Below are 57671 nucleotides of genomic sequence, written 5' to 3' on the forward strand. Positions count from 1 at the left end.
ACTCTGATAAACACTTAATAATGATGAAAAAATTAACAGCGTAATTAAAAATCGAAATTTAGAATAATACTCTTGTTTTATAGGGGTCAAAACATGAACCACATTCATCACGAACTTTCCACTTTTATATTTGAAAATGGAAATTGGTTCTATGTTGATGGTGAATTTTTCTAAATAAGGTATTCAACTTGTAGAAATTTAGATTTCATATTTAGACTTCAACTTTCTGAGAAATTATTAGATAGATAATATTTATCATTCTTCGAGAAATCTACTATTTTTTAAAAAGGAATTTTAATTATTAATTGCTTTCATCCTTCTTTTTCTAATAATTAAAGCTATTACCCATGTAGCAATTAAAACTATTAGAATGATAATTTTTGTCGAATTCATCTCTGGAAAAAAGTTGTTTAGAGAATGAAAAGCGGACACTGCTAATAATGATTGTGTGCTGTCTGCTACTTTACCAATTCCCCAAGATGCTAATACCAAAATTCCAAAGAATATAATATTACCACTAGTTAGTTCGAAATTCAAGTGCCAAATAAACCAAAGCACTGCTACTATTAGAACATTTACAATTTTTGGTAATGACTTTAATTCCTGTTGCAAAAAGCCACGCCAACCTATTTCTTCTAGAAGTCCGTAGATTAATATTGCAGATATAGCCGTAAAAGAAAAGGTTCCTTTTGTGAAATATTCAACTCCTAAAATTAAAGTAATTGGAAAAATCCAATATAATAAAAAAGGAATTATACCATTTTTGTAATTTCCTTTCAACGAAAGTTTTGGTTTTATTTTGAATATTGAAAAAGCAACTACAGCACCAATAGCCGGTCCAACAGCTTGAAGAATAACTTTTATAAAATCACTGTTTACGTTTTCTAATAAAGCCGTTTTATTAGTTAAATAGCGCAAACCAATTGCAATGATATAAAAAGTAATAATGGCGAAATAGTTAATTTTGGTTTTCATAAGTTCTAGTTTTAATTACATTCCAAAATTAAAAATTCCATTTCGCTAAAAAATTGACTTTGGGTAAGAAATAAAATATTAGGATATTTTTTTTCGAATTCTACTCAAACTTTCAGCAGTAATACCAAGATACGACGCAATTATTTTTAGAGAGGTGCGCTGGAAGATTTCTGGTCGTTCCTTAATTAATTTTAAATAGCGATCTGAAGGTGAGAGCGTTAATAAGTTAATCTGCTCAAATTGTTTCCTGATGAACATCGCATCTGATATGGCTTTCCCTATTAAAAGTCCTTTACTAGATTTTGCGTATAATTCGTTTAAATCTTGGTGACTAATGGACCAGATCACTGAATCTTCTAAACTTTCGGTTTTAATAATAGTAGGTGTTTGTAATAAAAATGATAAGTACTCACTGAAAATATGATTTTCATAATACAAATTAATGCAAACGTCTTTGCCATCAGCCAATACAAAATGTGCTACGGAACCCGAAATTAGAATATTAACGTGTTTCTCCGTTTTATTGTACTCTTTTATAATTTCGTTTTTACTAAATAATCGTGGCTTTACATATTTTGAGAATTCATTCCAAAGACTCAAATCTGCTGAATAATAACGATCAAATATTTCTTTAATCTTTTCTGCTGTTGGTTGTTCCATAGGGTAGGAGATCGCAATTATCTCTATAATAGTTTGTGTAATTGGTTTCAAAAATAGAAAAATAAAAAAATAAATTTACAATCTTCTCTTAAACATCTTAAACTGTAAGATTTCGAAAATGCTGTATTGTAAATTTCCAAATTTCACTTAACGAAGAGATATTTTAATGTCTTCGATTTTTTTGAAATCCAGTATTTTATCTTTGGATTGCAATTGTACTGTTGTTTTTTTTAAATCTGGTCTTATCGTTATAGTAAGATCGAGTGGCTCGTCTGGATTATTTTTTGTTAATTCCTCAAAATGATTAAAGAGCTCTTCTTCATCAAACTGGATAAAGAGTTTATATTTCTTTTGGTTTTTGAAAAAAGTGAACTTAATTAATTTGGTTAAAACCTGCTTTTTGTAGTCTAGCTTAATTACATCCTCATTTTGTATTACAAAAGCTTCGCCATTATAAAAGTAAAAATTGAACGCTGATTTTACATGTCCAAAGTTGTTAGGTTTTACTTTCCAATTGTATTTTTTACGGTATTTAGTAGTCCAAATTCCAAAAGGTATTTTTTCACCATTATGGACAATTCTTCTAAACTGAGGTCTGTCTTCGCAACTGCATGTATCGTTTAAAACTAGCTTTTGTGCTTCTTCAGTTACTTTATCGTCGTCAGTAATTTTGTCAGCACTGATTTCAGTAGCTTTATAAACTCCTATTTCTTTAGACTCATTAACACCAGAAATCCAAATGACAACTTCTCCACCTGGCGCAATACCGGCAACTAAACCGTTGTACAATCCTTTATTCGAACCTTCATTAGTCAAGGTTACTTTATTGTCACGTATAAATCCATCTTTAAAATAGGCAGCAATTTTCTTCTGATCGAGTTTGGTGTATAATTCGTAATACTTATTCTCTAGATAGGAATACCAGTATAGTTGTAAACCATTTGGCACAGGAACTCCACCCGCCATTGATGATTTAAAAGTGGTGTCGCCATTACCCCATTGTGTAGAATATACTTTATTGTCTTCTAGCAAAGTGTAAGGAGTACGATGGCCTCTAATTCCAATTGCAAATCCACTTCCTTCTAGCAATCGAATAGGATAACCTTCGGGCGTCGAAATGCCTTGCTGGTAATCGTAACTCTCTGTTCTTAGATACTCTTGCTCATTGTTAAAAGTAGCTCTTTCCTCAGTAGAACTTAATAGAAGTAAAATAAAGCAAGTCACTATAAGTACGCAGCTCGTGAAAAATATAGAAAGATCACTTCTTTTGAAAATAGCCGCAATTAGTAGTAATAATATAAACTGTACGGGTATGGCAATTAAAATTAAGAAAATTACACCCAGTTCTTGCGGAATATAACTGCTGTTGTTAACAATTTGAAATTGTAACAAAAACAAATATAGTAAAACATTAATCATTGAAATAGCGACCGAAAGTAGAAAGAGTTTTAAGTAATAATTCATCCTATAAATAAGGTTTTGACTTTTTTAAAAGTAAGTTATTTTTTCATTTTAAGAATCAGTTTGCGATACTTTTTAGGATTGAACTCAATTATAGGTTTATGAGCACCATCAAATAAAATCATAGCTGTTCGCTGTGATAGGCTTTCGACGGCGATATAATAAGTTTTATTGTTTACATTAAATTTAAAATCTCTAGCATTAGTTTTTCCAATGTAAAAATCATCTCTCGCAGGTCCGAAAGAATTATACAATTCGTTTGCAATTTTTTCATGTTCGAATGTTCTATCACGTTTCATTTCAATCTTTTCATTTTCTACAAAATAAACGGCTTGATTTGGTTGTGAAATTTCAAAACCAAATTTGGTTTTCGTGTCAGATGGAACTTCTTGAACGTATTTTGGACTGCAGGAAGTGAGTATGAATAAAAGTAATATTGAGAATTTCATTTTTGGCTGGATCGAAATTAATAATTGAAGCTTTAAATCTTTTTTGAAATTTAAATCACTGTAGGATAAATATAGATAAATTTTGGGTTAATAGTTCTAAAACATAAGCGATTTGGAATTATAAAAAACACGCAAATCAGGTAATACTAAAATCAATCAGCAAAACTGTAATTCAATCAATTTTTCGATGAACTGCATAAACTTTTAACAGAATTTATTTTTTAAAAATAGCTATCGAATGTTTTTTTTGTTTCGAAAAAAGCTAATATATTTAAAAACGACAGCGGATCAAACTTTATTTTAACCTTTTATTTTATCCGAAATTAAATAATGTAAAACGTAGCATTCTAATTAAAACAAAATCTAAAAAATTGATTGAATGCTTTAATAAATATTAAAAAAAAATGGAAAATATACTTCAAAAAATTCTTCTAGGAGTAGCTGTTGGTGATGCTGTGGGAGTTCCTGTAGAATTTAACCCAAGGAGTTATTTTAAGGACAATCCAGTAGTGGATATGCAGGAATATGGAACACACGATCAACCAAAAGGCACTTGGTCTGATGACACTTCTTTAACTTTATGTTTAGCAGAAAGTATTGTCGAAGGTTTAGACATGAATCTATTGGCTCAAAAATTTATCGACTGGAGAAACAATAATTATTGGACCGCTCGTGGTTGGGTTTTTGACATTGGAATTGGAACAAGAGTCGCAATCGAGAAGTTAGAAGAAGGAGTGGAACCAGAACTTGCCGGAGGTCCTAATGCACTGGATAATGGAAATGGATCTTTAATGAGAATTTTGCCTTTAATCGTTTACACGAAAGAACTAACAGTTGATGAACGCTTTTTATGGACTAAAAAAGTGTCTTCGTTAACGCATGCACACATTCGCTCGATTATTTCTTGTTTTTATTACCTCGAATTTGCCAAGAAACTTATTGAAGGAATGGATAAATGGCAAGCGTACAACGAACTTCAAAGTGAAATTATAAATTACTTAGAAAGTCAGCAAATAGATGCCGCAGAAATACAACATTTTAGTCGATTATTAAAAAAGGATATTTCTATAGTAAGTGATTTCGAAATTAAAAGTTCTGGTTACGTTATCGATACGTTAGAAGCTTCTATTTGGACAATTCTTACGACTGACTCATATGCTGACGCTGTTTTAAAAGCTGTAAATCTCGGAAATGATACTGATACAACCGCTGCAGTAGTTGGAGGATTAGCTGCTTTGATTTATGGTGTCGAAAATATTCCAACTGAGTGGCTAGAACATTTAGCTAGGAAAACAGATATCGATGATCTCGCTGCAAAATATAATGTCTGAGTATTACGTTCTAATAAAAGTTTTAGATGTCATTTTAAAATGGAAATGTACTCTAAAGCTTTTTGCCTTTTTTATTGATGAAAAACGTTTTGCTTCCAAAAGTGACTTTAGCTTTTCCATCTACGAACTTTTCGGCTTTTATATATTTTAAAGCAATTGCTATTTTGCCGTTTGTGTCTACAAAACCATATTTACTACTTTCATTAATCACAACTGCTAGTCCATCTGAAAAATTTTCCATCCAAATATATTGTAGCGGCACAACAAGTGTTCCTTTGCTATCGATCGCTCCCCACAAATCATTATTTGAAACCAGGCAGAATCCATTTTCAAATCCATTCGCTGCAGATTGATAATTTGAAGGTATTGCAATCGATCCAGATTTATTTATAAAACCGATTTTGTCATTACGATCAAGGAATAACGCGAGTCCTTCGTGGAAATTCCCTACAGCTGAATAATTTAAATTAAATGGAATTGCGATTTGGCCTGTTTTATTAATATATCCAAATTTTCCATTTTGTTTTACAGCAGCTAAACCTTCCGAAAAGTCTTGAGCAAAGTCATAAATAAACTCAATAATAATTTCCTCTTTTTCATTGACAAAACCCCATTTGCCATTTTTTTTGATCTTTGCTAACCCATCATAAAATTCACCTCTTACTTCAGAATCGTTACTTTCTTTATCTTCTCCAACTGTAACTTGCGCAATTAAATTGGCAGATAAAAGTAGCGTGAATAAAAGTATAAAATAGTTTTTCATAGTTCTAGCTTTATAGCATTTTTTAAAGTTACATTAATAATAATTCAAGTGATATTTAAAACTCATTATTTCTATTTTTTAGAATATCAGCGTCGTCAATATAATGATACTATTTAACTATATAATTTTAGAAAGTTTGCGAAGTCATAATTAAACTGCTTTAGAAACTTATTGTTCTAAAAATTGAACATTTTTCGAGTAATCATTTTTTAATAGATTACACTCCTTTGTTAGTCAAAAAATCACTCATAATTTTCAAACAAAATAAAATAGTAACTATTAAATTTTCTTATAGATTGTCGTTTTTTTATCTCCCTGCTTTGTGAGAATTCCTTCGTCTACTGCTTTTTTTAAATCTCTGCTGGCTGTTGCCGAGGATAAATCTTTAAAATAATTTAAATAATCTTTCCTTGTAAATCCATCAATATCAGTTTCCAAAAATATTTGAATTCGATCTTCATTTGAAAGCTTTTTTGCTGAATTATCTAAAAGTTCAAGTAACGATTGATCAATAATGGTTAACATATACTCTATGAATTTAGTTGATTTACCTTCTTTATCCGAAGCAGACAATGCACAATAGTATGCAGTTTGATTTTTTGAAATTAATGTTTCAAACGGTAAAAAACCAAAAACTGGAAATTCCTCCATCAAAATCAAAGTTTGCCATAATCGTCCCATTCTGCCGTTACCATCCATAAACGGATGAATGAATTCCATTTCGTAGTGAAAGACACAGCTTTTTATTAATGCAATCTCAGATTTAACCTTTAAGTACTGAAATAGATCCTTCATTAAAAACGGAACATTTTGATAAGGTGAAGCAATATGCTCTACTATAGAACCTTTTACAATTCCAACGCCCTTTGTTCTATATTTTCCTGCGTTTTCAATAAGATCACTCATTAGCATTTTATGAGCTTTTAAAAAATCTTTTTCTGTGTTATATTTTAGATCATCTAGATTTTTATAAACTTCTAATGCATTCAACACCTCGATTATATCTTTTTGTGGTCCAACAACCCTTTTATTTTCTAATATAGCTGTAATTTGTTGCTCCGAAAGTGTATTTCCTTCAATACTTAATGAGGAGTGAATTGTTTTTATCCGATTTTGTTTTCGCAATGTAGGATTGCTTTTTACTAGATATTTTGCATTAACCTCTCCAATTTTTTCAGAAATTGAAGAAACTAATTTAAGTATTTGCGATGTTATTTCGTAAGGAGGCTTCATGTTTTGATACTATCATTTGATACTATCAAAAGTATAAAATTAATTTGGTTTCTTAAGCGTTTTGAGAATTATTATTCCAGGTGAGAGTTTTGATCGTGTTGTAATGTAAAGTAATAAAAACCAGTTTGAATGTAGAAATTTTTTTATATGCGTATCACCTTACAATAGATTATTTCATAAAATACTGAAATTTTTTTATATGCATTTTATTGTAAAATAAACATATTTTTGCAGTAATATAGAAGTTTTTGCTCATGATTTATATCATTATCGGTTATGGTCATGAACATCTAGTTTCAGAGCTAATATTCTCCTATTATTCTGGGTTTGTGGGTATGTATCTTTCTGTACAATAATTTTCAACTTCTGTATCATTAGCAAAATATTTATCACAAAATTCATCAAGTTCTTTTTCTGCTCCAGAAACATATTTTTCGTTTGCTGTCATAAGTTTTTCAGTTTGTTCAATAAATTTTTCAAACTCTTTATTCATTTTGCAAAGTTTGTCTATTGTCTTAAAATCCAAGTCACGAAAAACTGAAGGATATAAAACTTTACTTTGATAAGGATTTGCATTTAATTCAATAATACCAATTCCAAAAGATTGATTAAGCCTCGCCATTTCTTCATTTAAACTGTCGCTAAATTCAAATGCAACTAAATATCCATAATTTGCCCAGCTCGAATTTGAAACAGCTTGAAAAAAAGCTTTTTTAAGTTCGCTATCGCTATTAATTTCTCTTTTAAGTTCATAAGAAGTTAACTTGAATGTATCCACTCGATTTATTGATTTTAGAAAATTTTGACTTGCTTTTGTCTGCAAATTCAGAAATTTAATACCAATCATATCTGGATGTGTCCATATTTGATTATTGTCTTTACCATTTGATTGTTCGTGAAATATCGTCTTTGAATAAGTGTCAGTATTTTTTAGGTAACTACTCAGTAATTTATGTAAGTCTCTTTCTTCGTACGTTTTTTTTCTATTACTTTTTGATGATTTTATTGAAGGAATTACCGTATCACCGCTCAAAACTTCAATACCTATATTATATTCGTTTTTGGTTAAGTAATAGGAATATGTTGCTCCATTTTGTTTGATTCGTTTAACTCTTGTGTCTCCGTTTCGAATGAAATCTCCTAAAACTGCCGAAATTGTAGAACCAGGAGTTTTAGCAGCTCCAAAGGCATAATAGTTTTTTTCATTAATGTGATTAAGCACGGCCAAATAATTGGTGATGTCGTTAATGTCTTCTAAACTTTTTAATACAGCTTCTTTTAATGTCATTTACTATTTATTTTTATTTCTGTGATTCGTGAGTTTCATTAATGGATGTAATTGAGATAAGAGTTTTTTAAATGCGTTTATCAACCAAAACCCAAATATATAAAATTTTCCTACAAATTCATTTCATCAAGTCAAAGATAAACATCTTTTTAGCACAATTCCCGCGTGAGTGATAGTAGTGTAAATCCTCCCGTTTTTTAGGGAGATTGAAACGGATAGCACGACCGCACTGCAACGCTAGTGAAAGTGCGGACACGCCCAAATTATTATCAAAAAAGCTTCATAAAACTGCATTTAACTAAAAATTAGTAAACGTTCGTTTGAAGGACGCTGCAAAATGATGTAATTTTAAAGTCTATGGAAAATGTAAATAAAAAAGGTTTCTTTTTCAAGCAATATGAAGCGCCATTTCAGTCCCCGTTTGATAAACTCTTTGGGATTTTCAAGGAGTTGATTACGCATACTTCGGGAGATTTTGATGAAGCGATCGACTGGTTGCGGGAATTAGACAAGGAATATAAACTCACCGATGAACAGTATACCATTGATGATTTTATCGAGGATTTAAGGAAAAAAGGATATATCCGTGATGAACTTAAAGAAGACGGAACTTCGGGAACTGGGATTACTGCCAAAACGGAACGTGCGATAAGACAACAGGCTCTGGATACTATTTTTGGGAACTTGAAACGCTCTGGAAGTGGGAATCATAAAACAAAACATGCAGGAAGCGGAGACGAGCATACGGGTGAGTTTCGGGAATTTCATTTTGGAGATGGACTGGAACGAATTTCGTTGACGGAAAGTTTGCGTAATGCCCAAATCAATAATGGTGTTGAGGACTTTATGCTAACCGAAAATGATTTGGTTGTCGAAGAAACGCAGTTTAAATCCCAAATGAGTACGGTGTTGATGATTGATATTAGCCACAGTATGATTTTGTACGGCGAGGATCGAATCACACCTGCTAAAAAAGTGGCAATGGCTCTTACTGAACTAATTACGACACGTTATCCAAAAGATACTTTAGATATTTTAGTTTTTGGAAATGATGCTTGGACGATTCAAATTAGCGATTTACCGTATTTGAAAGTGGGTCCATATCATACAAATACAGTAGCTGGATTGCAATTGGCTATGGATATTTTGCGCCGAAAACGAAATACTAACAAGCAGATTTTCATGATCACTGATGGGAAACCAAGTTGCGTCAGGGAGAAAGATGGTTCCTATTATATGAACAGTAACGGTTTGGATGAATACATTGTAGATAAATGCTACAATCAAGCGCAACAAGCCAGAAAATTACACATTCCTATTACTACGTTTATGATTGCGAATGATCCCTATTTGCAAAAATTTGTAAATCATTTTACGGAAGCGAATCAAGGAAAAGCGTTTTATACGGGTCTAAAAGGACTGGGAGAAATGATATTTGAGGATTATGAGACTAATAGGAAGAAGAGGATAAAGTAGTGGTCAGTGTTCAGTGTTCAGAAATTAGTGGTCAGAAGGCAGTGGTCAGTTGAGTAGAGAGGAAAGAAGGAAGAGGAAAGAAGGAATTGGTCAGTGGTCAGTGGAAGAAAGAGTAAAGAAGAAAGACTACGAGAGCAAAGAGGAAAGATGAAAGAAAGTAGTAATTAGTTAAAAATATATTTAGAGAATAGCAGTTAAAAAATATAAAAATTAATCTTGGTGAACTTAGCGGAAAAACTTTGTGAACCTTGTGGTTAAAAAAAACAAACATGAAAATAGAAAATATAAAAACACTCGGGGAATTAAAAAAATCAGGTTACGAAAGCAAAAGCATCAAAGATGAATTGCGTTCGAATTTGAGAGAGAAGATTAAAGCGGGACAAACTACTTTTGAAGGAGTTCACGGTTTTGAGAATACTGTTATTCCAGAGTTGGAGCGAGCGATTTTGTCACGTCATAACATCAATTTATTAGGTCTTCGTGGTCAAGCCAAAACGAGATTAGCAAGGAAGATGATTGAGTTGCTAGATGAGTATATTCCTTATGTTGAAGGTTCTGAGATCAATGATGACCCGTTGAAACCGATTTCGCGTTTTGCGAAAGATTTAATTGAAAGCAAAGGAGATGAAACGCCAATTTCGTGGTTGCATCGAAGTGATCGTTTTTTTGAAAAACTAGCGACGCCAGATGTTACTGTTGCGGATTTAATAGGCGATGTCGATCCTATTAAAGCGGCTAATTTGAAACTTTCTTATGCGGATGATCGTGTGATTCACTTTGGTATGATTCCAAGAGCAAATCGCTGTATTTTTGTAATCAACGAATTACCCGATTTACAAGCTAGAATCCAAGTTGCATTATTTAACATTTTGCAGGAAGGTGATATCCAAATTAGAGGTTTCAAATTAAGAATGCCTCTGGATATGCAGTTTGTATTTACAGCTAACCCTGAAGATTATACGAATAGAGGAAGTATTGTAACACCACTGAAAGACAGAATAGGTTCTCAAATCTTGACGCATTATCCTGACACGATTAAAATTGCAAGAACGATTACAGAGCAGGAAGCAAAGTTAGATGCGTTACAGAACGACATGGTTTACGTTCCTTCGTTAGCGAGAGATTTACTGGAGCAAGTTAGTTTTGAAGCTAGAGAAAGTGAATATATTGATAACAAAAGCGGAATTAGTGCTCGTTTGAGTATTACAGCTTTTGAGAATTTATTAAGTACTGCCGAAAGAAGAGCTTTAAAATCTGGTGATGATAAAACTACTGTTCGTTTGTCAGATTTTATGGGAATAATTCCATCGATTACGGGTAAAGTAGAATTAGTTTATGAAGGAGAGCAAGAAGGAGCTGCGGTAGTTGCGCAACACTTATTAGGTGATGCGATTCATACTTTTTTCCCTGCTTATTTTCCAAAAATTGAGAAACTGGAAAAAGAGGATCAAAAAACAGCGTACACAGATATTATTGAGTGGTTCTTTGCCGAAAGTGGTTTTGAATTACTAGATGATTGTACGGATGCTGAATACCAAAGAATTTTGGGAAGTATTGTTCCACTTGAAATCTTAATCAAGAAATACCAACCGCAACTCGCCAATGAAGATAAATTCTTTATGAAGGAGTTTATTTTATGGGCTTTAGTTGAATATAAAAAACTGAGTAAAGACCGCTTCTCAGAAGGCTATCAGTTCAAGGATATTTACGGTAGTTTTATCAGTAAATTATAAAGTAAAAAGGGTTTAGATTTATTTCTAAACCCTTTTTTTATGTGATTTTTAGTAGAAGTTAGATACGAATTGCAAGAGGTTGTAAGACGGCAATAATAGATAGTTTTTTCAAAAAAAAGGTAGACACGAATTACACGAATGTGCACGAATATTTTAATTTGAAAAATTTCACTAATTCCCACTCGTGTGATGATTAATATTAATTTTTGACTTAACAGTTGTAATTAGTGATAATCTGTGGAATTCTTGGTAAAAATATCGTTATGATTTAAAACAGACACGAATTACACGAATTTGCACGAATGTTATAATTTGAATAATTACACGAATTTTCTTTCTTACGAGAATTCGCTTTGATTATTGCAACAGTAGTTTTAATTAGTGATAATTCGTGAAATTCGTGTGAAAAAATTAAAACAACCATAAATTGCGCAAATTTTATAATTGATAATTAATAGTGGTTTTATCATTAGTAGAATTTATTTTAAATTTATTTGATAATTATTTTAATTAGTGATAATTCGTGAAATTCGTGTGAAAATTTTTTTCTTCTCTGGCGTTATATTTATTTCACAATTAAGTAATGCTATTTTTTTTTATTCTACTTTTGCTCGTTGGCGGTCTAAGCAGTCAATGAAAATTGACATGGAAAATAATTTCGAGACTTTGATAGCCACTTATATTGAAAATAAAGTAGGTATATCTGAGCATTTCTTGAGTAATACTTTGGCGAATAACTTAAAGCTAAATTTAATTGCTCTCAACACTAAAAGTTTATTGGTAGAAGCAGGAATAGGAAATGCCGAAAAGGTCTCTTACGATGGAGCGATTCGGAGTGATTCTATTTATTGGTTGGATAAAAAACACAATAACGCCTTTGAAAATGAATTCTTTGCCCAAATAGAAGAATTTATTTTATATCTCAACCGAAGTTGCTACGCCGGAATTACAAGCTATGAATTTCATTATTCCTTATACGAATCGGGTGATTTCTATTTAAAACATCTCGATCAGTTTAAAAGCAATCCCAGCCGAAAATACTCTATGATTAGCTATTTGAATGCTGATTGGAAAGAAAGTGATGGTGGCGAACTCCTTATTCATCAAATAGATAACAATCAAAAAATAGCGCCAACACAAGGTAAAACTGTTTTCTTTAAAAGTGATGAATTAGTTCACGAAGTTCTAGTTACACAAAATACTAGAATGAGTATTACGGGATGGTTGAAGAGTGATTAATTTCTTAGTTGCTTAATAAATCAATAGTAAAAAGATATACTCTCCTAAAATTAATTCCCTTTTAAGCGAGTGAATATCTTTTGTAGTAATCTCTTTCCATCTCGTTTGCTTTTAGGAACTTCGATAGCTTTTAATTCAGAGTTGTTTTGAACAAACTGGTAACTAAAAGCAAATTGTGGGTTCGTTGGATTGTCATTCAATAAACCGAAGCGCAGATCATTAAAGTATAAGCTTTGGTCTTTTTGGGAAATAATATACCAACCTTCGCTGGCTTGTTTGAGTTTTTCAAAATCAGAATTCCCTTTTAACTGCTTTTCTAAAGTTTTATTTTTGCTGTAAGCAGTAAATGAAGTAGCCTGAGTATCAAAAAGGGAATAATCACTCAGTAAATAATTATCATCAGTTGCTACGTTCGCATTCCATAAAATCAAGTTGAAAGCAGTTGGTTTTACAATTATTTCTGAATATTGAATTTCTTGATTTTTTAATGCTTTTTCGAATTGAGACAAAGCGTATAACTTTATAAAGCAAGATAATAGCAGATAGGAACTACTAATTAGTAATCCTCTTTTGATGTATTTATAACGAAGAATTGTACGTTTCGTTTTCCACAAATATATCAATGAAATTAATAGTGGAATCGTGTACAAAGGATCTATTACGAAAATAGTTTTTAAAGCAAATCGTTGTTCGAGCGGCCATAGGATTTGGGTACCCCAAGAAGTGAACATATCCAGCAAAACGTGTGTGAATAATCCCCAAAAAGCCATGTTTGTAGCAGTGAAAAAACTAATTTTTTCTTTTTCAATCTTTGAAATTAACCAACCAAAAAACGGACTGACTAGAACAAATAGAAAGAGGGAATGACTAATACCTCGATGAATGAGAACTGCATCTACAGGATTTAAGAATTGTCCAACCAAAACATCTAAATCTGGCAATGTTCCTAAAATCGCACCATATAAAAAGGTTTTGTTTTTAAGCTGCTTACCAGCGCAAAATTCTGCAACGGCAATTCCTAGAACGATTTGAGTAAAAGAATCCATACTGCGAAAGTAAGTCTTATCAATCGACTACCCAATTGTAGTGATGTAAATGTTGATAAATGCGCTTACTTAACTTTTCTTTTTTTAGCCGTAGATCAATTGAACAAAATTGATTTTAATCTGTGAAAATCTGTGGCTATCTTCTCGCACTGAAAGTAAATAATTTGTTTAGCGCTCTTACTTTGTCAATTATTTCCGTAAATTCTATTTATTAGCCACAGATTAAAAGAATTAAATTGATTTAATTTTGTGTAAATCAGTGAAATTTGTTCTTAAATTATTTATAATCAATATGTTAATTTATTTTTATTCGTAATTTTTTATCTAATCAAATTCTTTTATTTAGCCAGAGAGTAATAGAACTAAAATGATTTTAATCTGTGAAAATCTGTGAAATCTGTGGCTACCTTCTCGCACTGAAAGTAAATAATTTGTTTTGCGCTCATACTTTGTTAATTATCTCCGTAAATTCTATTAATTAGCCACAGATTAAAAGAATTAAAATGATTTTAATTTGTGAAAATCTGTGAAATTTGTGGTGAAATTTTAGGATTAAAAGTAAATAATTTGTTTTGCGTTCTTACATTGTCAATTATTTCCGTAAATTCTATTTATTAGCCACAGGTTTATAGAACTAAATTGATTTTAATCTGTAAAAATCTGTAGCTAAATTCTCGTACTGAAAGTAAATAATTTGTTTTGCGCTCATACTTTGTTAATTATCTCCGTAAATTCTATTTATTTGCCACAGATTAAAAGAATTAAAATGATTTTAATTTGTGAAAATCTGTGAAATCTGTGGCGGAATTTTTAATATACTTTATCCTAAAAGTTAGAAGTAGAACTTGGTATAGTTTAATTGAAGAAATAAACTCCTCATCAAACAATAAACAGTAATTTTGCGCATTAAATTTATTTTATGCTTTTTCTTATTTTAAGTATTATTTGCAGTGTTACTGTCGGTGTGATTTTTAAAGTTTCTCGAAAATACAATGTCAATAATTCACAAATTGTTGCTGCAAATTATCTATTCGCTTTAATACTCTGCTATTTCTTTTTTAGTCCTAATTTGAATGCAGTAGGAAACGACTCACCTTGGAGTTTATATGTTGTCATTGGATTATTATTGCCTTCTGTATTCTTGTTTTTGGCGGCATCAATTAAGCATATGGGAATTGTAAAGACAGATGCTGCACAGCGACTTTCTCTTTTTATTCCTATTCTTGCGGCTTGGTTCATTTTTAAAGAGGACTTCAATACGTTGAAGATTACAGCTTTTTTAATTGGTTTGCCTGCAATTTTACTTATTCTCGCAAAGCCTGCAGAAAACACTAAAAATAAATGGATTTATCCAGCGGTTGTCCTGTTTGGTTTTGGTTTGATTGACATCCTTTTTAAACAAATTGCGTTATACACTACTTTACCTTACACAACCTCTTTATTTGTCGTTTTTAACATTGCATTGTTAGTGATGATTGCTGTCGTTATTTACGAATTGATTGCTAAGAAGATATATCTAAATTTCAAAAATGTAGCTTTTGGTGGATTAGTTGGTGCTTTCAATTTCGGAAATATTTTTTTCTATTTAAAAGCACACCAAGCATTTGCAGAAAATCCTTCCACAGTATTTGCAGGAATGAATATGGGTGTCATTATTATAGGGAGTTTGATTGGAGTTCTTATATTTAAAGAGAAACTAACCAAAATGAATTATGCTGGTCTTGGTCTAGCTTTGGTAGCTATTATTTTAATTTTTGTTTCGCAATTGAAATAACAATTACTCGATTAATTGACACTTGATGTTTTTACTTATAAGCGGCTTAAATGCACTTATAATACTTCAACATTCAAATCATATAATTTAAAATATTTATTTCACTTTAAATCAGCGCCACTAAAAACTTAAACGTCTTACATGGTGAAAAAAAACATTATTCTCATAACAACTAAACTTTGATTTTTTCTAATTCTAAGTAAATGTGATCCATTTCTTTTTTCAACTCAATTATCTCACTGTGTAAAGTATCGATTTCTTGTTGGCTTTTTATAATGTCATTTTCTCTCTCACTTTCTGATCTTAAAAATTGAAAATCTTGCGCTTTTGCTAGTCGGTCCTTAGCTTGATCTAAACCACTTACCGCTACAAAAAGTTTTTGTTGAACTTCTACCAGGCGGCTATTTAGCGATATTTTACGTTCTTTTAAAACGCGTTCAAATTCTATTTTTTCCTGCTCAATGACTTGCTTTTTTTCTTCTTCAACTCTTTTTTGCTCTAATTGAACTTGTAGATTTTCTTTTTCTGTGGCGTTGTTTCTTTGTTCTAATTCGGCGCTTCGTTGATTTTGAAAAAAGCTAAAAATTGTAGTTACGACAATCAGTACTAAAAGTCCAGAAAGCACATAAAAAAGAGTGCGATCAATTCCAAGTATTTTAACATCTGACACCTCATCTTCCGGCTCAATATCAGCCACTACTTCTTGTTTTGCAACCATTGGAAAGATCTTGATGGGTGGAGGAGTTACAACGAAAAGATTTTGTAATTCCACAACATCGCCTGCATACTTCCAATCGTCCATTCCTGTGCACCAAACCGGAGTCGATTTAGTAATTATCTTGGCTTTTAATTGTGCGATATCAAATGGTCCTGTGCTTTCAGTGCCATCATGTATGTAATACGAGTTCATCTTGTTGTGCTTATTATTTTCGAAGGTCAAAAGTACAAAACTAATTGATTGCTGAAAAAGTATTTTGTCAGGGTTGTTTTAATATTTCATAGACTATTTTTTGTCTTTGAAATAGTAAGCGATTGGTGGTTTTAATTGAACATTAAAATTACTATTTACATTTTGAAAATTATGAAAGCGAAACTATAGTTTTTTAAATCGTTGACTTAGGACAACGTTTTTAGCTAATTTTATTTTTAATTTTGGCAAAAAATAAAATAAAAGCTTGGTAGCTTTTTGTTTCAAATATTTAAGATTTACCATTGCATTTACTTTATTTATAAAATTTCTATTTCAATCCCATTTCTAAAACATACAATGAAACAAGTCAATTTAAGTAATCAAGTATTATATTTATTAAGCATATCTGCTGGTTTAGTCGTCGCCAATCTTTATTACAACCAGCCTTTATTACACCAAATAGCTGTTAGTTTTAAAGTATCAGAAGCGGAGGTGAGTAATGTTGCTTTGTTCACACAATTAGGTTACGCATTGGGATTATTATTTATCATTCCGCTTGGAGATAAAATTTCGAATAAGAAGATTTTGCGACTCGATTTTTTAGTAATGGTTATTTCTTTGATTGCAGCCGCTATGTCAAGCTCACTATTTATCCTTATCGTAAGTAGCTTCTTTGTTGGGTTTACATCTGCGATTCCGCAATTGTTTGTGCCTATGGCAGCTCAGCTTTCTGATGATAAAAATAGAGGTAGAGCAATAGGAATTGTTATGAGCGGGTTATTAATTGGTATTCTAGGAAGTCGCGTTATAAGCGGATTTGTAGGAGAACAATTTGGATGGCGCGTTATGTTTTATGCCGCAGCAGTAATAATGGTTTTGCTTTACATCCTTTTAAAATACAAATTGCCAACAATTGCTCCAGTATTTAAAGGGAGTTACGCTAGTTTAATGAAATCGCTTTATCATTATTTTAAAACTGATGGTTCGTTACGCTTAGCTACTTTAAGAGGTGGATTAGCGTTTGCAGGATTAAGTGCGTTCTGGACCACGTTAGTCTTTTTAATGCAAGATTCTTTTGGTTACGGTAGCGCGATTACCGGAGCATTCGGGATTTTAGGAATCGTAGGAGCTTTAGGAGCTACATTCGTTGGAAAAATCAGTAGTACTGTTAGTAATCATTCCATTATTCTTTTTGGTACATTATTATTGATTCTTTCGTGGGTAATTCTATACTTTTCTGGTACTTCGCTTATAGGCTTAATGGCGGGAGTGTTGTTAGTTGATTTAGGATTGCAATCGCTGCACATTACGAATCAAAAGATTATTTTTTCGAAAAACCCAGAAGCTAGAAATCGAGTCAACACCATTTATATGGTTGGTTTTTTTATTGGTGGTGCTTTTGGAACCGTGGCAGGAGCAATGGCTTGGGGACATTATAAATGGATAGGAGTTTCTACGCTTGGAATTGTTTTGTCAACGTTGATTTTGATTGTTCATTTGTCATTTCGAAAAGAATAAGCTTTTGTGAAGATATCTGCGTTATTTTTGTAAATACTGTTAAATAGAAAATACGGTTGTTTGTATGGAATCATAAATGCTAAATAATTTATTATTAGTAGTTTAAAAGATTGTTGTTGCTAGTTTTTGTTTTTTAATTTGTAGAAAAAGACAGACAAGGAGTTGTTTGAGTTGTAAATGATAGGTTTCTTGATTTGATTTTGCTTCAAAATATAGTATATTCGGGCATTATTATAAACCAATTAATTTTTAACTCAAAAAGTTTTTTTGTGGGAATAAAATTGAAACTATATTATATTTTAATCCACTTTTTTACCAAGTAGCAATCATTCTTTATGAAGTCACAAGATTTAATAATCCTTGAAAAACTTAGGGCAGGAGATTCTTCTGCTTATAAAGAATTATTTGACTTGTACTACATGCCACTTAGCGTCTATTCCTTAAAGTACTGTGATTCATTCGAACTAGCTGAAGATATCGTTCAGGATTTATTTATTAAATTTTGGGACCAAAAGATTTATCTTAAACTTGATGAAGCCATTAGTCCGTACCTTTTTAAAGCCGTAAAAAACAACAGTTTAAAAGCCGTAAAAAAACAAAGTAAATATTATTTTGAGGAAATTGAAGATCAAGTAAATGTATTAATGGACGATGAGCATCTTGATATAGAGTTTTTAGAGCAAGAAAAACAAAAATTATATCAAGAAATAGAAGCTTTACCCTTAAAAAGCAAAGAAGTTTTTAAAGCAATTGTATTAGAAAATCAAAAGTACAAAGACGTCGCTTTAGAGCTGGGAATATCAGTGAATACGGTCAAAACACATTATTCAAGAGCCTTAAAACAACTTCGTAGTTCACTAGATGTAATTGTAATTTTACTTTTAGTTTAAAAAAAAGTTTAATTTTTTGTCACCCATTTTTCATCTATTGTACTCTATACAATATAAGATGACAAATATGAACACTATTCCAACAAGTATTTTAGAACTAATTTCCGTTTATATCTCTAAGGAGATAAGCGAGAACGAATTTTCTGTTCTAAAAGAATGGATCGATGAAAGTCCTGAAAACAAAAAAGCATTTTCAGATTACTTACTTTTTTATAAAAAAACCAGACAGGTAGTTTTTGCAACTACTACAAATAAAGATAAAGCATGGAGTTCAATAGTGTCTCAATTAGAGACGCCTCTGCATAATCAGGAAATAGAGCAAAAAGAAACTAAAGTTCGATCCTTGAAAGCGACAACGCTATTTTTAAAATTTGCAGCTATCGTTCTTGTTCTTTTGTCTATTAGTTATTTTTATTTTGACAAAGAGGTTTCGGTACTGAAGCCAACATTCGAAAATTCTATCGCTTCAGAAGCAGCAATTACTTTGCAATTAGCTAATGGAGATATCCAAGTTATTAAGGAAGATGGAACTACTGAAGTAGTGGATGCAAATGGAAATGTGGTAGGTACTCAAAAAGGAAACCAATTAGTTTATAATAATGCTTCCGCAAAAGATACGCTCGTTTACAACACTATTAAAGTTCCTTACGGAAAACGCTTCGAACTTAAATTATCAGATGGAACCAATGTTCATTTAAATGCTGGTACTTCATTAAGATATCCTGTTCGTTTTATAAATGGACAAAATCGTCAAGTATTTTTAGACGGTGAAGCTTATTTTGACGTAACTAAAGATGCTAAACATCCTTTTGTCGTTGGTTCAAGTGACATGGACGTAAAAGTTTTAGGAACAAAATTTAATGTGACTTCTTATAAAGAAGATGCTAAAACCTATACTGTTTTAGTTGAAGGAAGTGTTGCAGCTTCAAATAACATTACTGAAAATGATGAAGTAATTTTGAAACCAGGTAACAGAGCTTTTTTCGAAAATAAAAATTTGAAAACAGAACCGGTAGATGTTAGAAAATACATTGCTTGGGTTTCTGGACAGCTAATGTTTATTGATGATTCTTTTGGAGTAATTACAAATAAACTGGAGCGAAAATATAATGTTGATATTGTTAATAATTATGATGAGCTGAATAACATTATGATTACAGCAACATTTAAAGACGAGAATATAGAGCAGGTTTTGAAAACTTTTCAAACCTACAAATCTTTCAATTATACGATTAAGAATAAAGTAATAACTATAACTAAACCGAAGAATATGTAAGAATTTATTTAAGCAAAAAAAAGGAAGATGCGCCAACACCTTCCCAGTCATTCTAAAAAATGATTTAATCTAAAACTAACAAAATTAAACCAAGTGTAAACTTATGAAAAAACAGCGAACTAAAAGTGCGTTGAGACGCATTTTGAATAACTCTAACCTAAAGATGAAATTTTCACTCTTATTTTTATTCACCACTCTTATGCAGGTCAGTGCATCAAGTAGTTATGGACAAAAGAACACCGTTACTATGGACGTAAATGGTGTTGCAATGTCTAACGTGTTTCAGATCATTGAAAACCAAACCGATTTTCATTTCTTTTACAACCGTAATGAGTTGAATCTGAATCAAAAAATTGATTTGAATGTCGACAAAAAACTGGTTTCAGATGTATTAGGAAAGCTTTTTAGCAACACTAATATTTCGTACCAAATTTTAGGCAATCAGATTGTCCTTAAAAAAGTTGATAAAACTAAAGTTGAAACTTTAAGTGCTGCTTATCAAAAACAAATAGAAGGCGTTGTTGTAGATAAAGCTGGATTACCTTTAACAGGTGTAACTGTAACAATCGAAGGAACAAATTTCGGTACAACTACTGACTTCAATGGAAGATTTAAATTTGCATCTGAAGCAAATGGAAAATATTTGATATTCTCTTACGTAGGTTTTGAACCTATGAGGATAGCGTATGATGGTACGAGTAACTTAAAAATAGTGCTTTTACAAGAACTTAATGAACTTCAAGAAGTTGTATTAGTAGGATACGGTAAACAAAAGCGTTCTGAATTTTCAGGAGCCGTTTCATCAGTAAGTGCTAAGGATATTGTTCAAGCTTCTACTGGAACAATCGGTTTTGATAGAGCTTTAGGTGGATTAGTAAAAGGAGTTCAAGTTTCTCAAAATACAGGTCGTCCTGGTGCGCCAGTTCGTATAAATATTAGAGGTTTAACTTCGCCATTATCATCTGTAGGTGGAGGATTAAACCAACCTTTATTTGTAATTGATGGAGTTCCATTTAATGTTGATGCTTTGAATGGAGCAAATCCATTATCAACTTTGAATCCTAACGATATCGAAAGTTTTGATGTATTAAAAGATGCTGGAGCAACTTCTATTTACGGATCTCGTGGTGCTAATGGTGTTATTATTATTAAAACTAAAAGAGGTAAAAAAGGACAACCTTCAAGAGTTAATTTCAATTATGCTACTACTATAGCAAGCCCTATCAGCACTGTTGGAGCATTAAATGCAAGTCAGTATAAAAACTTTTACAATCAGTTGATTAATAATAGCGTTGATGCTATGAATAACGGTCAATTAGATCCATTTACTGCTTTTGATTTACAAAATATTGCAAAAGTTGATTTAGATTTTGATACTTTCATTGTAAGCAATGATGGTATAAACGATGATTATTTTGGTACTGCAAATACAGATTGGAATAAAGAAGTATTTAGAAGTATGGCTGTTACTAAGCAAGCTAATTTAAGCTTAAGTGGTGGAAGCGAGAAAACAAATTACAATTTCAGTACATCATTTATAGATCAAGAAGGTTTGACTATCAAAGATAAAATGAAGCAGTATAATTTAGGTCTTTCATTAGATACTGATCTTACTAAATATGTAAAAATAGGAACTTCAGTAAATGTGGGTCATACAGAATCAAATTCTGGAGAAAATGACATTTTAAATCAATTTACTATCAATACTTCTATCGCTCGTGCTCGCCCAGATTTAGCCCCAAGAGATGCAAATGGAAAATTAGTAGGTCAGGCCGATTATCAAAATGGTTTTATGACCCTTGAGCCTAATCCTTTAATGCGTTTGGGTAATAAAACGAACAATAAAGCGTACAACTTTATTGGTGGTGCGTATATCGAAGTAGAGCCATTAAAAGACTTAAAATTGAAAGCAGAATCAAACGCTTCTATTTTTTACAACAAAAATTCTTCATTTATACCAAGAACTGTAGAAACAGATTATATCTTTTTTGCAAATGATTCTTATTTAGCGGAGGCAGATGGTTTAGTATCTAACATTACAACGAACTTAACAGCTGATTATAATTTTAATATTTCAGAAAATCATAAGTTTGGAATATTAGGAGGAGTAGCTTGGGACAGAACTAATTTTAATAGCTCTAGTCATTTTTACAGCGGTTTTCCAGATGACGAAATTTTAAATAACGCTACATCAGCTCGTACAATTATTGGTTATTCTACTAATAAATTAGATACAGGTTTATATTCTTTATTCTCTCGTTTAAACTACGGATTCAGTGATTTATATAATGCTACTTTAAATTTTAGAACAGATACTTCATCTAAATTTGGTCCGGCTAATAAAAGAGGATATTTTCCATCTATTTCTGCAAGCTGGAATATTTCTAATGAAAAATTCCTTTCGGAAGTTGAACAAATCAATATCTTAAAACTAAGAGCGAGTGCAGGAAGAGTAGGATCTACTAACGTATCTGACTTTGCTTACTTACAATTTTTTCAAAATACTGCTTCTAGCATCTACAATGGTAATTCTGGTATTGTTGCTGAGGATAATTTTCCAAATCCAGAAATTGGTTGGGAAACTACAGACGAGGTTAACCTAGGTTTAGATTTTGGATTTTTTAATAATCGCTTGAAAGGTAGTTTTGATGCTTATTCTAGAAAAACTACTGGTGCATTAGTTAAAACTCCTATTCCTTTGGAATTAGGGCCTAAATCTTACTATTCTAACTTTATGGACGTAAGTAATAAAGGTATTGAAATCAGCTTAGGTGGAGACATTGTTAGAAGTACTGATTTTGTTTGGTCAACGACTGTAAACTGGTCTTTCAATAGAAATAAATTAGTTAAACTAAACGGTGCAAGTATTAATCCTTTCCAGTTAGATTATTATATCGAAGGTCAACCCGTAGGAACAATCAAAGGTTATAAAGTAACTAAAATATTTAATTCACAAGATGAAATAGATGCATTAAACGCAGCTTCACCATCAGGATTATATGATAAAGCATCCACTTCTATTGGAGATTTCATGATGGAAGATGTAAATAAAGATGGTTTAATTACAGCAGATGATAAAGCAGTAATAGGCGACATCCAACCTAAATTTTTTGGTGGAATATCAAATACTTTGGCTTACAAAAACTTTAGTTTAAGTGCTTTGTTCCAATATTCAGTGGGAGCAAAATCGATTTGGAATGCAATTCCAACAGGAGTTTTCAATTCATTAGGAGAAAATAAATACAGTGAGTACGGTTTAAATACATGGACACCTGAAAATCCTAATGCACGATATGCAAAAGCACTTTATACAGATCCTTCTTCAAATGGAAGAATTTCAGATCGCTACATTTATGACACTTCTTACTTGCGTCTAAAAAGTATGCAGTTCACTTATAATTTTGAACAAAAATTAATCAGTAAAATGGGTATTGACAAAGCGTCGCTAACACTTACAGGGACTAATTTATTGACATGGACTAAATGGCCTGGTATTGACCCAGAGACTTTCTCAGAAAGAGGAACGATTACTGATCAAATCAACAATGAAGATCCATATCCATTAGCTAAGTCATTCTCATTCGGAGTTCAAGTTCAATTTTAAATTTAAAAAAAGATGAAACAATATATAAAAAATAGTACTGCAGTTTTGCTTTTTGCAGTAGCAGCATCAGTAACAAGCTGTAGTATTGACGATATAAAACCATACAATAAACTAACTACAGAAAATACTATTAGAGATGAAGCTTCGGCTCAGTTAGTTCTAAATGGTGTTTATGATTTAGGAAGAGAGTTTGATGTTAGTTTTTTTCCATTGCATCTTGCAGCTTATGGAAATGAAGGAACTATCTCTGGATTTATGAGCGGAAGCAAAGGTTTTAATACAAATGAAGTTCCTGCGGATAATATCTTTTTGGCTAATTTATACAGCGGTCATTATAAGATTATCAATGCAACTAATTTTTTAATTCAAGAATTAGAAGCAGGAAAAGCAATTGGTATTGCTGACGACAAAAAAGGAGAAATGATTTCAGAAGCAAAATTCCAACGCGCTTTTGCTCATTTTAATTTGCTACGTTATTTCGGTGAATTCTATGACTTAAATTCGGCTAATGGTATCGTATTAAGAACTTCTTTTTCTACGACATTAGAATCTAATCCAAGAAATACTGTTGCAGATGTTTATAAGCAAATAGAAGCTGATTTAGTTGATGCTTCCGCAAAAGGACCTCAGTATATAGAGCATTTTTACTCTGGAAGTTTAGCTGCGAAAGCTTTATTGTCTAAAGTGTACTTGTACGAGAAAAAATATACTGAAGCTGCAACTTTAGCGGATGAAGTAATTAATAATGACGAAGGTTATGCTTTAGAAGCACAATATTCTGATATTTTCAAAAACAGTTTTAATTCTTCAGAAGTAATTTTTGCTCCATTAACTGGACCTGATAACGAAGGAAAAACAAATATGTATGAAGTAATTAAAACTAGTTACAGCCAAACATTAAGAACATTAGCTGATGCTCAAGTTGGAACTACAATTGATGGTAAATTAACAACTACCGGTTCTGGTTATGACCCTCGTTTTTCTTTTGCTTATTCTGCATCTACTAAAAAATCAAATGGTAATGGAAAATATCCGTTTTTGAATAATCTATCTTCTCAAGGAAATACATTGTATCACTTGCGTCTGGGTGAAATCTATTTGATCAAAGCAGAAGCAGAAGCTAGAAAAGCTGGTGGTGATCTTGATATCGCATTAGAAAGCCTTAACGAAATTAGATTGCGAGCAGGAGTTACTGCTAAAAACCTTTCTGATAAAGCAACTTTGTTAAGCGACATACGTAATGAAAAGTTATTAGAGCTTTTCTTCGAAAACGGAGAAGGTTGGTTTGATATCGTTCGTTATGTAAATCTTGGAAATCTAACGGCTGCTGCAGCTAAAGCTTCGTTAGTATCTCCAAATCAATTTGTATTACCAATACCACTGCAAGTACTTGCCGGTAATAAAACTATAATCCAAAACAAAGGGTATTAATCCTCGACGATTAAATGAGAGTGTGAACAAGGAAATGAATTGTTTATTGATTTTTGAATCACACTCTCACTTTTTAAACTATTAAATTAAAAACCAATTAGATGAAAAATTTATCATTCTTAGCATTTCTATTAGTTATGCTTTCATGCCAAGACGCACCTGCGCAAAAAGATTATATAGTTTTACATGGAAAAATTGAAAACCCTACTGAAGATTTAGGCTTAAGATTTTATAATCCAACGAGCAGAAAATCTTTTACAATTAAAGTAGAAGCTAACGGTGTATTTAGAGACACTATAAAATTAGAAAAAGCTGCTTATTTTAATGCAGTTTACGGAAATATTTTTGCTGCTTACCTAGCTAATGATATGGATTTAGAAATTAATTTTGATGCTAAAAGTCTTTCTAAAACGATCGTTTTTAAAGGAAAAGGCGAACATGAAAATACGTTCCTAAGATTTAGAGCTAAACTTGAAGGCGGTTTAATGGGTGCAGATTACAAAGCTTTCTTGAATGTTGAAAAGCCAAACTTTGATTCTAAAATGAAAAAATTCAGTGACGAATTTAAAACTGAATTAGATCAGAAAAAATCAACTTTAGATGCTGATTTCGTTACTGCTCAATTAGCATACTTAGAGGAGTTTAATAAAGGAATGGCTATAAATTTTGTTGAGGAAAAAAGAAATAATAGTGAATTAGGAGCTGGTAAACAATCACCTGATTTTAAAAACTACATCAATCATGATGGTGGGAAATCTTCACTTTCTGATTTTAGAGGAAGCTATGTTTTTATTGACGTTTGGGCAACATGGTGCGGACCTTGTAAATACGAGTTTCCTTTTATCGGAAAAGTAGAAAAAATGTATCACGGTAAAAACATCAAGTTTGTAAGTATTTCTATTGACCGTTTGAAAGACGAACAAAAATGGCGCGATATGATTAAAAAAGAAGGATTAGTTGGAATCCAACTTTTAGCAGATAAAGAAATTGCATCATCATTTATTGCTGGTTATTATATTCAAGCAATTCCTCGTTTTATCATCTTAGATAAAGAAGGAAAAATAATAAGCTCTGATGCACCTAGACCTTCAGAACCTGAATTACAAGATATATTGAATTCATTAGATATGTAATTTAAATATTTTGAGCGATCAAAACAATCTAAAGAATGTGCTTTAAAACCTCATTTTGTTAAATTGTATTGGCTCATAGTTTTATTTCTGTTTTGGAATTTAATTTGTTCTACAGAAAACCATAAGTCTGCTAATTCCTTGTTTGCGTGAGGGATTGTAGTAGAGCTCTTTTTTTTGAGATTTTCGTTTTCGAACGGAAATCTTGGAAAAAAAGCGGGAACGTAAAGCCCGGTCGCCGCGGCGAACACGCCCAAATAACACATTCTTTTTATTTTATTAATTCAAGAGAAATCTATTCTCTTCCATACTCTATATCTAAAATTTACTATTAAATAAATATGAAAAATCTATTAACTGTATTTTTTCTTTTCTTGGCAGTATTTACTGTTTCTGCACAAGAACTAAAATTAAACGATCCGCTTCCGGTGAATACCAGAATTAAGAAGGGTGTTCTTAAAAACGGAATGACGTATTATATCTATAAAACAGATGTCGTAAAAAATGTTGCGAGTTACTATATAATTCAAAATGTAGGTTCTGTTTTAGAAAATGATGATCAGCAAGGTTTGGCTCACTTTCTAGAACATATGGCTTTCAACGGGACTAAAAATTTTCCTGGAAAAGGAGTTTTAAATACGCTTCAAAAACACGGTGCTGTATTTGCAAAAGATATTAATGCGTACACTGCTTTTGATGAGACGGTTTATAACATGGATAATATTCCAACAAATGTTCCGGGATTAATCGATACTTCATTATTGATTTTGCACGATTGGGCAGATGGTTTATCACTTACTGATGCTGAAATTGATTCAGAGCGTGGTGTAATTAAAGAGGAGTGGAGAACCCGTCAAAATGGTTATATGCGTCTATTCAAAAAATCATTACCTACTATGTTTAACAATACAAAGTATGCTGATCGTATGCCAATAGGTTTGATGAGTGTAGTGGATAATTTTAAATATAAAGCGTTAAGAGATTTTTACCATGACTGGTATAGAACAGATTTGCAAGCAATAGCTGTTGTAGGAGATATTGATGTTGCAGAAATAGAGCAGAAAATTGAAAAATTATTTTCAACAATTCAAGCTATTAAAAATCCAATTGAAAGAGTTGTAATTACAATTCCAGGTAACAAGGAAATGCTGTACAATTTAGGAACTGATAAAGAAGTTGCTACTTCTACGCTCGTTTATGCAGTTAATCATCCTAAATCATTGAAAAATGAAACGGTTGCAGATTTAAAACAATCGTTGTTTAACGGTATGGTTTCAAGAATGTTAAGTTCTAGATTAAGAGAGATTTCTCAAAAACCAGACGCTCCTTTTGTTTCAGCAACAGCTAGTTTTTCAAGTTTGGCTAGAGCCAATAATACTTTTGGTTTAATAATTTCGCCAAAACCGAATATGCAGCAACAAGCTTTTAAAACTGCATTAGCAGAATTAGAGCGTGCTGTTAAATTTGGTTTCACAGCAGCAGAAATCGAAAGAACTGTAGCGGTTTATAACAATTTATACCAAACTAAAATTAGTAAAATTGATCAAACAGCGCATGCTGAAATTGTAAACACAATGCAGCTAAATTATTTAGAAAATAAGGCAATGACTGATATGGCTAAGGAATATGAAATTGTAAAAACAATTTTTAGCCAAATGAAAGCACATGATTTGCAAGATTTTCTTAAGGGTTTGTACACGAAAGAGAATAGAATTTTAGATGTTACAGGTGTTGAAGGAGAAAATAATCTTTCTCAACAAGAAGCGTTAAAATTGATTAGTGAGGTAGAAAATGATGCTACTTTAACTGCTTACGCTGATGAATTTGTTGGAAAAACATTAATTTCTGGTCTTGCAATCAAAGCGGGTAAAATTGTTTCAGAAAAAGCGAATAAGGAAATTGGTTCTACGCGATTTGTTTTGAGCAATGGAGTAGTGGTAGATTATAAATTTACTGATATTGAAAAAAACAATGTATTGTTAGAAGCTTCAAGTTTTGGTGGTAATTCGTTAATTAAAGATGCTGATTTACCTTCGGCTTCAATGGTTAGTACTTTAGCTAGATTGTCTGGTTTAGGAGATTATAGCGCTACTGATTTATCAAAAGTTTTAGCGGGTAAAAATGCTAATGCACGTGTTGGAATTTCTGATCTGGAAGAAAATATTTCAGGAATGACAACAACTAAGGATATTGAAACATTATTACAAATGATTCATTTACAGTTTGTAAAACCTCGTTTTGATTTAGATAGTTTTAAAGTTCTTCAGAATAATCTAGAGAATACTTTAACACAAAGAAAGAATGACATCGGGACGAAAATGGAAGACAGTATAACTTCTACTTTGTACGGATCTAATAATGCTAAAAAACGTTTGTTTAACGAGCAATATTTAAATGATATTTCATTCGAAAGAATAAAAGCGATTTATCAAGACCGTTTTAAAAATCCTGCTGACTTCACTTTCTTTATCGCTGGTGATATTTCAAAAGAAACTTTGAAACCATTATTAGAAAAATACATTGCTAGTTTACCAACTACCAAGAAAAAAGAGAAATGGCAAGATAATTCTGTTTCATGGTTGAACAGAACTAACAAGAAAGAAATTTTCATGGAAATGGAAGATCCAAAAGCTACGGTTCGTATTTCATTCAAAAAACCATATACCTATAGTTTAAAAAACACTTATATTTTAAAAGCGTTTCAAGATATACTTGAAAATAGATTATTAGAAACATTAAGAGAGCAGGAAGGTGGAACGTATGGAGCTAGTGTTTACAGTGCATTGCCTAAGAGACCAAAACAAAATGCAAGTTTCTATGTATACTTTGATTGTAATCCTGACAAAGTAGAAAAGTTAGTAGACATTGTTCACCAAGAAATTGACAAAATTAAAAATGGTGACATTGAAAAAGAAGATTTAAATAAAGTTCTAACGAGTTATTTAAAGGATGTAAAAGAAGAAAGAGAATATACTGGTTACGAGTTGAGCGTAATGTATGATTATGCTATTGAAGGTTACAATAGAAATGATGCAAAAAATAACGTTGATCTTATCAATTCAGTAACAGAGCAAGACATTCAGAATTTGGTTAAAACGATGATGAATGGCGCTGAGAGTTTCGAATTTATTTTTAAACCTAAAAAGTAGTACTAAAAACAACTTTCGTTTTTACTTAGTTTTATTTTAAGTATTTTGAATTAGTACACAAACAACGAAAGAATTTTATAGGGTCATTTAAGCAATGGCCCTTTTTTATTCCTATCTACCAAAAATTATATTACAATGAAAAAAATAGTATTACTGTTAGCACTCCTTATAAGTGCTGTCTCATTTTCCCAAATACATAATCCTGTCAAATGGTCTACATCTGTAGTAGCAGTTTCAGAAACGAAATATGATTTAGTTATTCAAGCAACTATTGAAAGCGGTTGGCATTTATACTCGCAAAACGTCCCTGAAAATGGTCCAATTCCAACTGCCTTTACTTTTCCTAAAAATTCGACTTACGAGTTACTTGGAAAAGTATCTGAAGAAACTGGAAAAACCGTTAATGATGCAATTTTCAATATGAAAATTAAGTTTTTTGAAAACAAGGCTACTTTTAAACAGCGAATTAATGTAGTTTCAAAAAAAGCTTTTAAAATCACTGGAGAAGTGGAATTTATGGTATGTAATGATGCCAATTGCTTACCACCAACTTATGTCGATCTAAACTTTCAAATTCCAGAAACTGCCATAACCGCGGTTGTTAAGGAAGATGTAAAAGTAGAAAAAGAGGCTGTCCTAATTTCTACAGAGAAAACTACGGTTGATACGGTAGTGCAAGAAGAAGTTGCAATCGACTCAACTGCTACAGCAACTGTTGACGAAAGTAAAGCAGAAAATGTAGTTACTGGAACTGATAAAAAATCTAATGATAGAAGTTTACTAGCGATATTTATTATTGCATTCTTTTCTGGATTTGCAGCTTTATTGACGCCATGTGTATTTCCGATGATCCCAATGACAGTGAGCTTCTTCACCAAACAAAGTAAAAATAGAGCTAAAGGAATTAAAAATGCGATTATCTACGGATTATCAATTGTAATTATTTATGTACTTCTAGGCTCAATAGTAAGCGCGGTTTTTGGTGCTGACGCATTAAATGCACTCTCTACCAATGTTTGGTTTAATGTTATATTCTTCTTGTTATTAATTGTTTTTGCAGTTTCTTTTTTGGGAGCATTCGAAATTATGCTTCCTAATTCTTGGGCAAATAAAGTAGATACAAAAGCTGATAAAGGTGGACTGATTGGGATTTTCTTTATGGCATTGGCATTAGCGATTGTTTCGTTTTCATGCACAGGACCTATCGTTGGAACCTTATTAGTACAAGCAGCAGCGGGCGGTAATCAAGTTGGTCCTATTATCGGAATGCTTGGTTTTTCTTTGGCTTTAGCAATACCATTTGCTTTATTTGCAGCATTCCCAGGATGGTTAAATTCATTACCTAAATCTGGTGGTTGGTTGAATACTGTAAAAGTAGTTTTAGGATTTCTAGAATTAGCTTTGGCATTTAAATTCTTATCAAATGCTGATTTAGTTTTACAATTACACTTACTGGAAAGAGAAGTTTTCTTAGCGATTTGGATTGCTATTTTTGGAACATTAGCTTTTTACCTTTTTGGAAAAATACAATTGCCACACGATTCACCGCTTTCGCATATCTCTGTTGGAAGATTAAGTTTAGGATTATTGACTTTGACATTTACGATTTATATGATTCCTGGATTATGGGGTGCGCCGTTAAATTTAATTAGCGCTTTTCCACCAGCTCAACATTACAGTGAATCGCCGTACGGTGTAGGATCTTCTCAAGGCGGATATGCAACTGCAGCAACTCCCGAAATTCCAGAAGGTGCGCACTTAATGGCTCCTCACAATATTGTTGCTTTTACAGACTATGATTTAGGAATGGCTTATGCCAAAAAAGTAAACAAACCTGTTATGCTTGATTTTACTGGTTATGCGTGCGTGAACTGTAGAAAAATGGAACAACAAGTTTGGCCAAAAGAGCAGATTTTATCTATATTAAAAAATGAAGTTGTACTAATTTCATTATATGTTGATGATAAAAGACCACTTCCTGCAGGTGAAGAAATCGAATCGAAATTGAGACCTGGTAAACAATTAAAATATGTAGGTCAAAAGTGGAGTGAATTCCAAACTATAAAATACAAAGCAAATGCGCAACCTTTTTATGTATTAGCGGATACTGATGGTGAAAATTTATTAGATCCCGTGGGCTATACACCTGACGTTGAAGAATACCACAATTGGTTGAAAGCAGGGTTAGCGAACTTTAAAAAGTAAGTTAATTAAAACGATAGTATAATATGTGTAATTATTGTACAAAGTGTACGGATTAAGTATGGAACGGCTTTCTTACCAATTATATAATCGCTAATTTTAGAAGATGGAACTAAAAAAGAAATTAAATAATAAAGTAGTTTGCACCATCGTTTTATCGATGGTGCTGTTACTGAGTTGTTCGTCAAAAAAAAAGGAATTAAAAGTAGATAGTATGGAAAGCAATAAGGTAATTTTTGAAGCAGTTTACAATGGAGATAAGAATCAGTTAATTGATATCTTGGAGAAAAGTACCTCTTTAGAAATTAAAAATGATCAAGGAAGAACTCCATTAATGGAAGCAGTTTACAATAAGAATAATGAAATTGCTAGACTTTTGATAAATGCTGGTGCCGATGTTAATGCGCAGGACAATATGAAAAACAGTCCATTTTTATATGCTGGTGCTGAAGGCAATATAGAGATTGTAAAATTAGCACTTAATAACGGAGCCAACTTTAAAATCTACAATCGTTATGGCGGAACTGCACTTATACCAGCCGCTGAAAAAGGTCATTTGGACATAGTAAAATTGTTAGTTAACTGGCCAAATTTTCCTAAAAATCATATTAATAATTTAGGATGGACTGCATTGCTTGAAGCTGTTATATTAAGCGACGGCGGAAAAGTGCACGTTGAAATTCTAGAAGCTTTATTAAATGGAGGTTGTGATGTAAATATCGCTGATAAAAATGGCGTTACTTCATTAGATCACACAAAAAAATCTGGCTATACTGAAATGGTAAAACTGTTGCAAAAAGCTGGAGCCAAATAAAATATAGGCTTAAAAGCGCTTTGGATCGTAATTTGTTTACATAAGATTATAAAACAAAAAAGATGCTGTACTAGCATCTTTTTTGTTTTTAATATAATTTGATAAGGGTAGGTATAATTAAGAAAAGTTTATTCTTCTTCGCCTTCTTCAATTTCTGATTCTTCTTCCTCGTCATTATCTGAAGCTATTTCGAAAAAACTAAAAATAGAGCCACCATAACTTTTCTGGAAAGAGAAGTGAATCATGTGATCTAATTTTGTGTATTTAGAATGTTCGATAACCATCATTCCATCTGAATTAAGTAACTCTCTTTCGAAAACTAATTCAATGATCTTTTCAAATGTTTTTTGATCAAATCCATAAGGTGGATCGGCAAAAATAATATCGTACGATGTTTTGCATCTTTCTAAATACGTATACACATCACTTTTAGTTGCAGCGATATTAAAATCATATTCTGCAGCGACTTGCTTGATGAACTTTACACAACCAAAATCTCCGTCAACAGAGGTTATTGGTGTGCATCCACGGGACGCAAATTCGTAGCTTATGTTTCCTGTTCCTGCAAATAAATCTAATATTTTGAGTCCTTCAAAACTGAAATGGTTATTTAAAACATTAAATAATGCTTCTTTAGACATATCGGTTGTAGGTCGAACGGGTAATCCTTTGGGAGGAGAAATGCGTCTTCCTTTGTATTTTCCTGAAATTATTCTCATGAGTTGAAAAGTATAAAATGTTTTCTGTTTTCGGCCTCAGAAAAGTAATTGTTCCATCGCAAATCCTCTACATCTATAAGAGTAACGTTGCGAATGTATTTGTAAGCAATTTTAAAATAGTCGCTTTCTTTAGTAACATCTCCTATTAATTCTAATAGGAAATTTTCAGGGTTTAAATTTAATTGCTCAGCCGTGAATAATATATAGTAAATAAAATCTTCTGCGGTATTATATTCGAAAGAATTAAAAAGTAATAGCTTTTGATTTTGGACCACAATGATTTCAAAATGTCCAGAATTAATATGAACGAACATTTTTTTCTCATCCTTATTTTTAGAAGCAATCAGCAATTTATTAACTAAAATACTATTTGCGTGTTTGTAATCAAACGACCCAAATTGATCAATAAAAAAATTATTTATATTCACATAAGGAATATAAACCGAGTTCATATTATAATTTGAAATTTCATCAAATGCAAAAAAATCAGTTTCAAAAACCTTTGTATTATACTGCAAATAACTACCTAAGAAATGTTCATCAAAAAGTGCTTCTGGTACAAATGTCGAAAGATTGTTGTTATGAATTACTAAAATTTCATCGTAGGTTTCTCTTAATTCTGGATGAGATTCAAAAGCATTAGCAAATAAATCTTCAATTTTAGCAGTTTTTTGAACAGCGTCAAAATGCACTTCATTGAAGAAACTAACGGTATTATTCAATGTGTCAAAACAGCAAAAAGATAAACCATTCAAAGAAACTTGAATAGATAGTTTTTTATAAACCTTTTCGGTTATGTTAGTGTTTTGTGTTGGCATAATTTGATTTGTAATCCATTTCTATTTTCTACTATAGAAAGAATTAAATGAGGTTGCAAACTTACAAATAAAAAAAGCAAGTTCAATTGTAAAAATCATTTTCGATCTTGCTTTCAATTTCAAAAATCAATCATAATGGTACAAACTCTTTACAATGGAAAGCCTATCTTTGAATTTCATTTTACAAATTATCCATAGATGAATTCCTCTTTGTTTTACAGTCTTTTACAAAAAAAATTTCCGTTTCAACCCACTTATAAACAAGATATTTTTTTTCAAAAGATTGCTATTTTCCTAACTGAAATTGATAATAGAACCATTTTCGTACTTAAAGGATATGCAGGAACAGGGAAAACAACCGTGATTTCTACTATTGTAAACAGCTTGCTGGACATTAATAAAAAATATGTTTTATTGGCGCCAACGGGTCGTGCGGCAAAAGTGATTGCTAATTATTCTAATAAACCTGCTTTTACTATTCATAAGAAAATATATTTTCCTAAGAAATCTTCTGGTGGTGGCGTTTCTTTTACATTACAGCAAAACAAGCATACAAATACTATTTTTATAGTCGATGAAGCCTCGATGATTTCTGATACCAATTCCGATTCTAAATTATATGAAAACGGATCTCTGCTAGATGATTTGATTTCGTACGTCTATTCAGGTAAAAATTGTAAGATGATTTTATTGGGAGACACGGCACAATTACCTCCTGTAAATTTAGACATAAGTCCGGCCTTAGATATTCAGACTTTAGGTATGAACTATGACAAAGAAGTCGAGCATATAGAATTAGACGAAGTTATGCGTCAAGAAGAAAATTCAGGAATTTTGTATAATGCGACAGAACTTCGGGAATTGCTCAAAGATTCTTTTATTACTGAGTTTAAATTCAATGTCAAAAAATTCAAAGACATTGTTCGTTTAACTGATGGATACGACATTCAAGATGCGATAAATTCAGCGTATAGTAATTATAGTATTGAAGACACTGCGTTTATTGTCCGTTCGAATAAAAGAGCGAATCAGTACAATGAGCAAATAAGAACTAAAATTTTAGACAAAGAAAGCGAACTATCTACAGGAGATTTTTTAATGGTAGTCAAAAATAATTATTTTTGGCTAAAAGATTCTGATCATGCTGGCTTTATAGCCAATGGTGATATTATTGAAGTTTTAGAAATTTTCAATATAAAAGAATTATACAGTTTTAAGTTTGCCACAGTCAAAATTAGAATGATTGATTATCCAGACCAAAAACCTTTTGAAACTGTCTTATTATTAGATACTATAAAAAGCGAATCACCTTCTCTAACTTATGAAGAATCGAATCGATTGTATCAAGAAGTGTTGAAGGATTACGAAGGAGAAACTAAATTCAATCAGTTTCAAAAAGTAAAAGCCAACGAATATTTTAATGGCCTACAAGTCAAATTTTCGTATGCAATAACTTGTCATAAGTCACAAGGTGGTCAATGGAATACGGTTTTTATAGAACAACCTTATCTTCCAGATGGAATTAATCGAGATTACATTAGATGGTTGTACACAGCAATGACTAGAGCCAAGAATAAATTGTATTTGATAGGATTTAAGGATGAAAGTTTTGAGGAGTATTGATTTTATTGATCATTGCAGATTTGTTGATTTTACTAAAATTCTGATATGTCAAACAGAAACGTATTTTCAGTATCTTTATAATTATAATTAAAAAATAAAATTATCATGAGCACGATAACTATTGAAGTAGATGATCAGCACATTACATTTGTTAAAACACTTTTGGAACATCTAAAAGGAGTTAAAAACGTCACTGTACAAGAAAAAAATAATGAATATAATTTTGAGCTTGTAAAATCTGTTCATGAAGGTAGAGAAGAATATTATCGAGGAGACTGCACTACTATTTCTCCCGAAGATTTATAGAAGTAAAATTTACCAAGAAAGCGCTCGAGCATAGAGAATTTTGGAAGAAATCAGTAAATAGGGCGCTTCAAAAGAAGATTCTGTTACTAATTGAAGATATTTTAAAAACTCCTTTCTCTGGTATTGGAAAGCCCGAAGCATTAAAATACAATTTGTAAGGAAATTTGTCACGGAAGATTAATGAAGAACATCGAATCATTTATGAAATTCTAGAAAATAATGTTATTTTAATATATAGTTTAAAAGGACATTATACAGATAAAGATTTGATACAGCAATAACCTCACTTTAAGTGGGGTTTATTTTTTTGGTAGCATTAATCATCTATTTTATTACTAACAAAATTTAATATAATTTACATTATTTTTACACTGGCGAGAGTTGAGGACAATCTTATATTTGATATTGTTTTATGAATCTTGAAATGTAAAGATTTTTGGAAAATTAAAATAAAAACTTCGTGCCTTAGCGTCTTCGCGGCAGAACAAAAAATATAGAAATGAAAATAATAGCAGTTATACCAGCACGTTACGCATCTACGCGATTTCCAGCTAAATTAATGCAGGATTTGGGAGGAAAAACCGTGATTTTAAGAACTTATGAAGCCGCTGTTCAAACAAAACTTTTCGACGATGTGTTTGTAGTAACTGATTCCGATTTGATTTATAATGAAATTATTTCTCATGATGGGAAAGCTATTATGAGCATAAAAGAACACGAATCGGGGAGCGATCGTATTGCGGAAGCAGTTGAAAGTATTGATGTAGATATCGTAGTCAATGTACAAGGAGATGAGCCATTTATAAATAGTGAGCCTTTAGAGGAATTAATTCAGATTTTCAGGAATGACGTTGATAAAAAAGTAGATTTAGGATCTTTGATGCGAGAAATAAAAGACGAAGGTGAAATCAGTAATCCTAATAATGTAAAAGTAGTAGTTGATCAAAACCAGTTTGCCTTGTATTTTTCACGTTCGGTAATTCCATATCCTAGAGAGAAAAATGTTGGTGTTCGTTATATGCAGCACATTGGAATTTATGCTTTTAGAAAACAGGCTTTATTGGATTTTTATAGCTTACCAATGAAATCTTTGGAGGCATCCGAAAAACTGGAGCAATTACGTTATTTAGAATTTGGAAAACGCATCAAAATGGTCGAAACTACTCATGTAGGAATTGGAATTGACACCATTGAAGATTTAGAGAAAGCCAGAAAAATGCTTTAATAAATTAGTGATCATCATGATCAAAATAACCTTTTGTGTTTATTTTAGTGGAGAAAAAATTCAAGAAAAGCACAATAAAAAATAAGAAAAGCAACGATTGCGTGCTTACAAGAAATTTCCCAAGCGGATTAATAGGATACAAATCACCGTAGCCAATAGAAGATGATGTTACGATGCTAAAATAAATTGGGTCAAACCAATGCGTAAATTGTTTATTTAGGTAATTACCCACAGAATAAAAAACCGCGTACTCAAAAGCAATTTCCAAATAGTTGAAAAACAGTAAAAGCATCGATCTTTTATACGAACGTGGTTTTCCAAATAAATCTGAAGCGAAAATCAACGTAGGAATGTAAAATAAAGTTTCTAAAAAAAGATAAACAACGATCCAGATGAGCCATTTATGGCTTTGCCATTGATTTATTAAAATTAATAATGGTAATGCTACCTTAAATAAGATGTAAATATCAGAAGCTAATTCCTGATAGGCGATACCTTTTTTACTTGCTAAATATTTAATATAAATTCCAGGAAAAAATAATTGTGAAGAGGCAAGAATCAAACGGACAATTTTCTCGATTCCGCTATCATCCTGATGATCATTGTTCCAAATAGATTGAATATTTAGAATTCTTTTCTGTATTGGATTAAATTTGGGTCGCGTAACTTTTGCGGTTTTTCCTAAAAGTAATTTTTTTAAATGTTTTTTCATTTTGCTTCCCTATTAAATACGGCTCCGTAAGAGTACAAAATAATTACTTTCTAGATCTATTTTATTACGTTAATTTTTAAATTCTATTTATAATTAACCGCATTTTTCAATTACAATAAGTTCATTGTGATCTTCAACCCTCGGAATTGTTTTTATTTTAAATTGTGGTTGATAAAATTCAGATACGTACTTTCTATTTCTACTTTCTTGATTTTCAGTTAAAATCATTGTATTAAATAATATAAAACCTCGATCGTTAAGTAGTGAACAAATACGATTTGTGAAAAAGCTTTCAAATAGAAAAGCAGGCATACTTGTATCTTGAAAAACGTCTACAATAATTAGGTCATATTTATTCTTAGTTTTTAGAACATATTCAAAAGCATCATCGATTACAATTTTAAGATTTTTAATTTTATCTAAATGAAAATAGGCATTCGCTACTTCGATTATTTCAGGATCAATTTCGACACCGGTTATTAAACCCTTGTATTTAATTTCGTCAACTAATGTTTTTATAACACTTCCGCCAGCAACCCCAAGCACTAAAATATGATTCATCGATACTATTTTGCTGTATCCAATATTTTTTAATCCTAATCGCAGAATACGTTGTAAACTTCCATAAGAATAATTAGCATTTTCAGAGTCTAATACTAATTCGCCATTCGCCCAACTAACCTCAATTGACTTACTTAAAGCCGACTTAACTTCGTAGATTTTTATAGGAATGAAGTAGCTGAATATTTTTTTAAGCATTATAAGAAGTTTTAGTCAAAAATATGGTTTTAATTATTTATTTTGCCCAAAATACAAAAGAATGAAGAAACAATTATACAAGTGGATATTTTTCAAACTTATGGGTTGGAAAATAGTGGGAACAATCGATACAGACATAAAAAAGTGTGTGTTGATGGTACTTCCACACACTAGCGCACACGATTTTTATTTGGGAATTTTCACTAGGGGAATAACTGAATTAGAAATGAATTTTGTGGGCAAAAAAGAGTTGTTTCGATTTCCTCTTGGTTGGTATTTTAGATATATGGGAGGAGAGCCACTCGATCGATCGGGAGGTTTGAATAAAGTAGATTCTATCGCTGCTATATTTAAGCGTAAAGAAGTTTTTCGTCTGGCTGTTGCGCCAGAGGGAACGCGAAATAAAGTTACAGAACTCAAAACAGGATTTTATTATATTGCTTTAAAAGCAAATGTTCCTATTGTGTCTGTAGCATTCGATTTTGGTAAAAAAGAGGTTAATTTTGGAAAACCAGTTTTTCCCACAGGAGACATCGAAGCTGAAATCGAAATTTTGAAGAAACATTTCATCGGTGTAAAAGGTAAAATTCCCGAAAACGGATATATTCTTGAACAAAGTTAAATTTATATTAAAAAAGCAGAACCAAGACCTTCAATTTTTCGTAAGTGTACTAAACCATTAAACAATATACACATGAAAAATTTATTTATCAGTTCGGCACTTTTGATTTTACTTTTCGCTTCATGCGATAATAATGATTCAAACAGCAATTCCTCTGAAGCTACTTTAGTAACATCAAGTAACACTTCTGGAAAAATCTCCTATCTTGATTTGGCAACGCCAAATTCTATGGTGAAATCGTTTACAATTGCTTCGCTAGATGCAGAAGGTATTTCGTACGATAGTGAAACCGATGCAGTAATCGTCGCTTCAAGAACTAGCAATCGTTTAGAAAGTTATTCCGGTTTAAAAACGGGATTCAAAGCAGGAACCGATAATTTGAATGCTACATTAAATAGTATTACTGGCCAATTCACTAATGCTAGGGAAACAGCAGTTTCCGGGGATATCGTTGTGGTGGCGCAAGATCAATTTGCTACAAACGGAATGACAAATAAGCTTTTTGTTTATAAAAAGACTGTTCTGGGTTTTGATTTACTAAAAACCTTTATAACTGATTTTAAACTTTGGGGAATACACATGACTGGAGCAGACTTGTACGCAGTTGCTGATTTAACTGGTGATGTTGTTCTTTTTAAAGATTTTATGAGCAAAGCTTCAGGTATGATTACTGCAACTAAACGCGTAACAATAGCAGGTTTGACACGTACACACGGTATCACGTACTCTTCAGCGGATGATGTAATGATTTTAACTGATGTTGCTGACGCAGCTTCAGCAACTGACGGTGGAATAATTGTTATAAAAAATTTTTCAAGTGTTTTCGCTTCAACTCCAGCGTTAGGCACAATTGCTGTTTCTAACCAAGTTAGAATATACGGTCCTAATTCTATGTTAGGAAATCCTGTTGACGTTGCTTATGATAGTTCTACTAATTATATTTATGTAGCAGAACGATTAAATGGTGGTGGTAAAGTGCTAACATTTGTATATCCAATGACATCTGCTGATGTAGCTCCAACAAATTCACGAGTAGAAGCAGCGGTTACTTCAATCTTTCTTTTAAGAAAATAAATTAAAGGTTCAAATTTTTGAGCACCAAGTGTTTTTTACTTATTTAGAAAAAGTAAAATAAATATATTTCCTAGAAAAAATGAGCTCGATATTATATCGAGCTCATTTTTTTATTTTAACTAATCTGGTCTGTAACTTTTGAAAGTTCCATTTTTATAAAAAATTACAATTTTATCAATCTCGCTAGAATTTAGTTCAGCAGTGTTATTCTGTTTTTCTATTTCTTTTGTAGTGGAGTTAGTAACTGCTTTTGTTATTTTATTATTCGAAAATAAATCTTCAGCAATGCTATCTTTATGTTGTAGTGGAGAATCGTTCTCTTTTGAAACAGTGTTAATTTGTGCAATATTTTCAAAGTTCTCATTAGAAGATTTTGGAAAAGTTCCCTTCCCATTTAAAATCCAGTACAAATCTACATCGGGGTAAACCTCTAAAATTTTAAGTATAAAATCTAAACTTGGCTTATTTCTTCCAGATAATAGGTGAGACAAGCTTGATCTTTGTACACCAATTTTATCTGCAAAAGAAGAAGCATTTAGACTGTAATAGTCTAACAATATCTCCAGCCTTTTTATAAAATCTTCTATGTTTACCATTGTAAATTACAATTAATCCATTACTAATTACAAATGTAACTAAAAGTAATCTTAATAGCAAGATTACAGATGTAAATAATAGAATACAGTAATATTTGTTTGAAGTAATGCTAAAATTAATATACGTTAAAATACTAGTTTTAAATATTTTAATAAATTATTATATAACTAGTAACAATTGTTAATTGTAAGGATATGCGTTTGCGGTTAACGCGTAATATAAGTGTTTACATTAATGAAAAATTGTTTGCTTTTTGAGTTTACAAATGTAAATGTAAAGATGTTTACTTTTGTAAATCAAACAAAACGCAATGAATTTAGAAGTGCTTTTTAATCAAAATAAAGAGAAATCAATAAGTGGTCGTTACTTAACTTTAAGTTCGATTGAGCCACTATTGAATAAATTAAATACGGAAAATGAACTTAAAATTATAGGATACTCTGTTTTAGAGAAACCTATTTATTCTTTCCAAATTGGATCAGGTAAGATGAAAATTTTTCTGTGGTCGCAAATGCATGGAAATGAAAGTACGACGACAAAAGCATTATTTGATTTTTTAAATTTCTTAAAAAGTGGTTCTGATTTAGCACAGCAATTTCTAAATAAATTTACTTTTTTAAGTATTCCGATTTTAAATCCAGATGGAGCTTTGTTATATACCAGAGAAAATGCTAACAAAGTAGACCTGAATCGCGACTCTGTAGATCTTTCTCAGCCAGAAAGTCAAGTTTTACGAAAAACATTTGATTCTTTTAAACCGGACTACTGTTTTAACTTGCACGATCAACGCACTATTTTCGGCGTTGGCGCTACTGGTAAGCCAGCTACAGTTTCTTTTTTAGCTCCTTCTTATAATGATGCAAGAGAGATTAATGAATCAAGAATGAAAGCTATTTCGGTAATTGTAGCAATTAATGAAGCATTACAGAAGTATATTCCTGGACAAGTAGGTCGTTTTGATGATTCTTTCAACATCAATTGTATTGGTGATATGTTTCAGAGTTTAGGAGCACCTACTATTTTGTTTGAAGCGGGTCATTTTGCAGGTGATTATCAGCGAGAAGAAACCCGTAAATATATTTTCATGTCACTTGTAACCAGTTTCATTACACTTTACGAAAACGTTATAGTTGTCAATGGAATTGACAAATACTTGAATATTTCTCAGAATAAAGTCGTTTTTTATGATTTTATTTATAAAAACATCAAAATTAATTATGATGGTATTGAAAAAATCACCAATTTTGCAGCTCAATACAAAGAAGAGTTAATTGAAAATCAGATATGCTTTAATGCCTACATTTCAGAAATAGGAAATTTAGAACATTACTTTGCTCATTTTGAATACGATGCGGAAGAGGCCTTATATAAAGATGATGCTGATAATATTCCGAAGTTAAATCAAAAAGCTGATTTTTATTTAGATAATAACATCAAATTTGTTAATGGAATGATAAAATCGTAATTATTGTATCGTCTTGTTAATATTTATGTATAATTTTATACTTTGTTAAAGCAATTAAAATAAAATTAATTAAAGAATTATGAGTAAATTTCGTTTAGATGAAGTAGATCACCAGATATTGGATATGCTGATTGATAACACAAGAGTTCCCTTTACCGATATTGCAAAAAAATTACTGATTTCTGCAGGAACGGTTCATGTTAGAGTAAAAAAGATGGAGGATGCTGGTATAATCATGGGATCATCTTTGGTACTTGATTATGACAAGTTAGGTTATTCTTTCATCGCTTACGTTGGTGTTTTCTTAAACAACACGTCTCAAACAAAATTCGTTTTAGAACGTATTAATGAAATTCCTTATGTAACTGTAGCCTCTGTTACAACAGGTAAATTCAATATTTTTTGCAAGATTAGAGCAAAAGATACTAAGCATGCAAAAGATGTCATCTTCATGATTGATGATATTGATGGTGTTTATAGAACTGAAACTATGATTTCGCTTGAAGAAAGCATTAATGATAAGAAGCGTTTGATGCATACTATTTTCAAAAATATGTAAGTAAACTTGAATACGCTATATTTAAAATATAACCTCAAGTTTATTCTTGGGGTTTTTTTATGACAAATTAATTGACTAAACCAACTACAACTATATAATTATGTATACTTTACCAAAAATCGAACGTTTTAACCAAGACGTTCTATCAAAATATAACATCTATAATAGTGTTTTTATTACGCTTCCTTTTGATTCCATTGATAATACGGGAGCATTACTGCCTTTATTTTCAGATATATGCGATACAGGATTTAAAAAACAAGAAACACCTAAAGAGATTGTAGATTTTTTCGCTGAAAGATATTTACAAAATGCTACTGAGGAAGATAAGATTGATATAATGTTTCGTTTTATTCAGTACATCGAGCGTCAAGTTGTTTTATTTGATGCGATTGAAGATGCAGCTTTTCCCATAGTTCACAATATGGAAGGGCGAGGATCGTTAAGGGATGTAAAAGAAAAAACAGATGCTAAAAATAAGCAAGAAGAAGTAATTGACTTTTTGCAAAATTTTCATGTTAGGACGGTTTTAACTGCGCATCCAACTCAGTTTTATCCTGGAGCAGTATTAGGAATAATCAATGATTTAACTAATGCAATTAGGGAAAATAATTTATTAGAGATCAAACAATTATTAGCTCAATTAGGAAAAACACCTTTTATTAAGGACGAAAAACCTAATCCATTTGATGAGGCAGTAAGTTTGATCTGGTATCTTGAAAACGTTTTCTATGAGACGTCAGGAGAAATGGTGCACTACTTACAAAAAAATATTTTTAAAGGTAAATCAATTGACAATCCATTAATTCAACTTGGTTTTTGGCCAGGTGGTGATCGTGATGGAAATCCATTCGTAACTACAGACATAACTTTAAATGTTGCTGAAAGACTTCGTACTTCAATTTTGAAATGTTATTATATCGAAATTAGAGCACTAAAAAGAAAATTAACTTTCTCAGGCGTAGATACATTAGTTGCTGAACTTGAATATAAGCTTTATAGGTCTGTATTTTATTCTAAAGGTGAAATATTTATCACTCTAGAAGAGTTTAAAGCACAATTGAATAAAATTAAACATATAATAATTGACCAACATCAATCTTTATATTTAGATGATTTAGAGGCTTTGTTAATAAAAGTAAATCTATTTGGTTTTCATTTTGCGTCATTGGATATTCGTCAAAACAGTAAAATACACGATTCAGTTTTTAGTGATATTGTTGATTATTACTTGAAAAACGATGCTAGCGTTTTTCCTAAAAATTATTTTGAATTAGCAGAAGCAGAAAAATTCGAGGTCTTATCGAACTTAAGCAGTGATTTAGATCCTACGGTTTTCGAAAATGAATTAACACGTTTAACTATTGAATCAGTACAATCCATTAAAACGATTCAGGCTAAAAATGGAGAATTTGGTGCTAACCGATACATTATTAGTAATAATGAAAGCGCACTTAATGTGATGGAGACTTTTGCATTATTCCGATTGACTAACTGGGAGAATCCTACTGTTGATATTATTCCTCTTTTTGAATCTGTCGAAGATTTACAAAGTGCACATGAAATAATGGAAAAATTATACTTAAATCCAGCTTATGCGAAGCATTTGGCTAACAGAGATAATAAGCAAACAATAATGCTTGGCTTTTCTGATGGAACTAAAGATGGTGGTTATCTTATGGCAAACTGGAGTATTTATAAGGCGAAGGAAGAGCTTACTGCGATTTCTAGAAAATACGGCATTAAAGTTATATTCTTTGATGGTCGTGGAGGACCTCCAGCTCGTGGTGGAGGAAAAACACATAAGTTTTATGCTTCGTTAGGTCCAAATATTGAAAATAACGAAATTCAGATTACTGTGCAGGGACAAACCATTAGTTCAAACTTTGGAACTATGGATTCTTGCCGATATAATTTAGAAAATTTAGTAAGTGCCGGTGTTACAAACCAAGTTTTTAATAAAGGTGAAAATGAGCTTAGTAGCGATGAAAAAAATGTTCTAAATGCTTTAGCGGATTTGGGATACGAAAAATACTTAAGTTTTAAAAATCATCCTAAATTCATTCCATATTTAGAACAGATGAGCACTTTGAAATATTACGCAAAGACAAACATAGGAAGCCGACCTTCAAAAAGGAGCAAATCTGCAAGTTTGGATTTTGCTGATTTGAGAGCAATTCCATTTGTAGGTTCTTGGAGCCAACTGAAGCAAAATGTTCCTGGATTCTTTGGTTTAGGAACGGCGCTAAAACATTATGAGGAAACTAATCAGTGGGACAAAGTTCAGGACTTATACAATAATTCAATGTTCTTTAAAACACTTTTAGAAAACAGTATGATGTCATTAGCAAAGTCATTTTTTCCTTTAACAGCATACATGAGAAAAGATGCTGAGTTTGGAGAATTTTGGCAAATTATTTACGATGAATTTTTAGAAACGAAACGATTATTGTTAAAAATTGCAGGTCATAAAAGTTTAATGGAGAACTATCCTGATGGTAAAGCTTCAATTGATGTTAGAGAGCGTATCATATTGCCATTGATTACAATACAACAGTATGCATTGTTAAAGATAAATGAATTAAATAAAGAAAGTGTACCAAATGAGGAGCTTATAAAAGTATATGAGAAAATCGTTACTCGCTCTCTTTTTGGAAATACAAATGCTAGTAGAAATTCAGCTTAAAAGATAAAAAAATGAAACTATCACAATTACCAGTTAAAGAGTATGCCGAATCATATTTCCCTTATATTAATGCTTTGGGTGAAATAACATTGATTGAAGAATTAGAAATATCATTACATGATTTCATTCACTTTGTCCAAAATATTCCTATGGATAAATTTGACTATCGGTATGCTGAGGGAAAGTGGACTATCAAAGAAATCATTCAACATATAATAGATACAGAGCGAATTTTTGCGTATCGTGCTTTACGCATTTCAAGAAATGACAAAACTCCGCTACCGGGATTTGATGAAAATGAATATATAGATAACACTACGGCTAATGATCGCGGTCTTCAAGACTTATTAACTGAGTTTTCAGCTGTAAGGCATTCAAATATTTTTTTATTTAAAAGTCTTTCGGTAGAACAATTAGAAAGAACGGGAATTGCATCTAATGCTGGTGTATCTGTACGTGCGATTGGGTTTATTATGATAGGTCATCAAAAACACCATCAAAAAGTTTTTGAAGAGCGTTATTTATAATTTACTCTTTTATCGCAGACCATATTTCTAATTTTTTTTCGAAACACATTGTGTTAGCAGGACTTGTAGAAGGCATTACGTAATACGTGATGCCTTTTATTTGTCCGAATTTCTTAAAAAAATATTTATGACTCTCCTTGCCATTAAAGGCAATTTTGTGTATTGCAGGAAATTTTTTAAAAAGTGATTCAAAATCATTTTCCTTATAATTTTTAATATGCATGTCTAAACTTCCTTTTCGCTCGCAATTTTCTAATACGTCCCATATTCCGATAGAATTTGCCTGCAAAAGTTTGATTTTATCTGTAAATAAAGTGGAAACTTCTTGATCACTATATAATTTGTAGATAATACGCCAGAAATGATTTCGCGGATGCGCGTAATATTCTTGATTTTCAAGAGATACTATTCCAGGCATAGTTCCTAAAATTAAAATCTTAGTGTCAGAATCTACGAATGGTTGGAAGGAAGTAGTCATGATTAACTAATTGTATTTTCTTTTTCGAGTATCGCTAAACCTAATCTGATTTTTCCGTAATCTATTTTCTCTTCGAAATAATCAAAATAAGGTTTTAAGGCAACTGGAGATTCAAGCTTTTGTTTAGCTATTGCAATTTCATTAACTTCCTCAGTTGAAACAAATGCATTTAAGTCAATCGCTGATCCGTCTAGATATAGTTTAGCTAAGTGTGACATAATTGTACTTAAACCTAATTTCCGCTTCTCTGCTATAGCTCCAACTGATAATCCACTGTTGTATAATTCTAAAGTTTCTTTGTAAGTTGTGCCTTCTTTCTTTTTAGTAACTAATTTGGCTTTCTGAAAATCAATTATAGCTTTAATAAAAATATCACCATATTTTTCTAGCTTTGCTTTTCCCACACCGTCAATGGCTAATAGTTCCTCATCGCTCATAGGACGCTCGTTTTCCATTTGGCGCAAAGCCGCATCGCTAAATATCACATAAGCCGGAACTTCTTCTTCCTTGGAAATTTCATATCGTAATTTTCTCAAGTTTTCGAAAAGAGAATTAGTAGTGGATTTTGATTTCTTTTCTTTTAATTCAACTTTATCTACATTAATTTTATGCACGTTTGTTAGTTGCACTTTTTCTCTTTCAAAAAGCACCTTCTTTGCAAAAGCGGTTAATCTAATTTTATTTTGCTGATGAAATGCAATTTCGCAATAGCCTAAATTTATCAGCTGGATTAAATATTGATTCCAGTCAAACCAAGAAAGATCAGCTCCTACACCATATGTTTTCAAGTGCTGATATTCCTTTTCGTAAATATATGCGTTTTTAGAACCTCGTAAAAAGTCAATAATAACTGGTAAAGGTTCAATTTCCTGCAAACGAATAATGGCTGATAATGCCTTTTGAGCAATTACAGTTCCATCAAAAAATAAAGGTGGGTTTTTACAGATATCACAATTTCCACAATTATCAGTAACAAGTTCGCCAAAATAGGAAAGTAGAATTTTGCGACGACAGCTTAATGCATCGGCATATTGTTTCATTCGCTCTAGTTTTGCTAACTGCACTTCTGCGTTTAAACCTTGAGAAGCAAATTTTTGAAGCTGAATCATATCGCCGTAACTTTCGAACAATACCGTTTCAGAAGGTAAACCATCGCGTCCCGCACGACCAATTTCTTGATAATAGCCTTCGATATTTTTGGGTAAATTATAATGAATAACCCAACGCACATTTGATTTGTCAATTCCCATCCCAAAAGCAATTGTAGCACAAACTACTTGGCAATCATCATTTATAAATTGATCTTGTGTTGTTGACCGAATTTTATTGTCCAAACCTGCATGATAGGCTTTTGCATTGACTCCAACTTTTTGTAATTTTTCGGCGAGCTCCTCTGTGGTTTTTCTACTTAAGCAGTAAATTATTCCAGACTCATTTGGCTTCTCTTTTATAAAATCGATAATTTGTTTGACGCGGTCTAAAGCGGGACGAACTTCTAAACTTAAATTTTTTCGATCAAAAGAAGCTATAAAAATAGTAGGATTTATTAAGTTTAATTGATCGCTAATATCCTTACGTGTAGCTTTATCAGCCGTTGCAGTTAAAGCTAAGATTGGAGTGGAAGGGAAGCGATTTTTTAAATAACCTAGGTTAGTATAAGCTGGTCTAAAGTCATGTCCCCATGCAGAAATACAATGTGCTTCATCAATTGCAATCAGACTAATTGTTAGACTATTAAAAATAGTATCTAGAAAAGATAAACTCTCAGGCGCAATGTAAACTAATTTTATTGTGTTGTTTTTTAGACTTTCGATGTAGAATTGACGTTCGTCTTCTGTTTGACTACTGTTAATAAAGCATGCTTCAATGCCATTCGCTTTCAAACTATCAACTTGATCTTTCATTAAAGCAATAAGCGGCGAAATAACTACAGTAATACCTGGAAAGAGTAATGCAGGCAATTGAAAACAGATTGATTTCCCACCACCAGTGGGCATGATTGCTAAAGTATCTTGTCCAGAAAGCACACCATTAATGATGTCCTCTTGATTGGGTCTGAATTTTTCAAATCCAAAATTTTCCTTTAATGTGTCGTGTAAGATTTGGGTAGTCATTGTGGCGTGTACGTTTTGAAACTAAAGTAATAAAAAAAAGGAACTCATTTAAGAGTTCCTTTTAAATTGTATAAGTAAGAATGATAGAAATTAATCTTCATCATCTTGATCGTCTTCTTCATCTGCATAATCTTTTTCATCTGCATCTTCGTCATCTTCATCATCGCCAGTATCTGGCTTATCGATAGCATCATCTTCGTCATCATCGTCAATATCATCATCTAAGTCTAGACCTTTTATTGGTTCAACAACTTCGTCAATTAACATTTCCTCATCTTCGTCATAATTTTCAATTCTATCAGAAAGTTTTGTGCTCACTTTTACCAAATAAATTGTATCATCAGTGCGAACCTCGACTGCTTCAATCAATTCATTTTTAGCGTTTCTAAAACTTATGATGTTTGAATCATCATAACCATCTGGAAATTTTTCTACTAGTAGATTTAAAATTTCGTTCGTAAGTTTGGCGTAATCAACTATTACTCTTTTCATAAATATGCTATAGGTCTAATAAATAAGCGAAAATTAAAGGTGCTACAATTGTAGCATCAGACTCGATGATAAACTTAGGAGTTGTGATATCTAATTTACCCCAAGTAATTTTTTCATTTGGCACTGCTCCTGAATATGAACCGTAACTTGTTGTAGAATCTGAAATTTGACAGAAATAGCTCCAAAACGGAACATTTTCTACTTCTAAATCTTGATCTAGCATTGGTACCACACATATAGGGAAGTCACCAGCAATTCCACCACCAATCTGGAAGAAACCGATTCCTTTACCACCACAGTTTTTTGGATACCAATCCGCTAACCACATCATGTATTCAATTCCGCTTTTTGTAGTTGTTGGTTTGAATTCTCCTTTGATGCAATAAGATGCAAAAATATTTCCCATCGTACTGTCTTCCCAACCTGGAACTACTATTGGAAGATTTTTTTCAGCTGCAGCAACCATCCAAGAATCTTTTGGATCAATTTCGTAATACTGCTCTAAAACTCCTGAGTTAATCATTTGGAACATAAATTCATGTGGAAAAAAACGTTCTCCAGATTTATCAGCTTTGTTCCAAATATCAAATAAATGCGACTGTAATCTTCTAAAGGCTTCTTCTTCAGGAATACAAGTATCAGTTACACGATTAAAGTGATTGTCTAATAAATCGCGCTCTTCTTGAGGTGTTAAATCTCTATAATTTGGAATTCTCTTGTAAGAGTTATGAGCAACTAAGTTCATAATATCTTCTTCAAGATTAGCTCCAGTACATGAAATAATATGTACTTTGTCCTGACGGATCATTTCTGCTAATGATTTTCCAAGTTCAGCAGTACTCATCGCACCACCAAGTGTAATCATCATTTTCCCATTATCTAATAAATGTTCTTCATATCCTTTTGCAGCATCCACTAAAGCAGCTGCATTAAAATGCAGATAATTCTTCTCAATAAATTGGCTGATTGGTCCTTTACTCATTTTGTTTTTATTTATTTTATTTAATCTTAAAAAGTCTTATATAAATTTGATTTATAAATAAAGCAATTTATAAAAATTAGTTACCTAATAGACAAATATATATTATTTTTTATCGTAACCTAATATTTTAAGTACCTCGTCAGCAGTTTGTTGTTCTGAGAAAACTTCAGTTGCCAATATACCATTTTCATCTCTATCAATCAAAATATGTTTTGGCTGCGGAATCAAACAGTGGTGCAAACCACCATAACCACCTATCGTTTCTTGATAAGCTCCAGTGTTAAAAAACCCAATATAAAGTGGTTTTTCTTTGTTGTATTTAGGTAGATAAATTGCATTCATGTTTTGTTCAGAGTTGTAATAGTCATCACTATCACAAGTCATTCCACCTAGTAAAACTCTTTCATAAGTATCATTCCAGCGATTAACAGCAAGCATTATAAAACGCTTATTAATTGCCCAAGTGTCTGGTAAAGTAGTAATGAAAGAAGAATCAATCATATTCCATTTCTCTCTATCGTTTTGCTGTTTTTGATACAAAATCTGATAAATAGCTCCACCGCTTTCTCCTACTGTAAACGATCCAAACTCCGTAAAAATATTAGGAACATCAACTTCTGCTTCGTCGCAAGCAATTTTGATTTGGTTGATAATTTCGTCAATCATATATTGGTAATCGAAATCAAATGCTAGAGAGTTTTTAATTGGAAAACCACCACCAATATTTAATCCGTCTAATGATGGACATTCCTTTTTCAAGGCAACATAAACTTTGATACATTTTACAAGTTCGTTCCAGTAATAAGCATTGTCATTAATCCCCGTATTGATAAAAAAGTGCAACATTTTCAGTTCCAAATTTTTATTATCTTGAATTTGTTTCTTGTAAAAACTTACTATGTTTTTGTATCCTATTCCAAGTCTTGAAGTATAAAACTCAAACTTTGGTTCTTCTTCTGCCGCGATACGAATTCCAATTTTGAATTTACCTTTGATTTCTGCTTGAAGTAAATCTAGTTCTTCGTAATTATCAATAATAGGAATCGTATTCTTATGACCATTATTAATTAATCGCGCAATATTTTCAACATATTGATCTCTTTTAAAACCATTACATATTACATAGGTGCTTTTGTTTATTTTACCGTTTTGAAGTAAATTTTCAACGATATTAATGTCAAAAGCAGACGATGTTTCAATGTGTATGTTGTTTTTGAAAGCTTCATTCATTATATATTCAAAATGAGAACTCTTAGTACAATAGCAGTAGTAATACTTAGCTTCGTACTTATTTTTTTCCATCGACTTTCTAAACCATGCTTTAGCTTTGTTGATGTTATTTGATATTTGTGGTAAATATGTGAATTTTAATGGCGTACCATATTTTTCAACAAGACTCATCAAATCAATATTGTGAAATTGAAGATTGTCTTTGTTCAGTTTAAATTCTTCTTGAGGGAAATAATAAGTTTGATTGATTAAATCAGAATATTTTGTGTTCATCAGATGTGATAAATTAGTAGATTAGAATATTTTAAAATAATTTAAGCTACAATTCAAACTCGAATATTCGCATATATAATCTGAAGCTTTTCGTGATCTGATTTCATATATTGAAATACATCAAAACTAAAGTTTCCTTTAATAGAATAAAATCGCTTCAATATTCTTAGAAAAGACATATTGTTCCGAGTTTTATTAGAACTATAATTTGGCTTATTTTGACACTTTTTCATTGATGCAAATGTAAAAAAATATTATAAACTCACTACCTCCTTTTTGTAAAAATAAAATTAAGATTTATAATCTGCGAAGGCATTAAGAATTAATTCATTTTCAACTGATTGATTAATTTTAATCTTTCCGATACCTTCAATAAGTGCAAACTGTATGTTACCATATTCGTTCTTTTTATCATGAATAAGTAAATCAAGTATAGGTTCGATATCATTTTCATCAAAAACAATGTCTTCATATATCGATTTGAGACTTGATTTGATTTCCGAATATTCATTTTCATTGATCAATTCTTTGGTCATAGAAATGTAACTTTCTAATATCATTCCCGCAGCAATCGCCTCACCGTGTAACAAAGTAGTCTTATCTTCATTTTCTAAAAAATAACTTTCTATCGCATGACCGAGCGTATGTCCGAAATTCAATGCTTTACGAATGTTTTTCTCAGTAGGATCTTGGGTTACGATTTCGTTCTTAATTTCTACAGATCGGTAAATTAATTGGTCAAAGTCGGCGAAGTCCAGCGCTTTTAAATCCAGAAATTGTTCCCAATATTCTTTATCATAAATTAAACCGTGTTTTAGCATTTCTGCCAATCCAGAACGCATTTCGTTTTGAGGAACCGTTTCAAGATACTGTGTATCAATAAGAACCATTGTCGGTACGTTGATCACGCCAATTTGGTTCTTTAAATTACCTAAATCTACTCCGTTTTTTCCACCTACAGAAGCGTCAACCATTGATAGTAGAGTAGTAGGGATGTGAATAAAATCAACACCTCTTTTAAAAGTAGAGGCTACAAAACCACCTAAATCCGTTACAACGCCTCCACCTAAATTAATGATCAGTGTTTTTCTGTCAGCACCAAGCTCCGTTAATACATTCCAAACTTGGACGCAAGTCTCTATGCTTTTATTAATTTCTCCAGCTTCAAATTCGATGATTTCAATCGTTAAATCAGTTTCTAAAAAGGGCAGAAAATGAGGTAAACAAAACTCATTTGTATTGCTGTCAACAATAATAAATAGGTTTGAATATTTGTTTTCGTTTATATGAAGATTTAGCGCTTCATATGCTTTTTCATTAAAATGAATTGGATAACTGTTGGCTTGAATTGATTGCATCTTAAATTATTTATTACAACCGCAAAATAAGGTAATTTTTGCTGAATAATATTTAAAAGTCTCTTTATATTTGTAGAAAAATTTCACAAAAAATGGAAAAAATATTCAATAATACACAAGTTGCATTTTCGTTAAAAAGCGACACTGAGCTGGACAGAGCTTATTTTCTTTTTAAAATGATTGATAATCAACCTTTAGTTCGAATAGGTACCGCAGTTACAAATTTTGCACTAAAAGCTAACCTTCCTGTTGAAGGATTGATTCGCGCTACTGTGTTTGACCATTTTTGTGGTGGCGTGAACGAAGATGACTGTCTTTCAGTGGTGGATAAGATGTATACGAAAGGAGTTTCTTCCGTATTGGATTATTCTGTTGAAGGAAAAGAAGAGGAAAATCAGTTTGATGCTGCACTAGATATGACTTTGAAAACTATTGAATTTGCCAAAGAGCGTCAGGCAATTCCATTTGCAGTTTTTAAACCGACTGGTTTTGGCCGTTTCGAACTGTACGAAAAAATAGGAGCTAAAATTGCTTTAACTGCTGATGAGCAAGCAGAGTGGAATAGAGTGTTAGTTCGTTTTGACCAAGTGTGTAACGAAGCTCATAAAAAGAATGTCGCTTTGTTGATTGATGGAGAAGAGAGCTGGATGCAAGACGCTGCTGACGAAGTTGTAACTAATATGATGCGAAAATACAATAAAGAAAAAGCTATTGTTTTTAATACTTTACAATTGTACCGCTGGGATCGTTTAGATTACTTAAAACAATTGCATGAAAAAGCAAAAGCAGAAGGATTTTTTATTGGTATGAAGCTTGTTCGTGGCGCTTACATGGAAAAGGAAATAGCTCGCGCTGTAGAAAAGGGATATCCCTCTCCAATCTGCGCAACTAAAGAAGCTACCGATAAAAATTATGATGATACTGTTTGTTATATGGCAGAGCATTTAGATACGATGTCGATTTTTGCAGGAACGCATAACGAATTGAGTACTTACAAATTGATGGAATTATTGAAAGAGAAAGGTATAAATCCAAACGATGACCGCATTTGGTTTGGTCAATTGTATGGAATGAGTGATAATATTAGCTACAACTTAGCTGAAAACGGATATAATGATGCTAAATACTTGCCTTTTGGACCAGTAAAAGATGTTATGCCGTACTTAATTCGTCGTGCGGAAGAAAATACTTCAGTTGCGGGACAAACGAGCCGTGAACTATCAATGATAAAAGCAGAAAGAAATAGAAGAAAGGGGAAGTAAGTTTCAGTGATCAGTATTCAGTGATCAGTGATCAGTGATCAGTATTGAGTGATCAGTGTCAGTATTTAGTATTGAGTAATCATTGTTAAGTATTGAGTGATCAGTAAATGATAGTAAATTATTAGTTTTCAGTTTTCAGCGATTATTTTCTAATTATATAGAAGTAAAAAAGCTCCAATTTTTCAAAATTGGAGCTTTTTATTTTTAAAGATTAATGATATAAATTAATTTTGAATTTGTAATAGCTAATTACTTTACAATGTATATTAAACTTATATACCAATGTTTTCCAATTTAATCACCCTCTCCTTCGGAGAGGGACGGGGAGAGGATTCTAACTATTACTAAACTGTAAGTTACTTAAGTTTTTATACATTCCATTTTCCAATGTAATAAGTTCTTGATGCGTTCCTTGCTCTGAGATTACGCCATTGTCTAAAACTAATATTTGGTCAGCGCTGCGAATTGTTGATAAACGGTGCGCAATAATTATACTCGTTCTTCCTTGCATTAAAATTTCAAGAGCCTCTTGTACTAATTTTTCACTTTCACTATCTAATGAAGAAGTTGCTTCATCTAATATCAAAATACTAGGATTTTTAAGCAAGGCGCGTGCGATCGCAATACGCTGTCTTTGACCTCCCGATAATTTAATCCCTCGTTCTCCAACGATTGTTTCAAATTTCTCAGGGAAACTTTCGATAAAATTGAGAGCATTAGCTTGCTTCGCTGCCAAAATTATTTCGTCATTAGTAGCATCTGGTTTTCCGTAAGCGATATTTTCTTTGATCGTCCCACCAAACAATATAACGTCTTGCGGTACAATGCTCATATTTCCACGTAGCTTTTCTAAGTCATAATCATAAATGTTTTTACCATCGACAAGTATTTCTCCGCTATCAATGTTGTAAAAGCGTAAAAGTAATGATGCTATAGTCGATTTTCCAGTTCCACTAGGTCCAACGATGGCAATTTTTTGGCCATAACTAGCGGTAAAACTAACATCTTTTAATACTTTAATTTCCTTTCTAGAATGATAGCTGAAACCGACGTTTTTGAAAGTCACATCACCTTTAATTTTTTGATAAGAAGGATTTTGAACTGAATTGATTTTTTCAGGTGCTTCATCGAGTAATTCAAAAACACGTTCTGTTGCTCCAATAGCCTTTTGTATTTGTGCATATAGTTCTGCTATACCACCAAAAGATGCTCCAACAAATGTAGAGTACAAAACGAACGAAATCAATTGACCCACGCTCATTTCTCCGCTGATGCTTAAGCGAACACCAAACCATACTACAGCAACGATGGCTCCGAAAAGACAGAAAATAATAAATGAGGCAAAGTATCCTCTATATTTTCCTCCTTTGATTGCTATTTTTACTACTTCTTTAATTTTGCCATCATATCGTGCGATTTCGTACCATTCATTGGCGAAAGCCTTTACAATAGAAATACCTTGCATTGTTTCTTCAACTATAACTTGGCTTTCTGCCACTTTATCTTGAACACTTTTTGAGTATTTTCGAATAAAACGACCAAAAATAACCGCTGCCACAGCTACAAGCGGAACAACAGATAACATTAATAATGTTAATTTGATACTTTCACTTGCTAGTAAAAGCACACCACCAATGATCAATATGAATTGTCTTAAAAACTCTGCGATGGTTGAAGTTAAAGTGTCTTGAATTTGGGTAATATCAGAACTGATTCGGCTGTTTAATTCGCCAACACGCTTTTGTGAAAAGAAAGACATAGGTAATTTTACTAAATTACTATATAATGCTAAACGAAGATTTGCGAGCGTGTGTTCTGTAAAATTGACAAATAAATACAATCTAAAAAATGAAAATATGGATTGCATAAATAAAATAACAATAAGACCTAATGCAATATAATTAGCTTCAGAGTTATCCTTATTTTTAACGCAATCGATAAGCATACCCATAAGCTTTGGAAATGCTAAAGCTGTTGCTCCTGTAAAAAGAAGAAATATTAAACCAACGTAGAATTTCCATTTATGACCGCCTGCATATTTAAAGATAATTAGTGCTTTATTGAGTGATGTCGCTGTGATTTTTGATTTTGGTAAATCGTTTTCTTTGAATCTTGCCATTTTTTATTATTTAAAAAAGCAAATGTAAGACTATACGAAGGGAATACAAAAAAATGATTCGGAATCATCTCTTATTTAAAATGCTGTTAAAGAGAGACAAAGGAAATATTGAAAATTTTTTATGAAAATAATTTTAAAAAGTGCTTGTGAATACGATTTCTAACTGTATATTTGCACACGCAATACCGAAAGATATTGCAACCCGAAAGGGCGATTAGCTCAGCTGGTTCAGAGCACCTCGTTTACACCGAGGGGGTCGGGGGTTCGAACCCCTCATCGCCCACAAAACTCCTTAAGAAATTAAGGAGTTTTTTTTTGATATATGGATAATCTTTGTCATCAATTTCAAAAATCATCGATATCCAATAGTTTGAAATAAAAGCACTTACTTTTAAACTCCTTTATTAAAAAATTTACTATCGTCTTATTTATTCTTCTTTGACGATATTAAAATCTACTTAACGATTTTAAAGACCTTTCAATAGCTTAAAAATAGATTTAATAAAGCAGGTCAAAGTTGAAGCTTTACCAGAACTATTGCACTATTTTTTAAGTCACCATAATCATTAAGTAATGCTAAGCTATATTTTGTAATTTTCATTTTATATTTTAATGCATATTTATCTATACTTTTATCATCCAAGGTTTAATTAAACTAAAAAAGCGATTGTATTCTAAAAAATCGTTAAAATGTATTGAACAAAGACTTGGCGATTAGCATTGTAAATGTTGTCCGAAAAAAAATAAACTGTGTAAGAAAATAAATAGTTACTAAATTTGTATATATAGTAAGCAGTAAAACGTTTTTAATAACAATTAAACGGAAGCAAGGAAATTATGAATGAAGTTAATAAAGATCATTGGGAAACAGTCTATGAAACAAAAAATCCAGAACAAGTTAGTTGGACACAAGATGTTCCAAGAACTTCTCTTGAGTTTATTCATTCTTTTAGTTTAGATAAAAATATCGAAATTATTGATATTGGTGGGGGAGATAGTAAACTGGTAGATTTTTTATTAGAAGAAGGATATAAAAACATTACCGTCTTAGATATTTCAGCAAAAGCACTGGAAAAGGCTAAAAAGCGATTGGGAGCAAAAGGTGAGAAAGTTAATTGGATTGTAAGCAATATAACCGAATTTGTTCCAACAAAAAACTATGATATTTGGCACGACAGAGCGACATTTCATTTCTTAACTAAACCTCAACAAATTGAAAAATATATAGAATTGGCCAGAAAAGCAGTTAATGGATATTTAATAATTGGAACTTTTTCTAAAAACGGACCAACGAAATGTAGTGGACTAGATATTCTACA

The 57671-nt window shown here is 31.8% G+C and carries 48 protein-coding genes and 1 tRNA gene (1 of these 49 running past the window's edge); 28 read left to right on the forward strand and 21 right to left on the reverse strand.

What is annotated here, in order from left to right; all coding sequences use genetic code 11:
• Nucleotides 1-72: 72 nt before the first annotated feature.
• A complete protein-coding gene (locus RCH19_RS05820) occupies nucleotides 73-174 on the forward strand; it encodes a YchJ family metal-binding protein (protein WP_343022423.1) in 102 nt (33 codons plus the stop codon).
• A 120-nt stretch (nucleotides 175-294) separates the two neighbouring features.
• On the opposite strand, the gene RCH19_RS05825 is transcribed toward RCH19_RS05820, so the two are convergent.
• The 4 genes from RCH19_RS05825 to RCH19_RS05840 all read right to left on the reverse strand — a co-directional run bounded on the left by RCH19_RS05825 (nucleotide 295) and on the right by RCH19_RS05840 (nucleotide 3545).
• The gene (locus RCH19_RS05825) at nucleotides 295-975 is read right to left on the reverse strand and encodes a CPBP family intramembrane glutamic endopeptidase (RefSeq protein WP_343022424.1); all 681 of its coding nucleotides are present in this window, start codon (nucleotides 973-975) and stop codon (nucleotides 295-297) included.
• 78 nt (nucleotides 976-1053) lie between these two features.
• Complete coding sequence (locus tag RCH19_RS05830; RefSeq protein ID WP_343022425.1) at nucleotides 1054-1686, reverse strand: cyclic nucleotide-binding domain-containing protein; 633 nt, start codon at nucleotides 1684-1686, stop codon at nucleotides 1054-1056.
• Between the two features lie 96 nt (nucleotides 1687-1782).
• Nucleotides 1783-3099 carry a DUF2931 family protein gene (locus tag RCH19_RS05835; protein WP_343022426.1) on the reverse strand — a complete coding sequence of 439 codons (1317 nt, stop codon included), beginning with the start codon at nucleotides 3097-3099 and terminating at the stop codon, nucleotides 1783-1785.
• Between the two features lie 35 nt (nucleotides 3100-3134).
• Entirely contained in the window at nucleotides 3135-3545 is a 411-nt protein-coding gene (locus RCH19_RS05840) for a hypothetical protein (RefSeq protein WP_343022427.1), read from the reverse strand.
• 404 nt (nucleotides 3546-3949) lie between these two features.
• Here RCH19_RS05840 and RCH19_RS05845 point away from each other — a divergent pair, with 404 nt between their 5' ends.
• Nucleotides 3950-4876 (forward strand): ADP-ribosylglycohydrolase family protein, encoded by a 927-nt coding sequence (locus RCH19_RS05845; protein ID WP_343022428.1) that lies wholly within the window; start codon nucleotides 3950-3952, stop codon nucleotides 4874-4876.
• A gap of 52 nt (nucleotides 4877-4928) precedes the next feature.
• Here the strand turns inward: RCH19_RS05845 and RCH19_RS05850 are convergent, their stop codons facing one another.
• From RCH19_RS05850 to RCH19_RS05860, 3 genes are all read right to left on the reverse strand, one after another.
• Nucleotides 4929-5639, reverse strand: a complete 711-nt coding sequence (locus tag RCH19_RS05850) for a WG repeat-containing protein (protein WP_343022429.1) — start codon at nucleotides 5637-5639, stop codon at nucleotides 4929-4931.
• Nucleotides 5640-5918: 279 nt separating this feature from the next.
• Complete coding sequence (locus RCH19_RS05855; RefSeq protein ID WP_343022430.1) at nucleotides 5919-6872, reverse strand: Fic family protein; 954 nt, start codon at nucleotides 6870-6872, stop codon at nucleotides 5919-5921.
• Nucleotides 6873-7188: 316 nt separating this feature from the next.
• A complete protein-coding gene (locus RCH19_RS05860; RefSeq protein WP_343022431.1) occupies nucleotides 7189-8160 on the reverse strand; it encodes a hypothetical protein in 972 nt (323 codons plus the stop codon).
• Nucleotides 8161-8517: 357 nt separating this feature from the next.
• On the opposite strand from RCH19_RS05860, the gene RCH19_RS05865 reads away from it, so the two are divergent.
• From RCH19_RS05865 to RCH19_RS05875, 3 genes are all read left to right on the forward strand, one after another.
• A complete protein-coding gene (locus tag RCH19_RS05865) occupies nucleotides 8518-9636 on the forward strand; it encodes a VWA domain-containing protein (RefSeq protein WP_343022432.1) in 1119 nt (372 codons plus the stop codon).
• Nucleotides 9637-9905: 269 nt separating this feature from the next.
• Nucleotides 9906-11369 (forward strand): AAA family ATPase, encoded by a 1464-nt coding sequence (locus RCH19_RS05870; protein WP_343022433.1) that lies wholly within the window; start codon nucleotides 9906-9908, stop codon nucleotides 11367-11369.
• Between the two features lie 645 nt (nucleotides 11370-12014).
• A complete protein-coding gene (locus tag RCH19_RS05875) occupies nucleotides 12015-12608 on the forward strand; it encodes a 2OG-Fe(II) oxygenase family protein (protein ID WP_121925684.1) in 594 nt (197 codons plus the stop codon).
• Between the two features lie 50 nt (nucleotides 12609-12658).
• On the opposite strand, the gene RCH19_RS05880 is transcribed toward RCH19_RS05875, so the two are convergent.
• Nucleotides 12659-13654: a metal-dependent hydrolase gene (locus RCH19_RS05880; protein WP_343022434.1), complete on the reverse strand. Its 996-nt coding sequence runs from the start codon at nucleotides 13652-13654 to the stop codon at nucleotides 12659-12661.
• A gap of 919 nt (nucleotides 13655-14573) precedes the next feature.
• On the opposite strand from RCH19_RS05880, the gene RCH19_RS05885 reads away from it, so the two are divergent.
• Entirely contained in the window at nucleotides 14574-15428 is an 855-nt protein-coding gene (locus RCH19_RS05885) for an EamA/RhaT family transporter (RefSeq protein WP_343022435.1), read from the forward strand.
• Between the two features lie 172 nt (nucleotides 15429-15600).
• On the opposite strand, the gene RCH19_RS05890 is transcribed toward RCH19_RS05885, so the two are convergent.
• The gene (locus RCH19_RS05890; RefSeq protein ID WP_343022436.1) at nucleotides 15601-16338 is read right to left on the reverse strand and encodes a GYF domain-containing protein; all 738 of its coding nucleotides are present in this window, start codon (nucleotides 16336-16338) and stop codon (nucleotides 15601-15603) included.
• A 357-nt stretch (nucleotides 16339-16695) separates the two neighbouring features.
• On the opposite strand from RCH19_RS05890, the gene RCH19_RS05895 reads away from it, so the two are divergent.
• The 9 genes from RCH19_RS05895 to RCH19_RS05935 all read left to right on the forward strand — a co-directional run bounded on the left by RCH19_RS05895 (nucleotide 16696) and on the right by RCH19_RS05935 (nucleotide 32352).
• Complete coding sequence (locus RCH19_RS05895) at nucleotides 16696-17856, forward strand: MFS transporter (RefSeq protein WP_343022437.1); 1161 nt, start codon at nucleotides 16696-16698, stop codon at nucleotides 17854-17856.
• A 335-nt stretch (nucleotides 17857-18191) separates the two neighbouring features.
• Nucleotides 18192-18746 carry a sigma-70 family RNA polymerase sigma factor gene (locus RCH19_RS05900; protein ID WP_343022438.1) on the forward strand — a complete coding sequence of 185 codons (555 nt, stop codon included), beginning with the start codon at nucleotides 18192-18194 and terminating at the stop codon, nucleotides 18744-18746.
• A 58-nt stretch (nucleotides 18747-18804) separates the two neighbouring features.
• A complete protein-coding gene (locus RCH19_RS05905) occupies nucleotides 18805-20022 on the forward strand; it encodes a FecR domain-containing protein (RefSeq protein WP_343022439.1) in 1218 nt (405 codons plus the stop codon).
• Between the two features lie 163 nt (nucleotides 20023-20185).
• Nucleotides 20186-23626 (forward strand): TonB-dependent receptor, encoded by a 3441-nt coding sequence (locus tag RCH19_RS05910; RefSeq protein WP_343022440.1) that lies wholly within the window; start codon nucleotides 20186-20188, stop codon nucleotides 23624-23626.
• A 12-nt stretch (nucleotides 23627-23638) separates the two neighbouring features.
• Nucleotides 23639-25057 (forward strand): RagB/SusD family nutrient uptake outer membrane protein, encoded by a 1419-nt coding sequence (locus RCH19_RS05915; protein WP_343022441.1) that lies wholly within the window; start codon nucleotides 23639-23641, stop codon nucleotides 25055-25057.
• 101 nt (nucleotides 25058-25158) lie between these two features.
• A complete protein-coding gene (locus RCH19_RS05920) occupies nucleotides 25159-26190 on the forward strand; it encodes a TlpA disulfide reductase family protein (protein WP_343022442.1) in 1032 nt (343 codons plus the stop codon).
• A 338-nt stretch (nucleotides 26191-26528) separates the two neighbouring features.
• Nucleotides 26529-29336, forward strand: coding sequence for an insulinase family protein (locus tag RCH19_RS05925; RefSeq protein ID WP_343022443.1), 2808 nt, complete (start codon nucleotides 26529-26531; stop codon nucleotides 29334-29336).
• A 135-nt stretch (nucleotides 29337-29471) separates the two neighbouring features.
• Nucleotides 29472-31541, forward strand: a complete 2070-nt coding sequence (locus tag RCH19_RS05930; protein WP_343022444.1) for a cytochrome c biogenesis protein CcdA — start codon at nucleotides 29472-29474, stop codon at nucleotides 31539-31541.
• A 103-nt stretch (nucleotides 31542-31644) separates the two neighbouring features.
• Nucleotides 31645-32352, forward strand: coding sequence for an ankyrin repeat domain-containing protein (locus tag RCH19_RS05935; RefSeq protein ID WP_343022445.1), 708 nt, complete (start codon nucleotides 31645-31647; stop codon nucleotides 32350-32352).
• 128 nt (nucleotides 32353-32480) lie between these two features.
• Here the strand turns inward: RCH19_RS05935 and RCH19_RS05940 are convergent, their stop codons facing one another.
• Both RCH19_RS05940 and RCH19_RS05945 read right to left on the reverse strand, forming a co-directional pair.
• Complete coding sequence (locus RCH19_RS05940) at nucleotides 32481-33071, reverse strand: RsmD family RNA methyltransferase (protein WP_343022446.1); 591 nt, start codon at nucleotides 33069-33071, stop codon at nucleotides 32481-32483.
• On the reverse strand, nucleotides 33068-33889 hold the full coding sequence (locus RCH19_RS05945; RefSeq protein WP_343022447.1) for a DUF3822 family protein: 822 nt from the start codon (nucleotides 33887-33889) through the stop codon (nucleotides 33068-33070). Before RCH19_RS05945 ends, RCH19_RS05940 begins: the two co-directional genes overlap by 4 nt.
• Nucleotides 33890-34087: 198 nt before the next feature.
• Between RCH19_RS05945 and RCH19_RS05950 the strand changes: the two genes are divergently transcribed.
• From RCH19_RS05950 to kdsB, 4 genes are all read left to right on the forward strand, one after another.
• Nucleotides 34088-35512, forward strand: a complete 1425-nt coding sequence (locus RCH19_RS05950; protein ID WP_343022448.1) for an AAA family ATPase — start codon at nucleotides 34088-34090, stop codon at nucleotides 35510-35512.
• A gap of 105 nt (nucleotides 35513-35617) precedes the next feature.
• On the forward strand, nucleotides 35618-35818 hold the full coding sequence (locus tag RCH19_RS05955) for a DUF2683 family protein (protein WP_343022449.1): 201 nt from the start codon (nucleotides 35618-35620) through the stop codon (nucleotides 35816-35818).
• Nucleotides 35815-35976, forward strand: a complete 162-nt coding sequence (locus tag RCH19_RS05960) for a type II toxin-antitoxin system YoeB family toxin (protein WP_343022508.1) — start codon at nucleotides 35815-35817, stop codon at nucleotides 35974-35976. Before RCH19_RS05955 ends, RCH19_RS05960 begins: the two co-directional genes overlap by 4 nt.
• 341 nt (nucleotides 35977-36317) lie before the next feature.
• A complete protein-coding gene (kdsB, locus tag RCH19_RS05965; protein ID WP_343022450.1) occupies nucleotides 36318-37043 on the forward strand; it encodes a 3-deoxy-manno-octulosonate cytidylyltransferase in 726 nt (241 codons plus the stop codon).
• 4 nt (nucleotides 37044-37047) lie between these two features.
• Here kdsB and RCH19_RS05970 read toward each other — a convergent pair whose 3' ends face one another.
• On the reverse strand, nucleotides 37048-37755 hold the full coding sequence (locus RCH19_RS05970) for an ion channel (RefSeq protein WP_343022451.1): 708 nt from the start codon (nucleotides 37753-37755) through the stop codon (nucleotides 37048-37050).
• Nucleotides 37756-37848: 93 nt separating this feature from the next.
• Nucleotides 37849-38514, reverse strand: coding sequence for a fused MFS/spermidine synthase (locus RCH19_RS05975; RefSeq protein ID WP_343022452.1), 666 nt, complete (start codon nucleotides 38512-38514; stop codon nucleotides 37849-37851).
• Nucleotides 38515-38575: 61 nt separating this feature from the next.
• On the opposite strand from RCH19_RS05975, the gene RCH19_RS05980 reads away from it, so the two are divergent.
• The gene (locus tag RCH19_RS05980; RefSeq protein ID WP_343022453.1) at nucleotides 38576-39136 is read left to right on the forward strand and encodes a 1-acyl-sn-glycerol-3-phosphate acyltransferase; all 561 of its coding nucleotides are present in this window, start codon (nucleotides 38576-38578) and stop codon (nucleotides 39134-39136) included.
• Nucleotides 39137-39208: 72 nt separating this feature from the next.
• Nucleotides 39209-40210, forward strand: coding sequence for a hypothetical protein (locus RCH19_RS05985; protein ID WP_343022454.1), 1002 nt, complete (start codon nucleotides 39209-39211; stop codon nucleotides 40208-40210).
• A gap of 119 nt (nucleotides 40211-40329) precedes the next feature.
• On the opposite strand, the gene RCH19_RS05990 is transcribed toward RCH19_RS05985, so the two are convergent.
• The gene (locus tag RCH19_RS05990) at nucleotides 40330-40806 is read right to left on the reverse strand and encodes a helix-turn-helix transcriptional regulator (protein WP_343022455.1); all 477 of its coding nucleotides are present in this window, start codon (nucleotides 40804-40806) and stop codon (nucleotides 40330-40332) included.
• A 311-nt stretch (nucleotides 40807-41117) separates the two neighbouring features.
• Between RCH19_RS05990 and RCH19_RS05995 the strand changes: the two genes are divergently transcribed.
• The 4 genes from RCH19_RS05995 (at nucleotide 41118) to RCH19_RS06010 (ending at nucleotide 46044) form a co-directional block, all read left to right on the forward strand.
• Nucleotides 41118-42272, forward strand: coding sequence for a M14 metallopeptidase family protein (locus RCH19_RS05995; protein ID WP_121925269.1), 1155 nt, complete (start codon nucleotides 41118-41120; stop codon nucleotides 42270-42272).
• A gap of 79 nt (nucleotides 42273-42351) precedes the next feature.
• Nucleotides 42352-42831, forward strand: a complete 480-nt coding sequence (locus RCH19_RS06000; RefSeq protein ID WP_066082003.1) for a winged helix-turn-helix transcriptional regulator — start codon at nucleotides 42352-42354, stop codon at nucleotides 42829-42831.
• Nucleotides 42832-42931: 100 nt separating this feature from the next.
• Nucleotides 42932-45517, forward strand: coding sequence for a phosphoenolpyruvate carboxylase (locus RCH19_RS06005; protein WP_343022456.1), 2586 nt, complete (start codon nucleotides 42932-42934; stop codon nucleotides 45515-45517).
• An 11-nt stretch (nucleotides 45518-45528) separates the two neighbouring features.
• A complete protein-coding gene (locus RCH19_RS06010) occupies nucleotides 45529-46044 on the forward strand; it encodes a DinB family protein (protein WP_343022457.1) in 516 nt (171 codons plus the stop codon).
• Nucleotide 46045: 1 nt separating this feature from the next.
• On the opposite strand, the gene RCH19_RS06015 is transcribed toward RCH19_RS06010, so the two are convergent.
• The 6 genes from RCH19_RS06015 to aroB form a co-directional block, all read right to left on the reverse strand.
• Nucleotides 46046-46522 carry a DNA-deoxyinosine glycosylase gene (locus RCH19_RS06015; protein WP_343022458.1) on the reverse strand — a complete coding sequence of 159 codons (477 nt, stop codon included), beginning with the start codon at nucleotides 46520-46522 and terminating at the stop codon, nucleotides 46046-46048.
• A 2-nt stretch (nucleotides 46523-46524) separates the two neighbouring features.
• A complete protein-coding gene (recQ, locus tag RCH19_RS06020; RefSeq protein WP_343022459.1) occupies nucleotides 46525-48636 on the reverse strand; it encodes a DNA helicase RecQ in 2112 nt (703 codons plus the stop codon).
• A 90-nt stretch (nucleotides 48637-48726) separates the two neighbouring features.
• Nucleotides 48727-49128 (reverse strand): DNA primase, encoded by a 402-nt coding sequence (locus RCH19_RS06025; protein WP_170151298.1) that lies wholly within the window; start codon nucleotides 49126-49128, stop codon nucleotides 48727-48729.
• Between the two features lie 7 nt (nucleotides 49129-49135).
• Nucleotides 49136-50110, reverse strand: coding sequence for a deoxyhypusine synthase family protein (locus RCH19_RS06030; RefSeq protein WP_121925264.1), 975 nt, complete (start codon nucleotides 50108-50110; stop codon nucleotides 49136-49138).
• Nucleotides 50111-50212: 102 nt separating this feature from the next.
• Nucleotides 50213-51613 (reverse strand): arginine decarboxylase, encoded by a 1401-nt coding sequence (locus RCH19_RS06035; protein ID WP_121925263.1) that lies wholly within the window; start codon nucleotides 51611-51613, stop codon nucleotides 50213-50215.
• 290 nt (nucleotides 51614-51903) lie between these two features.
• The gene (gene aroB / locus RCH19_RS06040) at nucleotides 51904-52971 is read right to left on the reverse strand and encodes a 3-dehydroquinate synthase (protein ID WP_343022460.1); all 1068 of its coding nucleotides are present in this window, start codon (nucleotides 52969-52971) and stop codon (nucleotides 51904-51906) included.
• A 92-nt stretch (nucleotides 52972-53063) separates the two neighbouring features.
• Here aroB and RCH19_RS06045 point away from each other — a divergent pair, with 92 nt between their 5' ends.
• Nucleotides 53064-54233: a proline dehydrogenase family protein gene (locus tag RCH19_RS06045; protein ID WP_343022461.1), complete on the forward strand. Its 1170-nt coding sequence runs from the start codon at nucleotides 53064-53066 to the stop codon at nucleotides 54231-54233.
• A 334-nt stretch (nucleotides 54234-54567) separates the two neighbouring features.
• Here RCH19_RS06045 and RCH19_RS06050 read toward each other — a convergent pair whose 3' ends face one another.
• A complete protein-coding gene (locus RCH19_RS06050; protein WP_343022462.1) occupies nucleotides 54568-56352 on the reverse strand; it encodes an ABC transporter transmembrane domain-containing protein in 1785 nt (594 codons plus the stop codon).
• Nucleotides 56353-56560: 208 nt separating this feature from the next.
• Between RCH19_RS06050 and RCH19_RS06055 the strand changes: the two genes are divergently transcribed.
• Together RCH19_RS06055 and RCH19_RS06060 are read left to right on the forward strand one after the other, a co-directional pair.
• Nucleotides 56561-56635, forward strand: a tRNA-Val gene (locus RCH19_RS06055).
• 554 nt (nucleotides 56636-57189) lie between these two features.
• Nucleotides 57190-57671, forward strand: the 5' portion of a protein-coding gene (locus RCH19_RS06060) for a class I SAM-dependent methyltransferase (protein ID WP_343022463.1). Its footprint extends 136 nt past the window's final position; the window shows 482 of its 618 coding nt (coding positions 1-482); it begins with the start codon at nucleotides 57190-57192; its stop codon lies beyond the right edge, outside the window.

This window comes from Flavobacterium sp. PL12 (genome assembly GCF_039123485.1).
Lineage (GTDB): Bacteria > Bacteroidota > Bacteroidia > Flavobacteriales > Flavobacteriaceae > Flavobacterium > Flavobacterium weaverense.

Excerpts from the sequence above, each read along its gene's own strand:
- RCH19_RS05990 (WP_343022455.1), bottom strand. The coding sequence starts at position 40,806 with ATGGTAAACATAGAAGATTTTATAAAAAGGCTGGAGATATTGTTAGAC.
- RCH19_RS05915 (WP_343022441.1), top strand. The coding sequence starts at position 23,639 with ATGAAACAATATATAAAAAATAGTACTGCAGTTTTGCTTTTTGCAGTA.
- RCH19_RS05970 (WP_343022451.1), bottom strand. The coding sequence starts at position 37,755 with ATGAAAAAACATTTAAAAAAATTACTTTTAGGAAAAACCGCAAAAGTT.
- RCH19_RS06010 (WP_343022457.1), top strand. The coding sequence starts at position 45,529 with ATGAAACTATCACAATTACCAGTTAAAGAGTATGCCGAATCATATTTC.
- RCH19_RS05825 (WP_343022424.1), bottom strand. The coding sequence starts at position 975 with ATGAAAACCAAAATTAACTATTTCGCCATTATTACTTTTTATATCATT.
- RCH19_RS06050 (WP_343022462.1), bottom strand. The coding sequence starts at position 56,352 with ATGGCAAGATTCAAAGAAAACGATTTACCAAAATCAAAAATCACAGCG.
- RCH19_RS06015 (WP_343022458.1), bottom strand. The coding sequence starts at position 46,522 with ATGACTACTTCCTTCCAACCATTCGTAGATTCTGACACTAAGATTTTA.
- RCH19_RS05875 (WP_121925684.1), top strand. The coding sequence starts at position 12,015 with ATGGAAAATAATTTCGAGACTTTGATAGCCACTTATATTGAAAATAAA.
- RCH19_RS05940 (WP_343022446.1), bottom strand. The coding sequence starts at position 33,071 with ATGAGAATAATTTCAGGAAAATACAAAGGAAGACGCATTTCTCCTCCC.
- RCH19_RS05955 (WP_343022449.1), top strand. The coding sequence starts at position 35,618 with ATGAGCACGATAACTATTGAAGTAGATGATCAGCACATTACATTTGTT.
- RCH19_RS05985 (WP_343022454.1), top strand. The coding sequence starts at position 39,209 with ATGAAAAATTTATTTATCAGTTCGGCACTTTTGATTTTACTTTTCGCT.
- RCH19_RS05925 (WP_343022443.1), top strand. The coding sequence starts at position 26,529 with ATGAAAAATCTATTAACTGTATTTTTTCTTTTCTTGGCAGTATTTACT.
- RCH19_RS05900 (WP_343022438.1), top strand. The coding sequence starts at position 18,192 with ATGAAGTCACAAGATTTAATAATCCTTGAAAAACTTAGGGCAGGAGAT.
- RCH19_RS06035 (WP_121925263.1), bottom strand. The coding sequence starts at position 51,613 with ATGAACACAAAATATTCTGATTTAATCAATCAAACTTATTATTTCCCT.
- RCH19_RS05930 (WP_343022444.1), top strand. The coding sequence starts at position 29,472 with ATGAAAAAAATAGTATTACTGTTAGCACTCCTTATAAGTGCTGTCTCA.
- RCH19_RS05855 (WP_343022430.1), bottom strand. The coding sequence starts at position 6,872 with ATGAAGCCTCCTTACGAAATAACATCGCAAATACTTAAATTAGTTTCT.
- RCH19_RS06025 (WP_170151298.1), bottom strand. The coding sequence starts at position 49,128 with ATGAAAAGAGTAATAGTTGATTACGCCAAACTTACGAACGAAATTTTA.
- RCH19_RS05850 (WP_343022429.1), bottom strand. The coding sequence starts at position 5,639 with ATGAAAAACTATTTTATACTTTTATTCACGCTACTTTTATCTGCCAAT.
- RCH19_RS05840 (WP_343022427.1), bottom strand. The coding sequence starts at position 3,545 with ATGAAATTCTCAATATTACTTTTATTCATACTCACTTCCTGCAGTCCA.
- RCH19_RS05945 (WP_343022447.1), bottom strand. The coding sequence starts at position 33,889 with ATGCCAACACAAAACACTAACATAACCGAAAAGGTTTATAAAAAACTA.
- RCH19_RS05845 (WP_343022428.1), top strand. The coding sequence starts at position 3,950 with ATGGAAAATATACTTCAAAAAATTCTTCTAGGAGTAGCTGTTGGTGAT.
- RCH19_RS05905 (WP_343022439.1), top strand. The coding sequence starts at position 18,805 with ATGACAAATATGAACACTATTCCAACAAGTATTTTAGAACTAATTTCC.
- RCH19_RS05975 (WP_343022452.1), bottom strand. The coding sequence starts at position 38,514 with ATGCTTAAAAAAATATTCAGCTACTTCATTCCTATAAAAATCTACGAA.
- RCH19_RS05980 (WP_343022453.1), top strand. The coding sequence starts at position 38,576 with ATGAAGAAACAATTATACAAGTGGATATTTTTCAAACTTATGGGTTGG.
- RCH19_RS05950 (WP_343022448.1), top strand. The coding sequence starts at position 34,088 with ATGAATTCCTCTTTGTTTTACAGTCTTTTACAAAAAAAATTTCCGTTT.
- RCH19_RS05935 (WP_343022445.1), top strand. The coding sequence starts at position 31,645 with ATGGAACTAAAAAAGAAATTAAATAATAAAGTAGTTTGCACCATCGTT.
- RCH19_RS05885 (WP_343022435.1), top strand. The coding sequence starts at position 14,574 with ATGCTTTTTCTTATTTTAAGTATTATTTGCAGTGTTACTGTCGGTGTG.
- RCH19_RS05895 (WP_343022437.1), top strand. The coding sequence starts at position 16,696 with ATGAAACAAGTCAATTTAAGTAATCAAGTATTATATTTATTAAGCATA.
- RCH19_RS05880 (WP_343022434.1), bottom strand. The coding sequence starts at position 13,654 with ATGGATTCTTTTACTCAAATCGTTCTAGGAATTGCCGTTGCAGAATTT.
- RCH19_RS05910 (WP_343022440.1), top strand. The coding sequence starts at position 20,186 with ATGAAATTTTCACTCTTATTTTTATTCACCACTCTTATGCAGGTCAGT.
- RCH19_RS05890 (WP_343022436.1), bottom strand. The coding sequence starts at position 16,338 with ATGAACTCGTATTACATACATGATGGCACTGAAAGCACAGGACCATTT.
- RCH19_RS05835 (WP_343022426.1), bottom strand. The coding sequence starts at position 3,099 with ATGAATTATTACTTAAAACTCTTTCTACTTTCGGTCGCTATTTCAATG.
- RCH19_RS06000 (WP_066082003.1), top strand. The coding sequence starts at position 42,352 with ATGAGTAAATTTCGTTTAGATGAAGTAGATCACCAGATATTGGATATG.
- RCH19_RS06030 (WP_121925264.1), bottom strand. The coding sequence starts at position 50,110 with ATGAGTAAAGGACCAATCAGCCAATTTATTGAGAAGAATTATCTGCAT.
- recQ (WP_343022459.1), bottom strand. The coding sequence starts at position 48,636 with ATGACTACCCAAATCTTACACGACACATTAAAGGAAAATTTTGGATTT.
- RCH19_RS05920 (WP_343022442.1), top strand. The coding sequence starts at position 25,159 with ATGAAAAATTTATCATTCTTAGCATTTCTATTAGTTATGCTTTCATGC.
- RCH19_RS06045 (WP_343022461.1), top strand. The coding sequence starts at position 53,064 with ATGGAAAAAATATTCAATAATACACAAGTTGCATTTTCGTTAAAAAGC.
- RCH19_RS05860 (WP_343022431.1), bottom strand. The coding sequence starts at position 8,160 with ATGACATTAAAAGAAGCTGTATTAAAAAGTTTAGAAGACATTAACGAC.
- kdsB (WP_343022450.1), top strand. The coding sequence starts at position 36,318 with ATGAAAATAATAGCAGTTATACCAGCACGTTACGCATCTACGCGATTT.
- RCH19_RS06005 (WP_343022456.1), top strand. The coding sequence starts at position 42,932 with ATGTATACTTTACCAAAAATCGAACGTTTTAACCAAGACGTTCTATCA.
- aroB (WP_343022460.1), bottom strand. The coding sequence starts at position 52,971 with ATGCAATCAATTCAAGCCAACAGTTATCCAATTCATTTTAATGAAAAA.
- RCH19_RS05870 (WP_343022433.1), top strand. The coding sequence starts at position 9,906 with ATGAAAATAGAAAATATAAAAACACTCGGGGAATTAAAAAAATCAGGT.
- RCH19_RS05865 (WP_343022432.1), top strand. The coding sequence starts at position 8,518 with ATGGAAAATGTAAATAAAAAAGGTTTCTTTTTCAAGCAATATGAAGCG.
- RCH19_RS05995 (WP_121925269.1), top strand. The coding sequence starts at position 41,118 with ATGAATTTAGAAGTGCTTTTTAATCAAAATAAAGAGAAATCAATAAGT.